Source organism: Sphingomonas sp. jy18 (genome assembly GCF_056931895.1).
Map to the genome: position 1 here is coordinate 336,712 of NZ_JBXPBT010000002.1, position 54,383 is coordinate 391,094.

Consider the following 54,383-nt stretch of genomic DNA (forward strand, 5'->3'; position numbering starts at 1 on the left):
ATCGGTGCGGTATCGCGCAGCCATACATCGCCCAGTGGTTCCACGATGGTCTCGACATGGGTGTCGACCAGACCGCGCGCCACCGCTGCGTCCTCGGCGGAATTGCACACCAGGGTAACCGTCTCACCCTTGCCGCCATCGGCGATCGCGCTGGCAAATCCGGCAATCTGCACCCGCGCCCCATCGAACGCGGCGCCCCATTCATCGCGGATCGCCGGAAAGCCGATCCACAGGCGCTCGTGCGTGGCCCATTCGGGCAGGGGGGAGTGAGTCATGAGCAACAATCATCCAGACAATCGTCGCCCCGGGCTCGACCCGGGGCCGCTTTCAGCCAAGCGCAACATCGAGAGCGGCCCCGGGTCAAGCCCGGGGCGACGGCCTCAACGGCTCCCCGCCCGGCTCCGGTCGCGGATCGCGCGGAACTCGTCGCCCTCGTTCCAGTTGGGCCAGGCCGAATCCATTGCCAGCATCCGCCCGACGGCGTAATAAAGGCGCAGATCCGCCATCATCCCGTCCCACGTCTCGATCACGCCGATTTCGTCGTCCGGCCCGTGATAATAGGTGTTGGTATAGCGCTCGGAATAGGCCCGCCCCGCCGCAACGCCGCCCGACAGCAGGTCTTCGCCACCGTCGAAATAGATCATCGGCACGCCCAGCTTGGCCAGGCTGAAATGGTCCGACCGATAATAGAAACCCTTCTCCGGCGTCGGTTCGGGCACGATCACGCGGCCCTCCGCCGCCACCGCGCGCGCCAGATAATTGTCGAGCTCGCTCTTGCCGCCGCCCACGACGATGATGTCGCGCGCCGGCCCCGCGCCCGACAGCGCGTCCATGTTCACGCCACCCACCGTCTGCGCCAGCGGGAACACCGGATTTTCGGCATAATATTCCGATCCCAGCAGGCCGCTTTCCTCCGCCGTCACCGCCAGGAAGACGAGGCTGCGCTCGGGCGCGCCGGCGCGGGCGTGGGCCTCCGCCAGCGCGACCAGGCCGGCGGTGCCGGTGGCATTGTCGATGGCGCCGTTGCAGATGTCATCGCCCGCCGCATTCGCCTCGCACCGGCCAAGATGATCCCAATGCGCGGTATAGAGCACATATTCGTCCGGCCGGGTGCGCCCCGGCAGGACCGCGATCACGTTGCGCGACGGCGTCCGGCGGATCTGGTTGTCGAAGCTCAGCGACGCCGTCACCCCGGTCAGCGGTACGGCGCGGAACCCCGGCGCCTTCGCCCGCTCGCGCAAGGCGTCGAAATCCTGGCCGGCGGCGGCGAACAGCGCGCGCGCCCGCTCGAGCTGGATCCAGCCGTTAGCCTGTGTCTGGTCCATGTGATTGTTCGCCGCATCGGCGGTATATTGTGGGCCGGTCCACGACGAGCGCACCACATTCCAGCCATAGGCCGCCGGCTCGGTGTCATGCACGATCAGCACCGCCGCCGCGCCCTGCCGCGCCGCTTCCTCATATTTGTAGGTCCAGCGGCCATAATAGGTCATCGCCCGGCCATTGAACTGCCCGCCCACGGTCGGGGTCTGCCAGTCGGGGTCGTTGACCAGCACCACCACCGTCTTGCCGCGCACATCGATGCCCGCATAGTCGTTCCAGCCGCGCTCGGGTGCGTTGATGCCATAGCCGACGAACACCACCTCCGAATTGGCAATCTCGGTCCGCGGGGTGATGCGATAGCTTCCGGCCACGAAATCCTCGCCCAGCGCCAGCGATTGCGTGCCGCGCGGCGTGGTGAAGGTCAGCGGGCTGACATTGGCCGCGCTGATTTCGACCAGGGGCACATCCTGCGTCCAGCTCCCGTTGTTGCCCGGCTGCAGACCCGCCGCGCGGAACCGCTCGATCAGCAGGTCGACCGTCTTCTGCTCGCCCGCCGTCCCCGGTGCCCGGCCCTCGAACTCGTCGGACGACAACCGCGTCGTCACATCGCGCAGCGTATCGACACTGATCCGCGGCGCGCCAACCGGCGCAGCGATGGTAGGCGCGACGGTGGTGACACAGGCGGAAAGCGCCAGCGGCGCGACGCAGGCAAGCAATAGCGGGCGGACCATGACAAAACCTTCCTCACAACACCAGATTGCGCGACCTTCTGCCCGTCCCGAAACGGCGACACAAGCGCCTAGAGCGTGACACAGGCACCGATGTGTCGGCTTGACCGATCCATGGTTCGGCGACATGATACTCTTCTCGGGTCTGCAAAGGAGAATCGACCATGTCGATGCTTGCCAGCCTGATTCTGTCACTCGCCGCTCAGCCCGCCCTGCCTGTCCCGCGGGAGGATGACACCATCGTCGTCATCGGCACGACGATGGACCAGCTCGCCCGGGATCACCAACAGTGTGTCGACCAGCCGTGCAGCGTCCGCCGCGATGCCATCGTCTCGATCCGCTATGCCGAGGCGCTGTTCCGCCAGGGCGCGATTGCCGAAGCCCGCGCCGTCCTGTTGCGTGCCCGCTCGCGGACGCAGCAGACGGCAGCGCAGGATCCGTTCGCGGCCGCCGCGATCATGGAGGCAAGCGCCACTGTCGCCGAACATTGGGGGGACCGGCAGGAGGAGGGCAGGGCACGCGGCGCCGCCTCGCGGTTGCTGCGGGCAGAAGCACCGCAGACCACCCGCGCCTATCTGGCACGGATGCAGCGCATCGCTCTGGTTCAGGACGGTTCCTTTCGGGAGGCGGCACACCTCTATCGCGCGCTCATTGCCGATGCGCGTGAGGCCGGTCGTTACGACGTGGCGGCCGCAGCAACCCTGCGCCTCGCCGCCAATCGCCACGGCGCGCGTGCGAAGGCAGAGGCCTTGCGCCTGCTCGACGGGCTGATCGCGGCGCCGGAAACGCCGGCCTATTGGGTCGCACAGGCCGAGCTATTGTCCTTGCGCCTGCAGGTGCGGGAGCCGACCGACGCCGATATCGCGCGCATAGCCGCGCTGTATCCCGGCACCGATGGGGCCGGCAGTGTGCCGGTGCTGCTGTATGGTCCGCCCATCATGCTCTCCGGCTGCGCCACCAATTGTGACGATGACCGGGTGTCGGGCGTCGCGCGCGTTTCCCTGACCGAAGGCAGGGAGCGCTTGCGCTGGGTCGACATCCGCTATGTCATCGCTGCCGACGGACGGGTGACAGAGGCGGTGGTCGATCGCGCCAGCCCGGGTCCGCAGGGGTGGAGCGCGGACGTCATCGACGCCATTCGCGCCCGCCGCTACCTGCCACCCGGCGATCAGGCCCCGCTGACCCGCATCGAACGCGCCACGCTGACCGCCGATTTCAACGCACCCACCGGCAGCCTGATCCGCCGCCGCAGCGGCACGCCCCGCGTCGAACTGCTCGATCTGACGGGGACACCGCAATAGCCAGACCTTTCCCTGCGAAGCAGCGCAGCTCTACGTGCTGCGATTCTAGAGCGATCCAATAATATTCTGGAACTTTGCCGTTCAATCTTTAAAACAAATATTATAGCGTTGCAGCTGACTAGGGAAAGAATATGGGCAAACGCAACAAGGGGATGAAAACCAACATCGGATTCGTAGCGCTGATACCATTTTCGCTTGGGTCATCGCTTTCTGTACCATCTGCACCCCTGGTTGCCCAGGAAGCACCCGCCACGGCTGAGCCAGCTACGCCTGCGGCAGCCGCGGCCCGCTTTGGCGCGGTCGAGGCGGTACAGGACATCAGCCTTTCGCCCGATGGAACGCGCATCGTCTATATCGCTCCGGCGACAGCGGGCAACGAGCTGTTCATCGTTTCGACCGACGAGGGGGCCACCCCCAGCCGCATTCTCCGTGCCAGCGGCGATCCGGAATTCCTCAACTGGTGCGGGTGGGAAAGCAATGCCCGGCTGATCTGCCAGATCGGCGGTCAGGTGATGCAGGGCGACGACATTCTTGGCTTCAACCGGCTGATCGGTCTCGATCCCGATGGCCAGAATGTCACCGTGGTCGGTACGTCAGGCCGCACAGGGCAGGCGGGCAGTCTGCTGATCGACTGGTTGCCAGCGCAGGAGGATCGTGTCCTGCTGATCGAGCCCAATGGCACGCTCGCCACCTTCACCACGCGCGGAACGCGCGCCGACGTTCTGGAACAGCCCCGAACCAATGTCGTCGGCTATGTCACCGACGGCCAAGGCGATGCCCGGGTGATGATGAGCAATTCCGCCAGCGACATCGGCATGATCAACACTACAATGCGCTATTATTATCGCCCGCAGGGCGGCGGACGCTGGCAGCCGCTCTCGACCAGCGAGATCGTCGGTAACGACGGGTTTCGTCCGATGGCGGTGGAGAGCGCAACCAACAGCGTCCTCGGCTTTGCCAAGGTCGATGGCAGGCAGGTGGTGCAGCGTATGCCGCTGGACGGTACCGGCGTCGCCCAGACCGTCTATGCCCACCCGGAAGTCGATGTCGACAGCATCTTGCGTATCGGCCAGTCGGGCCGCTTCGTTGGCGTCAGCTTCACAACGGAACGACGGCAAGCGGTCTATTTCGACGAGCGCATCGACCGGTTGACCCGTCAGCTCAGCCGCGCGCTTGGAGGGCGGCAGGTCTATCTGATCGATGCCAGCGCCGATGAAAGCCGCTATCTGGTCTGGGCCGGGTCGGACACCGATCCCGGCAAATATTATCTCTTCACCCCTGCCGCGCGCCAGTTGCGCCCTCTGCTGGCGGAACGCCCGCCGCTGGCCGATGTCACGCTCGCGTCCGTGCAGCCGATCACCTATCCCGCTGCCGATGGCACCATGATCCCCGGTTATCTCACTTTGCCGCCGGGGCGCAGCGACGCGCGCGGCCTGCCCGCCATCGTCATGCCGCATGGTGGCCCCTCGGCACGCGATGAATGGGGGTTCGACTGGTTTGCACAATATCTGGCGGGGCAGGGCTTTGCCGTGCTCCAGCCCAATTTTCGCGGCTCGTCGGGCTATGGCGATGAATGGTATCAGCGCAATGGTTTCCAGTCCTGGCGCACCGCCATCGGCGACGTCACCGACGGCGGCCGCTGGCTGATCTCCACCCATGGTGTCGATCCGGCCAAGCTCTCCATCGTCGGCTGGTCCTATGGCGGCTATGCCGCGCTGCAATCCGGCGTGCTGGCCCCTGACCTGTTCAAGGCGATCGTCGCCATCGCCCCGGTCTCCGATCTGGTCCAACTGCGGCGGGAGGAAAGCCGCTTCACCACCGCCCGCATCCAGCGCGACTATATCGGCACCGGTCCGCATCTGCGCGAAGGCAGCCCGGCGCAGAATGCCTCCGCCATCCGCGCGCCGGTGCTGATGTTCCACGGCAGCGCCGACCAGAATGTCGAGATCGACCAGGCCCGCACCATGCAGCGCGCCCTACGGGAGGCTGGCCGACCGGTCGAGCTGGTCGAATATGAAGGACTCGCCCACAATCTCGGCAGCAGCACCGCCCGCACCGACATGCTGCGCCGCATCGCCGCCTTCCTGCCGAAGTAGAGCGCGTAAAAAGAAGGGGCCGGAGAATGTTTCTCCAGCCCCTTTCCTATTGCTCTCGGCGTCCGCTTAGCGGCTGTAGAACTCGACCACCAGGTTCGGTTCCATCTTCACCGGATAGGGCACTTCGTCCAGCGTGGGCACGCGGGTGAAGGTGGCCTTGGTGCCGTCGACGGCGATGTAATCGCACAGGTCGCGCTCGGGCAGGCTCTGCGCTTCGGCGACCAGCGCCATTTCCTGCGCCTTCTTGCCCAGCGTGATTTCGTCGCCCGGCTTCACCTGGCGGCTGGCGATGTTGCAGCGCACGCCGTTGACGAAGACATGGCCGTGGCTGACGAGCTGGCGGGCCGCAAAGATGGTCGGCGCAAACTTGGCGCGATAGACGACCGCGTCGAGGCGGCGCTCCAGCAGGCCGATCAGGTTCTGGCTGGTGTCGCCCTTCATGCGGGCGGCTTCGGTATAGTTGCGCTTGAACTGCTTTTCGGTGACGTCGCCGTAATAGCCCTTCAGCTTCTGCTTGGCGCGCAGCTGCAGACCGAAGTCGCTGGTCTTGCCCTTGCGGCGCTGGCCGTGCTGGCCGGGGCCATATTCACGCTTGTTGACCGGGCTCTTGGGGCGGCCCCAGATGTTTTCGCCCAGACGGCGGTCGATCTTGTACTTGGCGCTATGGCGCTTCGACATGGGTCATTCCTTCATTTGCTTATGCCGACACGGGAAATCCGGCGGCCCTGATGCCCCGGACCCGCCCGACGGGCCTGCTGCCCATCGCGATCACCGCTGCACCGGGAGTGCGGGATCAAATGCGAAGCGGGGCCGTTAGCCGCGCCCCGCCCAAAGGTCAAGCCGCGCGGGCCTGACCCTGGGAAGGCGATGCCGTTGGATAATGACCGTAGCCCTGAGCCTGTCGAAGGGCGCTTATCGGCAAGGCGTGCTTCGACAAGCTCAGCACTACGGCTCAATTTGGACGGGACAAATTCTATCCCGCCAGCACGAACCCCGCTTCGCGCAGCAAGCCTTGCGCTTCCTCGCCATACCAGTCCATCGGCCCGATCACACGCAGCACTTCCTTGCCCTGTCCGTCGAACAGGATCGTCGTCGGCAACTGTCCGCCATAGGACAGGCCCACGGCATTGTCCGGATCGTGCCAGCTGTCGATCTCGTTCCACCCGCGCTCGGTCAGGAAAGCGTGGACGGGCGCACTGTCGTCGCCCAGATCCTGGCTCAGCGCGATGACATGGCCGGTACCCGACACCTCGCTGGCCACGCGGTTGAGCGTCGGCAGTTCCTCGATGCATGGCGCGCACCAGGTCGCCCACAGGTTGACCAGCACCGGCTTGCCCTTCAGGCTGGCGAGCGTGATCGCGCTGCCATCGGTGGCGCGCACGCTGGCTTGCGGCAGCGGCGTGCCCGCGCCGGACCGGTCGACACGATAGCGTTGCGCACCAAGACCGGTCGGCGACCCTTTGGCGGTGCCGGTTTCGCTTGCTTGCGGGGCTGCGGCGTTTTGCCTATCGCACGCCCCCATGGTCAGGGCCGCGGCGGCGAGCGCGAGCAGCCCTGCGGCGCGGGAAAGGCGAGGCGTGGCGGACAACGGCAAGGGTAATGCTCCGGACAAGAGCGGCATGTGGGGTGGGCGGTTTGCCGCCGGCCCTGCCGCGATCATGGCAGAGATAAATGCCTCGATCCCCTTCGACAAGCGGCTGTGGCAACAGGATATCGCCGGTAGCCGCGCCCATGTCGCCATGCTCGGCACCACCGGCATTCTGTCTGCGCAGGACGCTGCGGCAATCGATGAAGGGCTGGGCCGCGTGCATGATGAATTCGCGCGCGATGGCGTCCCCGTCGATCTCGCGCTCGAAGATATCCACATGACCGTGGAATCGCGGCTCGCGGCGCTGATCGGGCCGGTGGCAGGGCGGCTCCACACCGCGCGCAGCCGCAACGACCAGGTCGCGACCGACTTCCGCCTGTGGGTGCGTGACGCCATCGATGCCGTCGACGCCGGGCTGGTCGCCTTCCAGCGCGCGCTGCTGACCCGCGCGGAGGAGCATGCCGAGAGTATCATGCCCGGCTTCACCCATCTGCAGGTGGCGCAGCCGGTCACGCTTGGCCACCATCTGATGGCCTATGTCGAGATGATCGGCCGTGATCGCAGCCGCTTTGCCGATGCGCGCGCGCGGCTGAACCGCTGCCCGCTCGGCGCGGCCGCACTGGCGGGGACCGGTTTTGCCATCGACCGGCGGATGACCGCCGCCGCGCTCGGATTCGACGCACCGACCGCCAACAGCCTCGACAGTGTGTCGGACCGGGATTTCGCGCTCGATTATCTCGCCGCCGCCGCCCAGTGCAGCCTGCACTTGTCGCGGCTGGCAGAGGAGATCATCGTCTGGGCCAGCCAGCCCTTTGGCTTCGTGGCCTTGCCCGATGCCTATTCGACCGGCAGCTCGATCATGCCGCAGAAGCGCAACCCCGATGCGGCGGAACTGGTGCGCGGCCATTCCGGGCGGATCATCGGCTGCTTCACCGCGCTGATGATCACCATGAAGGGCCTGCCGCTGGCCTATTCCAAGGACATGCAGGACGACAAACCGCCGCTGTTCGAGGCGCATGACCTGCTCGCGCTGAGCATCGCGGCGATGACCGGCATGGTCGAAACCATAAGCTTCCGCACCGACCGCATGCATAGGTCAGCTGCGTCTGGTTACTCCACCGCCACCGACCTTGCCGACTGGCTGGTGCGCGAACGCAATGTGCCGTTCCGGGAGGCGCACCATATCGTCGGCGCGGCGGTGAAGGCCGCAGAAGCGGCAGGATGCGATCTCGCCGATCTGCCGCTGGAAACCGCCAGCGCCATCGATCCCCGGCTCGATGCGCAAGGGTTGGCCGCGCTCACCGTCGAATCCTCGGTCGCCAGCCGCACCAGCCTTGGCGGAACCGCCCCGGTCAGGGTAAGGGAAGCCATCGCCGCTGCCCGCGCCGCTATCGGAGACGCATGATGACCAAGCGCTTATTGACCCTTGCCGGCGCCGCGGCTGCCATGCTTGCCGTATCGGGCTGCGGCCGCGTTGCCGAATTTGCCTATGATGCCTCGCGCCGCGCCCCGCCGCAGCCGGTCGGCTCGACCGAGGCGATGACCCCGCAGAAACTGATCGAACCCGGCCCGCAGGCCCGGCCGCAGCGCAGCGACGAGGTGCTGCGCAAATCCGAAGAGCGTCGTTCCGACGAATTCGACCTGCCGCCAACCTGAACCACGCGTCTGCGCGGCGCCTTTCCCGTCCTGCTCTTCGGAACCACCATGGATCATTTCACTCTCAAGGATGGCGCTCTCCATTGCGAGGATGTGCCCCTTGCCGCCATCGCCGAAGCCGTCGGCACGCCGGTGTACATCTATTCGCGCGCCACGCTCGAACGGCACGCCGATGCCTTCAAGGCCGGCGTGGCTGTGGCCGGCGACGTCCATGTGGCGTTTGCGGTCAAGGCCAACCCCAATCTCGCCGTGCTCAACGTGCTGGCGGCGCGCGGTTGCGGCGCCGATGTGGTGTCTGAAGGGGAGATGGTGCGGGCGCTGGCAGCGGGCGTCCCGGCACAAGAGATTGTCTTTTCGGGCGTCGGCAAGACGCAAGGTGAAATGCGCGCCGCTCTCGACGCGGGCGTGGGCCAGTTCAACATCGAATCGGAAGTCGAAGGCGAGGAGCTGTCGGCGGTTGCCATGGCCGCCGGGCAGCGCGCGACCTGCACGCTGCGCATCAACCCCGATGTCGATGCCCGCACCCACGCCAAAATCTCGACCGGCAAATCGGAAAACAAGTTCGGCGTGCCTATCAGCGATGCAGCGGCGATCTACGGCCGGCTGGCAGCCTTGCCCGGCCTCCATCTGCGCGGGCTTGCCCTGCATATCGGCAGCCAGTTGCTGACGCTCGATCCGCTGGAGGAGGCGTTCCGCAAGGTCGGCGATCTGCTCGCCGAACTGCGTGCCAGCGGCCATGCCGTCACCCATGTCGATCTCGGCGGCGGGCTCGGCGTGCGCTACAAGGCGGCCGACGATCCGCGCTGGCCTGACGAATATGGCGCGATGGTCGCGCGCGTCACGGCCGATTGGGGCTGTACGCTGATGTTCGAACCGGGCCGCGTGATCGCCGCCAATGCCGGCGTGCTGCTGACCGAGGTCATTCGCGTCAAGCCGGGCGTGCAATGTCCCTTCGTCATCGTCGACGCGGCGATGAACGATCTTGCCCGCCCCGCCCTCTACGACGCCTGGCACGATTTCGAGGCGGTGGCGCCCACGGGCGAGACGATGCAGGCCAACATCGTCGGCCCGGTGTGCGAAACCGGCGACACGTTCGCCATGAACCGCACCGTCGATACGGTGAAGGCAGGCGATCTTGCCATTTTCCGCTCCGCCGGTGCCTATGGCGCGACCATGGCGAGCTTCTACAACAGCCGGGCGATGGTGCCCGAGGTGATGGTCAGCGGCAGCCAGTGGGCCGTGGTCGCGGATCGCATTCCTGCGGCCGCAACGGTCGCCGCCGAACGGGTGCCGGAGTTTCTGCGTGGGTAGGGCGGCTACGGTCTACCCCGGCACGGTGATGGGGACCAGCGCAGCTGATGGAGGGGCAGAAGGTTATCCCGTGACCACGCGCAACGCTGCCCATGCCCTTCCACCATCCTGCGGATGGTCCCTCTACCCACTTGGGGGAGAACCGCGCCTTGCATAGCCTCCCGCTCTTCCTCCGCCTCTCAGGTCGCCCGGTGATCCTGCTGGGGGAGGGCGAGGCAGCGGCGGCCAAGCGACGGTTGCTCGAGCGGGCGGGGGCGGTGCTGACGGACGACGAGCAGGCAGACGCAGCGATCGCCGTCGTCGCGCTTGAAGGCAACGCGGCCGATGCCGCTGCGGCGCGGCTCAAGGCGCGCGGCCTTCTGGTCAATGTCGTCGACCGGCCCGAGCTGTGCGATTTCACCACCCCGGCGATCGTCGACCGCGATCCGGTGATGCTCGCCATCGGCACCGGCGGTGCGTCGGCTGGCCTCGCCAAGGCGCTGCGGCAGCGTCTCGAGGCGCTGTTGCCGGAGCGGCTCGGCGCAACCGCTGCGGCACTGGCCGGTGCCAGAGCGACGCTCAGGGCCCGATGGCCCGATGGCGGTGACCGTCGCCGCGCCATCGATGCCGCGCTGTCCGAAGGGGGCGCACTCGATCCGCTGGCGGATGTGACGCCAGACGCCGTGCATCGCTGGCTCGATGGCGATGTCCGGCAAGCGACGGGCGGCGCGTTGCAGAGCATCCGCCTCGCCAGCGCGGATCCTGACGATCTTACCTTGCGCGCGGCCCGCCTGCTCGGCCGGGCGGACACGCTCTGGCATCGCGGCGACGTGCCCGACAGCATCCTCGCGCGCGCCAGGGCCGATGCCGAGCGCCATGTGGCTGCGGAGCCGCCACCGCCACCGGCGACCGGCCTCGCGCTCTGGCTGGAGATGGCGCCATGATTCGCGGCATGTTGTGGAAAGACGGGGCGGCCACCGACCTCGATCACAAGTCGATTGCTGAAACCATGGCGATGGCGGGCGATGCGCCAGGCAGTTTCGTCTGGATCCATCTGCAGGCGGAAGAGCGCAGCGAGATGGCGCTCGACGAGCTGCCTTCGCGCCTGCCCGACGCGGTCGAGCGGGCGCTGACCGCGATGGAGACGCGGCCGCGCTGCGAGGCGTTCGAGACCGGCGTGCTCGTCAACCTGCGCGGGCCGCGGCTCGACGATTTCGAAAGCGGCGATGGCGACATCCTCTCGTCGGTGCGTATCTGGGCTGAAAAGGGCCTGCTCCTGTCGGTCTGTTTCCGGCCCACCACCATCATCGCGCCGGTGGAGGCGCGGTTCATGGAAGGCCAGTTGCACGATCCCGGCGATGTCATCATCGCGCTCGCCGTCGCGGCTGCCGAGCAGCTCGACGAGACCATCGCCGGCATCGGCGACGATGTCGACGACATCGAATGCAGCCTCGACCGCTTCACGCCCTACAGCGAGCGGCGCCGCGTCACCCGCATCCGTACCCAGGCGATCAGCTATCGGCGGTTCGTGGTGCCGCAGCGTCAGGCGCTCGAACGCATGGCCGCGCTCCCCTTGGCGTGGCTCGACACCAGCGAGCGCGAGGCGCTGCGCGAGGCGGCCGACCGCTTCGCGCGCATGGGCGAGGAGCTTGAGTCGGTCCGTGAACGCGCGGCGGTGCTGCATGAGGAACTCACCGATCTGCGCTCCGAGCGGATCGACCGCCGCTCGCTGCAGATCGCCATCGTCGCGCTCATCTTCCTGCCCCTGACCTTCATCACCGGTCTCCTGGGGATGAATGTGGAAGGAATCCCCTTCGCCAAGGAGCATTGGGCCTTCTGGGGCGTCACCGGCTTCTGCCTGATCGTCGCGGCAGCAATATCGGGCTGGTTCGCATGGCGCCGCTGGAGCGAGAGATAAGCAAGCCCACCAGCTTATCCGCCCTCTTTCGCCAGCAGCATGTGCAGCCGCGCCTGCGCGATCTGCCGCCGGTCGTCGTCCTGCCACGCCTCGACCACCACCGTCGCCACCCGGCTGCCGACCTTGGTCACGCGCCCGCGCGCAAAGGTCGGCTTGTGCTTGCCGCCGCGCACATAATCGATGGTGATGCCGATCGGCTTGAAGCGGGGCGCTTTGCCCGCTTGGGCAAGCTCGTGCGTCAGCGCGGCGTGTGCCGCCATGTCGAGCAGCCCGGCGATGGCGCCGCCATGGAGATTGCCGGGCCGCCCGGCAAGCGCATCCGCAAATTCCATGCGCAGCACCGGCGAGGCATCGGGTGCGCCAGGTTCGAGCGTGATGCCAAGGAAGCCGGCATAAGGGGGCAGGGTGGTGGTCATGCGCCGCTCCCCACCGGATTGGTGCTGGATCCGCGCGGCGCCATCGGTGCCCCGGTGAACATGAATGTCGCGGCCATGTTCGCCACCGGGTCGGCCGGATCGCCGTCATGGGCAAAACCCCGCACGAAGGCCACATCGCGCGCGACGCGATAGCATTGCGCGTGCCCGGTCAGCGTCGCCTGCGGCCTGGCTGCGCGCAGATAGTCGATCCTGAGGTCCAACGTCGCCTGCGGACGGAAATGGCCCAGCTTCACCCACACGCACATGCCGCCGCACATGTCCATCAGCGCGATCACCGCGCCATTGGCCAGCGTCTGTGTCGACGGATCGCCGACCAGATCTTCGCGCCATGGCATCAGGATTTCGGCCCAGTCGTTCCCGTTTGAGCCGAACTTGAACCCCATCGCAGCGCTATGGCCGTAGCGCTCCATCGCGCGGAACATGCGCGCAGGGTCGAAAACGAAATCGCTGGTATCGCTCATGACGCTACCATAGGCCGAGTGTGCAGTTGACGTAAACGTCAATCCGCTTCACTTTCTCGAACCAGAGCGCAAAGCCGAGTGGAGAGAGAATCGATGCACCCCAAGACCCTTGCCCAGACAAGGCCCGATCACCCCGCGGTGATCGACAGCGAGAGCGGCCGCACGCTTACCTTCGGTGATCTTGATCGTGCCTCCAACCGCTTCGCCAATCTGCTGCGCGAGGCCGGGCTTCAGGCGGGCGATGTCATCGCCCTGATGCTGGAAAATTCTCCCGATTATTTCTCGCTGGCGTGGGGCGCGCAGCGGGCGGGCCTCTATTATGTCTGTATCTCGACCCGGCTGACCAAGGCGGAGGTCGATTATATCCTCGCCGATTCCGGCGCGCGCATCTTTGTCGCCAGCGGGTCGTTGGCGGCTGCTGCATCGCAGGTCGCATTCGATGGCACGCGCTATGTCTTCGGCGGCGCGATTCCCGGCTTCGACAGCCTCGACGAGGCGCTGGCGGCGCAACCGGAAACGCCGATTGCCGATGAACGGGCCGGCGCCGACATGCTCTATTCATCGGGCACCACCGGCCGGCCCAAGGGCATCAAGCCCGCGCTGCCAGAGGATGAGGCGATCGACGCGCCGAACACGCTGACGGCGATCGCGGGCATGTTCGGCATCGGTGCCGAAAGCATCTACCTCACCCCGGCACCGATGTATCATGCCGCGCCCCTGCGCTGGTCAATGACTGCCCAGCGGCTGGGCGCGACGGTGGTGCTGATGCCGCATTTCGATGCCGAGGCCTGCCTCGCGGCGATCGACCGGTTCAAGGTTACCTGCGGCCAGTTCGTGCCCACCCACTTCATCCGCATGCTCAAACTGCCGGACGAGGTGCGCGCGAAATACGACACGTCCTCGCTGAAGCTGGCCATCCACGCTGCCGCGCCGTGCCCGGTCCCGGTCAAACAGGCGATGCTTGACTGGTGGGGGCCGGTGATCCACGAATATTATGCAGGCTCGGAAGGCAATGGCCTGACCTGGGCCACGCCCGACCAGTGGCTGGCCCGTCCCGGCACCGTCGGCCGCGCCATCCACGGCATCCTCCACATCTGCGACGAAGAGGGCAACGAGGTGCCGGCGCGCACCGAGGGCGGCGTCTATTTCGAAGGCGGCAACGACTTCCAGTATCACAATGACCCGCAGAAAACGGCCGACGCGCGCAACAAGCATGGCTGGTCGACTCTGGGCGATATCGGCTGGGTGGACGAGGAAGGCTTCCTGTTCCTTACCGACCGCAAGAGCTTCATGATCATCTCCGGCGGCGTGAACATCTATCCGCAGGAGATCGAGAATCATCTGGTCGGGCACCCCAAGGTGGCCGATGTCGCGGTGATCGGCGGCCCGCATGCCGAGATGGGCGAGGAGGTGATCGCCATTGTCCAGCCCGCGGACATGGCCGACGCCGGAGACGCGCTGGCAGCGGAGCTGACCGCTTACTGCCGCACCGCGCTGTCGGGCGTGAAGACACCGCGCCGCATCGATTTCCGCGATGAGTTGCCGCGGCATCCGACCGGCAAGCTCTACAAGCGGCTGTTGCGTGACGAATATTGGGCGAAAGCGAACGCTGAGGCATAATCTCCCCTCCCGCTTGCGGGAGGGGCCGGGGGTGGGCGCGAGCGCTGCTCGTTCGCTTCGCTCGCCCCACCCCTAACCCCTCCCGCAAGCGGGAGGGGGATTTGGAAAGGAAGCACCTGTGACCAACTGGACCGACAGCGAGGGCCGTGTCAGCATCACGATGGATGGCGGGGTTGCCGATGTTCGATTGACCCGCGCAGACAAGATGAACGCGCTCGATCCGCATATGTTTGCCGGTATCGCCGCGGCGATCGCCGAGCTTGGTTGCACCCCTGGCCTTCGCGCCGTCGTCCTGTCGGGCGAGGGGCGCGCCTTTTGCGCCGGTCTCGATATGGCATCGATGGCAGCCGGCGGCAGCAATCCGGGGGCGAAGCTGACCGACCGGTTCGAAGGTCCGGCCAACCTGCCGCAGCACGTTTGTTGGGGATGGCGCACGCTGCCGGTACCGGTCATCGCCGCGGTTCATGGGGTTGCTCTGGGCGGGGGCTTCCAGCTCATGTCCGGCGCGGACATCCGCATTGCCGAACCGGCGACGCGAATGGCGATCATGGAGATGAAGTGGGGCCTGGTGCCCGACATGGCCGGGCTCGCGCTATGGCGCGGCATAGCACGCGACGATGTGTTGCGCCTGCTGTCCTATACGGCGCAGGAATTCACGGCAGAGGCAGCGACGGGTTATGGCTTTGTCACGCAGCTGAGTGCGACTCCGCTGGAAGACGCGCTGGCGCTGGCCCGCACCATCGCCGGCAAGAATCCCCACGCGATCCGGGCAATGAAGCGCCTTGCCAACGCCATGCCGGAAGAGAGCGGCGATGCATTGCTGATGGCTGAAAGCGTCGAGCAGCAGGCGATCATCCGCTCGCCCAATCAGGTCGAGGCGGTCAAGGCGGTGTTCGAAAAGCGCGCGCCGCTGTTCGTGGATTGAGGGCGGGAGCGCGCTGCAGTAGTTCACGGACAGTGCACCAACCGGTCCAAGGATCGCAGTGCTTAGCTTGTAGGAGCGGAGTTCTGCGAGAGGCGCCGTTCATCCTGCGCATCGCCTTCGGCAGCGACTAGCTCAGGGCAGCGGAGCCGATGCCTATCGACTGCAGCCCGACGTGGACTGCCCGCAAACTACCGCCCGCCCAGCAACGCCAGAAACCGTGCCGCTGCGTCCCACTCGCGCTGCTTGGCGGCGCGTGCCGCCACCGCATCGGCGTCGGCCCCCCATTGCTGCTCCTGCCATAGCTCGTCGCAATTGACCGCGGCCCACAGCGTGTCGCGGTCGAACGCACCCTCTGCCAGCGCCAGCGCGGCCACCAGGCTGCCGCCGATGGTGATCAGCGGAGAGAGCGCGGCGATACGGAAGGGGTCGAAAGCGGTCATTGCATCACGCAAGGCAGCAATGGTCGCATCCGCTTGCCGCTGGTGCATGATGCCGGTGACCAGCACGAACTCGACAGCATGGCGCTGTTCTGCCCATGCCAGGATCGGGTTCCACAGCGCGGCCTCATGCGCGCTCAGCGGTGCCTCCGGCGCACGGTAGCACAACAGGTCGCTGTCCGCATAAGCTGCGAGCGGCGCGACGAACGCCGTCACGTCGGGCGCGACCAGATCGATGGCGGCGTTGGCTATGCCGGTCAGCGGCATGCTGTCCGGGCGGATCTCCTCGCCCTGCGCAGCCCATTCGGCGGCGATGGCTTCGGCCAGCGCCGCGCTCGGCACCACCAGCGGCGCGCGCTTGGGCGTTTTGATGGCGCGACCGTCCAGCAGGATGGCGTAACCGGCTTCAACAGGCGTGGTGGAGGCGGCGGTATAGAAGCGTTTCATCATGAACCTGTTTGGACCGGAGATCGTGATTGCCAGCGTAGCGAAGCAAGCCAGGGCAATGCTGCACGTCTTCGGATTGCCCGTCGCTCTCAATGACGTGGAAGATCATTCCGTCGGCGATTTCCACCGGCGCAGCATCATCGGCACAACCACCAGCAGGTCGAAAAAGCCGACCAGCAGCAGCCCATAACCCAGCATGCGCTGCGTTTCCGGCTCCAGCCACTGGCGATCGCCAAAGGCCAGCACGACCCCCGCCACGATCATCAGGGTGGCAATGCCGCGCATCGCCATCAGGACCATATAGCGGCTGCGCGCGGGATCGGCGTCGCTCATCGGGCAATCTCCATCAGGGCATTGAGCATCTCGGGCAGCGCCGCAGGCGTGTCGGCAATCGCCGCCGCTCCGGCGCGCTGCAATTCGGCGACGGGATGATAGCCCCACGCCACGCCAAGCGCGTGGGACCCTGCCTGCGCCGCCATCATCATGTCGAAACCGGTATCGCCGATCACCACCGTATCCCCGGCCAGCACACCCGCTTGCGCGATGGCGGCAAGGCACATCGACGGATGCGGCTTGGACGGGTGGGTGTCGGCGGTCTGCAAGGTGACGAAACGGTCGATGATGCCATGCGCCGTCAACAGCCGCACCAGCCCGCGCTGCGATTTGCCGGTGGCAACGCCAAGCAGCCAGCCGTCGACCTGCAACCTGTCGAGCGCACCGACGATGCCTTCGTACAGCGGTTCGGGCGCCGTGCCGCTCTGGCTGCGATGCTCGAAATAGGCATCGCGATAGGCGTCGCCCAACTGTTCCAGCGCGTCGTCGTCGAGCTGGGGCGCAAGCTGCATCACGGCCTGCGTCACGCTGAGGCCGATGCTGGTGCGGACGTCCTGCGCTGGCGGCGGCGTCAGCCCGCAGCGGACGAAGGCCACGGTCATCGCCGCGACAATGTCATGCTGGCTGTCGGCCAGCGTGCCATCGCAGTCGAACAGGGCGAGGCGAGGGCGGTTCATCGCGACGCCTCGCGCATCAGATGGGCGATTGCCCGCCGTCCGCTCACCTCCAGTGCATCCGCAGCCTTCTGCCGTGCGTCCGCCGGCTTGTTCTGGCCCAGCTTCATCGTCCCCCGCCACGCCTGGATGCGCATCTCGAAGCCGGTGATCGAATCGAGCATCCGCCCGATCAGCGCCGGGTCGGCCTTGGCCCTTGTCCACGGCGTCTTGGGCAGCAACCGCTGCTCATGCGCGGCGCTCAGGTCATCGACCTGCTGCATCAGCGCCGCCCGGTCGGTGCGGATGACCACGCCTTCCAGCTCCACCGCGACATAATTCCACGTCGGTACCTGATTCGGCCCCATGTCATACCAGTCAGGGCTGACATAGGCGTCGGGCCCGTTGACCACGAACAGCGCGGTCAGGCCGTCGAGATGGCGGGTCAGGGCATTGCCGTTGGCAAGGTGCAGGCGCAGGCGCTCATCGTCGATGATTGCCGGCACATGCACCGCCCGCGGCCCGTCGGGCGTCGCAGCGAACAATGTGCCGAAGCCGATTTCGCTGACGAACGCCCGGATGGCGTCACGATCCTGCCAGCGGAACGCCGGATTGGGGTGCATCAGCGCTTGCTCCGGCGCCGGCCTGACGGCGCATCGCCCCGGCCGCGCCGTTCGCCGCGCCGTTCCTTGCGGATCTGCTTGGCGTGCGCCTTGGCCTGCGCCTTCTTCTCCTCGCGTCCGGGGGGCGGCGGTGCATCGGGAACCAGCGCCAACGCGTCGCCCGCCGCCTCGTCGAATCCCAGCGAAGCCAGGCTTTCGGCAAAATGGTCGGGCAGCGGCGCGGTCACATCGATATGCCCGCCGCCGGGACTGTCGATCTTCAGCCGCCGCGCGTGCAAATGCATCTTGCGGCTGATGCTGCCGGTCAGGAACGCCAGCTTGCCACCATATTTGCCGTCGCCGACAATCGGATGGCCGATCGCCGCCATATGCACACGCAACTGGTGGGTGCGGCCGGTCAGCGGCTGCAGCTCGACAAACGCCGCCGCATTGCCCGCGCGTTCGATGACGCGATAGCGGGTGCGTGACGGCTGCCCGTTTTCCTCGTCGACATGCATCTTTTCGCCGCCGCTGCCGGGCTGCTTGGCCAGCGGCAGGTCGATCTGGCCGCTCTCGATCGAAGGCACCCCGGCGATGATCGCCCAATAGGTCTTCTTGGCCGAGCGGCCTGAAAAACTGCGCGAGAATTTGGCTGCGGTGCCAGCGGTGCGCGCCACCAGCAGCACGCCCGACGTATCCTTGTCGAGCCGGTGGACCAGCTTGGGCCGGCCCGCTAGCTCGTCGTAGAAGGCATCGAGCAGCCCGTCGACATGCGCTTCGGTCTTGGTGCCGCCCTGCGTCGCGAGACCGGGCGGCTTGTTCAGCACGATCGCGCTGTCGTCGCGATACAGCACCAGGCTTTCGGCAAAGGCCTGGTCCTCCGCGGACAGCTCCCGCCGCACCCGAACGCGCGGGCCGGTCGGCGCGGCATCTGCCACCGGAACCAGCAGCCGCTGCCCCTTGGCAATGCGCTCGGCCGGGTCGGTCTTGGCGCCTTCCAGCCTGACCAGGCCAGTACGGGTCCAGCGCGCCAGCAGCGCGTGTGGCACATCCGGCCGATGGCGCTTGAACCAGCGGTCGAGCCGGATGCCGTCGTCGTCGGCCTTGACGCGATATTCCTCCTGCGGCGTGCGGATACGCGGTGCCGGCGGGGCGGGGGGCAAGGTATCGCTCACAGCGCGCGCACCATGGTGAGGCCCAGCGCCAGCATCGCCACCGATCCGGCAACCGACAGCAGGGCATAGCCGCCCGCCGCCGCCCAGCGACCGGCCTCGACCATCGTCATCATCTCCAGGCTGAACGCCGAGAATGTGGTGAACCCGCCCAGCAGGCCCACCCCGAACAGCAGTCGCCAGCCTTCGCCCAGCCCCTTGCGGGCCAGTAGACCGGTCAGCACGCCCATGGCGAGCCCGCCTGCGAGGTTGACGATCAGGGTCGCCATCGGCCAGTCGCCGGAAGAAACGGCGCTCACCCACCGCCCGACGTGAAAGCGCAGGGCGGCCCCGGCGGCTCCGCCGGCCATGACCAGAAATGTATCAGACATGGGTGCGCCCTAGCGCGAAGGCCGGCGCGGCGCCAGCCGCCGTGTCAGCGGAACATGTCAGGGTAGCGCTGGCGGATGTGGTCGAACACCGACGAATGGATCGGCGCGGCCCATTCGAGACCGAACCCGCGGCTGTTGGACCAGCGGATGATGCCCTCGATCGGGGCAAAGCCCGGCAGGTTCAGCCAGACGCGATCACCTTCGTGGGTCTTGGTCAGCGTTTCGGCGCGGCACCCGGTGCGGGAAAGATCGCGGACCAGCACCTTGAAGGCGGTGCGTCCCGGCTTGCGCAGATCGGCATCGATCGCCACCGGCGCACGCATCGCGATCCGCCGGTCGGCGGGCGATGCGAAGGGCGAGATGCGCTCATTCATCACGGGATTGCGTGTATCCAGAAGCTCCTGACTTACGTGATGCGGTACACCGCAATATTTAACAAATCGCGACTCTCAGCCCGGCGATTTTGCCGCCAGCATCGCATCTATCCGGACCAGCTTCTCGCGCGGCGCATCGGCACGTGCGGCCGCGATTTCGGCAGCATCGATCTGTTGCCAGTCACGAAAAGTCGCGATGTCGAGCCCGCGTGCCGCGATCAGCTCGTCGAGCCCGCTGCGCCCGCGCCGGTTCGACCCGGCCGCATCGCTCCCGCCGGTGTCTGCGACAATGCGCTCGGCGATCCTGACGCCATCGGGCTTGTTGGTGCCGATGGTGCCGGACGGGCCGCGCCGCGCCCAGCCGACGCAGTAGAGCCCGGGCAGGATCAGGCCGTCGGCATTGGCAAAACGGCCGCGCCCATGCTCATAAGGCACGCCGGGGATCGACGGCGTCTGGTACCCGATGCAGGCGACGATCAGTCCGGCAGGGATGGCGTAACGTTCCCCGGTGCCGACCGACCGCAACTGCTCGTCCAGCACCGTGCGTTCGACGATCACCCGTTCGGCCCGGCCATCGCCTTCGATTGCGACCGGCATCGCATAGAAATCGAACTCGATGGTCTGCGGCCGTGCCACCGGGTTGGCGGCAAAGTCGCGCAGGTGGCCAACCGACTTGCGCATCCCAGGCTCCAGCAGCGCATCCTCCTCGATCGGCGGCAGGTCGAGCGGGTCGACCCTCGGCGCGGCGCGCGCCAGATGCGCCAGCTCGCCCAGCTCCTTGGGGGTCATCGCAATCTGGTGCGGTCCGCGGCGGCCGAGCAGGGTGATGGTGCGGATGCTGCTGTCGGGCAGGGCGTGATAGGCATGGCCGACGATGTCCGACCCGGCGAATTCCTCCGGCGTCTTGGCGAGGATGCGTGCGACATCGAGCGCGACATTGCCGTTGCCGATGATCGCTGCGGCGGTCGTGTCCAGCCGGGGGTCGAGATCGGCATGGTCGGGATGGCCATTGTACCAGCCGACAAAGGCGGCGCTGCCGACCACGCCGGGCAGGTCGGCGCCGGGAATGTCGAGCGGTCGGTCGTTGGGCGCGCCGGTTGCCAGCACCACCGCGTCGTAAAGCTGCATCAGTTCCTCGATGGACACATCGACGCCGACCGTCATGTTGCCGACGAAGCGGACATCGTCGCGCAGCGCCACCGCCTCATAGCGGCGCGACACCGCCTTTATCGACTGGTGGTCCGGCGCGACACCGGTGCGGATCAGGCCGAATGGCACGGGCAACCGGTCGATGATGTCGATTCTGACGCGGCCTTCCAGCAGCTTGGTCAGCGCCTCGGCAGTGTAATAGCCGGCAGGTCCTGATCCGACGATGGCGACGTGGCGCATGGCATTCTCCTTCCGCGCGGCCGTCTGAAGCGGGGTGCGCCGTGCAGCCTTGCCGGCCATGCTAGCGTCCCGCCGCGCCGACGCAAGTTATGGTCCCGCATCGGCTTGACTTGCCCCGGCACCCGCCCTAATTGCGCCGCCTCATTGCCCCGTCGTCTAAAGGTAAGACTACGGATTCTGATTCCGTCTATCGAGGTTCGAATCCTCGCGGGGCATCCACTTCCACATCATTTGTAGATGGTTCGGCGCGGACGTGTCAGGCGCGGTTGCGCCAGACCTCAGCCCCGCCGAGGGCCCTTTTCGATGCCTGACAGGATGCCGCGCATCATCTGCACTTCCTTGGCGCTCCAGCCCGGCTTGGTCAGCAGCGTGCGGATGTTGCGCAGGGTCACCGTCTTGCGGCTGGCGGGGCGGAAATAGTCGATCCGCTCGAGCATCGCGTTGGTCGCATTCACCAGCCCCTCCAGGTCCGCCTGCGGCGCAGGCGGGTCGAGATCGGCGAGCGGTGGTTGCGCAAGGGCACGCCCTTTCGACCATTCGTAGGCGGCGATGATCACCGCCTGGGCAAGGTTGAGCGAGCCGAAGTCGGGGTTGATCGGAATGGTCAATATGGCGCGGGCCAGCGCCACATCGTCCGAATCGAGCCCGGATCGCTCGGGGCCGAACACCAGCGCCGACTTGCCGGCCTCGGCGTGGATCGCCGTTGCCGCGGCCTCAGGGTCGAGCACCGGCTTGATGAGATCGCGCCGGCGCACCGTGGTCGCAAAAATCTGCGCGCAATCGGCCACCGCCTCGGCCAGCGTGTCGAACACGCGGGCGTTGGCCAGCACCACGTCCGCGCCGGATGCGGCCGGCCCGGCGTCGGGGTTGGGCCAGCCATCGCGCGGGGCGACCAGGCGCAGGTCGGTCAGGCCGAAGTTGAGCATGGCCCGCGCCGACTTGCCGATATTCTCGCCCAGCTGCGGGCGAACCAGGACTATTGCCGGGGGTGGCGCAGGGAGCGGGGCGGTGACTGCCGCCGTCAGACTGTTCACTCGCCGCCAACCTCTCGGACGCTGGCGGCGAATTCCGCAAAGTCGCGGGCTTCGGCGAAGTCCTTGTATACGCTGGCGAAACGAATGTAGGCGACGCTGTCGAGCGATTTCAGCGCGGTCATCACCCGGGCGCCGATCTCGCCAGTGGCCACTTCGGCGTCGCCCTGCGTCTCCAGATCGCGCTGGATGGCGGACACCAGCCGGTCGATGCGCGCCGGGTCGATGGGGCGCTTGCGACAGGCGATTGTCACCGATCGCAGCAGCTTGTCCCGGTCGAACGGCTCCCTGAGCCCGCCCGATTTGACCACCGTCACCTCGCGCAGCTGGATGCGTTCGAATGTCGTGAAGCGCGCGCCGCAATTTTCGCACTGGCGCCGACGACGAATAGCCGCCCCGTCTTCGGCGGGGCGGCTATCCTTGACCTGGCTGTCTTCGTGTCCGCAGCTCGGGCACTTCATCCGGTCTTTTTGTCCTCGCGATTGGCGACATAGCCTGCACCCATCAGCGCGCCGAGCACCGGGCCGACGATCGGTACGGCAATTGAGGCGACCGCGCCGATAGCGGCGCCGGCCACCACCTTGCTGCGGTTTTCGGGCTCGAGCGCAGCCTTGCCGATGCGGGCGGTTTCGTCGATCGCCCAATCGGCGGTCTCGACCAGCTTGTCGATCACGCTCTTGTCGCCGCTCGGGCTGGTGCCTTCTTCGCGGAATTCCGAATCCTGATTATGTGCCATTGCCTTATGTTCCTTTGCCATCTGACGAGCTCCGAATCCCTTGCCGTGTTACTGATATAGCACAGTGAGCACGAATTACTAGGGGTAGATCGGAAACCGCTCGCACAGCGCCCGAACCCGCGCCCTTACATCGGCTTCAACCGCCGGGTCGCCATGCTCGCCCTTGGCGGACAGGGCATCGAGCACATCGGCCACCATGTCGCCGATAGCCTCGAACTCGGCGATGCCGAACCCGCGCGTCGTCCCCGCCGGAGAACCGACGCGGATGCCGCTGGTCTTGACCGGCGGCAGCGGATCGAAGGGGATGCCATTCTTGTTGCAGGTGATGCCGGCCCGTTCCAGTGCCTCATCCGCATCGCGGCCGGTGACGCCGAGCGGGGTCAGGTCAATGAGCGCCAGATGCGTGTCGGTTCCGCCCGAGACGATCTCCGCGCCGCGCGCCTTCAGCCGCGCTGCCAGCGCCTGCGCATTGGCGATCACCGCCTTCGAATAATCCTTGAATTCCGGCCGCAGCGCCTCGCCGAACGCCACCGCCTTCGCAGCGATGACATGCATAAGCGGGCCGCCCTGCAATCCGGGGAACACCGCCGAATTGATCCGCTTGGCCAGCGCCTCGTCGTTGGTCAGGATCATGCCGCCGCGCGGGCCGCGCAGCGTCTTGTGCGTGGTCGTCGTAGCGATATGCGCGTGGGGGAAGGGGGAGGGGTGGACACCCGCTGCCACCAGCCCGGCGAAATGCGCCATATCGACCATGAACAGCGCGCCGACGTCGTCGGCAATCGCACGGAAGCGGGCGAAATCGATGATGCGCGGGTAAGCCGAGCCACCGGCAATGATCAGTTGCGGCTTGTGCTCGCGAGCCAGCGCCTCGACCTGGTCATAGTCGATGAGATGGTCATCACGCCGCACGCCATATTGCACGGCATTGAACCATTTGCCCGACATCGCCGGTGCCGCGCCGTGGGTGAGGTGCCCGCCGGCGTCGAGGCTCATGCCCAAGATGGTCGCGCCCGGCTTGGTCAGCGCCAGCATCACCGCGCCATTGGCCTGCGCGCCCGAATGCGGCTGGACATTGGCAAAGCCGCAGCCGAACAGCGCCTTGGCCCGCTCGATCGCCAGCCTTTCCACGGTGTCGGACGGCGCGCAGCCCTGATAATAGCGGCGGCCGGGATAGCCTTCGGCATATTTGTTCGTGAACACCGATCCCTGCGCCTCGAGCACGGCCTTGGAGACGATGTTTTCGGAGGCGATCAGCTCGATCTGATACTGCTCGCGGTCCAGCTCGGCCGCCATCGCCTCGGCGACGGCGGTATCGACGGCGGCAACGCCATCGCTGAAGAAACCGGCGGAGCGGATCGCGGGGCGCTTTTCGAGGGTGTCGGTGGTCATCACTGGCTCCGGGAGGGTCAACAGGCGGGGGAAGACAGCTTGCCGACGCGCCGTTCATGGCGGCCGCCGGCAAAACCGGTGGAAAGAAACGCAGTTACGCAGGCCTTGGCCATGTCGATGCCGGTCAGGCGGGCACCGATGGCGACGACGTTCGCGTCATTATGCTCGCGGGCGAGTGCGGCGGACAGCGGCTCGGACACCAGTGCGCAGCGGCAGGCGGGATTGCGGTTGACCGCGATGGAAATGCCGATGCCCGATCCGCACAGCGCCACGCCGCGCTCCGCGTCGCCGGAAGCGACCGCGGCAGCCAGCTTATAGCCATAATCAGGATAATCGACGCTGGTCTCGTCATGCGGCCCCAGATCGTCGACCGCATGCCCATCCTCGCGCAGCCACTCGACCAGCGCGGCTTTCAGGGCAAGCGCTGCATGGTCGGAAGCTATGGCGATACGCATGGTGGCGGCAGGTCTCCTTGCGCCCGCCCCTTAGGGGAGGATGGCCGCAAATGCCAGCAAGTTTGACGGCGGGGCTGGTAACCTTTTGTTTACCGCACGGTGCGAAGGCCGGACCATGCTGATCTTCGCCCTCAAGACCCTAGGCAACGCCACCGTCCCGCTGGCGATAGCCCTGTTGGCCCACTTCGCCGGCTGAGCCAATGTGCGCCCCTGCGCAGGCAGAGCCCCATCACCGGCCCTCAAACGACAGAACCGCCGTTCGCACAAACCGCGACTTCCGGTGATGGACCCCCGCTTTCGCGGGGGAACACAAATGGGTAAGCGGTCACAATGAACTTCATCCTCTCCACACTGATGCTCGCCGGCCTCGGCCTGATCGGCGGAGCCATAGTCCTCGCCCGCCGCGGCGACCGCAAAAAGGCGCTGCTGATGGTCATCGCCGCGCTGGTGATGTTCGCCAATGTCGCACTGCTGGTCGTGCCGCTGGCGGATGGGCGGACGCCGGCAGAGGTGGCGAGACAATGATCCTCGGAATCGACTTGGATAAGGTCGATAGGGTCACTTTCTACAAGCGCGATGAGCTCACGACCGACCTGATCTGCTGTCGTGTTGAATGCCGGCAACAAACCCTGCACTTCCATGAAGAAATGCCTGAGTGGTCCGACATGCTTCTCAAATTGAGTAAGCTGCCGGATTTCAAAAGCGACTGGTCCACCTCGGTCTCGCAGCCAGCGTTTGCTGTGTGCGAGACCGTTGCGTACATTCGGAGTTAGCTCACCGGATCGGTGAATTGGGCGACAGCCGCATGTCGAGATAGTTGTCCACCGACTTCATCAACTGCTCTAGCTCATGCTCGAAGAAGTGGTTGGCCTTGGGAATCTCGTCGTGATGGATGGTGATGCCCTTTTGCGTGCGCAGCTTTTCCACAAGCTTCACAACCGACGCAGAGGTGACGATCTCGTCGCCGGTGCCGTTGACGATGATGCCGGACGAGGGGCAGGGCGCCAGGAAGGTGAAGTCATACATGTTGGCTGGCGGCGCGACCGAGATGAAGCCGCGGATTTCCGGGCGGCGCATCAGCAACTGCATGCCGATCCACGCACCGAAGCTGAACCCCGCGACCCAGGTGGTCTGCGCCTCGGGATGGATGCTCTGCACCCAGTCGAGGGCGGATGCGGCATCGCTTAGCTCGCCGATGCCATTGTCGAACACGCCCTGGCTGCGGCCGACGCCGCGGAAATTGAAGCGCAGCGTTGCAAAGCCGCGGCGGACGAAGGTCTTGTAGAGCGCCTGGGTGATGCGGTCGTTCATCGTGCCTCCGCCCTGCGGGTGCGGATGCAGGATCAGCGCGACCGGCGCACGCGGGCGCGGCGGCGGGGAGAAGCGGCCCTCGAGGCGACCTTCGGGTCCGGGGAAGATGACGTCGGGCATGGCGAGGCGCTTTCAAAACAGATGAGGGACTCGCGGGGTGGCGAGGCAAGGGCAGGGCCTATATAGGCTTGGGTTGCATTCCGCAACTTTTGCGAATCACTCGCAACAATGGCGCTGCGAAGTGCGATATGCGCGATGATGAGGAAGTTCCCCACCCCGTGATCTACCTCGACTATCAAGCCACCACCCCCCTCGCACCCGAGGCAAGGGACGCGATGCTGCCTTGGCTGGGCGGTCCGGACAGCGCCATTGGTTCGGAGGCCGGTTTCGCCAACCCCTCGAGCCAGTATCGCGCCGGCCGCGCCGCTTCGGTGGCGGTGGAAATGGCCCGTGACGCTGTCGCCGCGCTGCTCCCCACCGGCGGCCAAGTCTATTTCACCAGTGGCGCGACCGAAGCGCTCAACTGGGCGCTGTTCTGCGGCGCACGGATCAAGCCAGGCGGCATCGCCGGTTCGGCGATAGAACATGCCGCGGCGCTGCAATGCCTCGATACCTTGGGCGCAGCCACCATCCCCGTCGATGAAAACGGGCTGGTCGGTGCGCCCGATCCGGCAGCGATCCCGGAAAACGGCATCGTCGCCCTCATGCTGGTCAACAATGAGGTCGGCACCATCCAGCCGGTCGAGCAATGGGCCGAAGCCGCGCATGCCCGTGGCAGCCTGCTGCTGTGCGACGCGGTGCAAGGTTACGGCCGCATCGCCATCCCCTCGAACGCCGACATGATCGCCATCACCGCGCACAAGATTCACGGGCCCAAGGGCATCGGCGCGCTGTGGATCCGCGACGGCATCGATCTGCCGCCGCTCCTGCTCGGAGGCGGACAGGAAATGGGTCTGCGCTCGGGCACGGTCTCACCGGCGCTGGTTGCCGGCTTCGGCGCCGCCGCCAGGCTCGCTGCAGAGCGGATGGATGCCGACGCCGCGCATGTCGGCCGGCTGTGGGCCTTGGCGATGGACGCTCTGCCCGGCTGGACCGTCAACGGTTCTACCGCGCAACGCTACCGCGGCAACCTCAACATCCGCCGGGAAGGCGTCAACGCCACCCGGCTTCTGTCGGATGCCCGCCAGCTCGCTTTCAGTCTCGGCAGCGCCTGCGGCAGCGGGTCGGGCCGCACCAGCCATGTGCTGCGGGCGATGCAGATCGGCGAAGCCGAGGCCCGCAGTTCGCTGCGGCTCGGCTGGGGGCGCTACACAACGGAGGCCGACTTGCGCAGCGGCCTCGCCATGCTCAATGAAGCGCTGGCCTTGCAGGGGATAGACCCATGATCCGAGTGACCTTCATTCACGCCGACGGCAAGGGCCGCACCGACGCCTCGGGTGAGGCGCAGCAAACGCTGCTCGCGGTCGCCCAGGCGGCCGGCATGCCGCTCGAGGGAACGTGCGAGGGCCAGATGGCCTGTTCCACCTGCCATGTCATCGTCGATCCCGCCGATTTTGCCCGTCTGCCCTGCGCCAGCGAGGCGGAGGAGGACATGCTCGATCTTGCGGCCGGCGCTTGCCGCACCAGCCGCCTCGCCTGCCAGATCAGCCTTGGCGAGCTGCCCGACGGCATAACCGTCACCATCCCGCCCGAAAGCCGCGACATGCAGGGGCTGTGAGGTTCAGCGCGCAGCCTTGGTAGCGATCCCCGTCAATCGCGCATCGAGGCGTTGGGCGACCCGCTTTCCGCGCTCGCGCCAGGGCTTTTCGATCCAGCGGTAGCTGAGCATGGAACAGCCGATGACGACCAGCAGGAACAGGATGAGGATCGCGTCCGACAGACCCGGATAGGTCACGATGCCTGTGGCATCATGCGCGACTGGGCCCAGCCCAATGCCCTCGACACCGAATTTGGGCGCGAGCGCTACAGCGGACAGAAGGCACACCGCCAGCAGGGCGTGCACCATGTAGATCGAATAGGACAGCTCCCCCAGCCGTTGCCCGATACCCCGTCGCAGCAGGCGCGACACGCCGCCGGCCTCATAGGCGAACAGCAGCACGGTCGCGGCGAACAGGGGTATGACCAGTATCCCGTAATCGGCGGGCAGGTAGCTGACAGCGATCAGGACAAGGACAAGCATTGCCGCTTCGAGGGCGGTGGCAAAAGGCACGGTGAGGTCCGGAACCTCGGTCCAGAGCGCATGGATGAAGACACCGGTGACGAAACCGGCGAAACAGCGGGCCAAAGCGATGTCATGCGTCGCCTTCATGCCATCGGCGCCGGCGATCAGCAGCACGATCGCGGCTGCAACACCTGCGGCAAGCAGGAGCATCCAGCCGCGCCGCCCGGCGATGCCGAAGCAGGCTGCAAACAGCGCATAGGCGGCCAGTTCGGCGCTGATGCTCCACGCCGGGATGTTCCAAGTTGCCAGCGGAACGAATCCCCACGCCTGTATCAGCAGGATATTGGCTGGCAGCCATCGCAGGTCGGCGGATCCGGCAAACGCCGGCTGCCCCGTATCGATTCCGGCGGCATTGGCTGCTGCCAAAGCCGCCTGATAGCCGATGAAGCCGATCAGCAGGACGAGATGCAATGGCCACAGGCGACCGATCCGGCGGACCAGAAAGCCCCAGCCTCGCCGCCCATCGGCCGCGATCGAGTCGCGGGCAGCGTGCGCGATGACGAAGCCGGACAGGACAAAGAAAAAGTCGACGAATCGGTAGCTCGTGGTCGCGATCATCAGCGACGAATAGACGCCCGACGTCTTGAGGTGACCGGCCGCCACCATCAGGGCGCAAATGCCACGCCAGCTGTCGAGCGCCACGAAATGATTTCGCGGCACAATGTGTTCCCGAGACGACGGGCCCCGAGCGCCCGTCGAGCGCGAGTGTATGGTGTAAGATCAGTATGGACAACGGCAAATATATGACGCGCAACGAAAATCCGGTCGGGTCAGGGCGCCGTATGCAGGGTGAAGGGGCGCAATGGCTTGCCCAGCGCCTCGATCAGCCGCTCTTCGATGCGCCGGCGGCTCTCCGCCGCGATCAGCTTGCGGCCAGGGAAGTCGGCAGGGCTGAAGGGTTCGAGGAAGGTCATCACCAGGCGGAAACTTCCTGGGCGTGACAAGATGCGCAAGGCATTGTTGGCGCCACTTTCGACGCCGACCCAGCCGATGTCCTCGGCGACCGCCCCATAGTCGAGATGGACCGGCTGGACCAATACGCCCGGTGGCGGCGGCTCCAGCACTTTCAGCATCGAGGTCTTGAATGGCAGCAAGGATTGGCCGTCGGTCGTCGTGCCTTCCGGGAAGACCGTTACCGACCAATTGTCCGCCAGCGCATCGCGCAACTGGTTGATCTGTTCGGCCACATTCAGCTTGTCCTCACGCTTGACGAAGACCGTGCGGTTCAGGCTGCACAGCCAGCCGACCAAGGGCGCGTCGGCGAGTTCGGCCTTGGCGACGAAGGCGGTTCCACTAGCGCCGCCCATCGCCAGAATGTCGATCCAGCTGATATGGTTGGCGATGAAGAAGACGTCGCGGTGCAAGGGTGTGCCGACAACGGTCACCCGCGCGCCGCAGGCACGAGCGGCGTTGCCGAGGAAGAGCTTAGGCCAGGGCGAGCCGATCCGCAGCATTGTCCACAGATAATGGAGCGGGACGCAGATCAGCAGGAGCAGCGCCAACATCAGGACGCGTGCAATGAGGCGCAGCCAGCCGCCGATGCTCAACTGCACCGGTGCACCCTGCGCGGCGTCAGTCCTTGCGGCCGATGGCGACACCGTAGAGTTCCATGCGATGATCGACGAGACGGAAGCCGAGCCGCTCGGCAATCTGCTTCTGCAGGGCTTCGAGCTCCGGATCCACGAATTCGATGACCTTGCCGGTCTCGACGTCGATGAGATGATCGTGATGCGCTTCGGGAGCGGCTTCGTACCGGGAGCGCCCGTCGCCGAAATCATGCCGGTCGAGGATTCCGGCTTCTTCGAACAAGCGGACGGTGCGGTATACGGTGGCGATGGAAATGCCGCTGTCGATCGCTGCTGCACGGCTATGCAGCGTCTCGACGTCGGGGTGATCGTCGGACTCCCCGATGACCCGCGCAATCACGCGCCGCTGCTCGGTAATCCGAAGTCCCTTTTCAGCGCATAGCGCCTCGATATCGATTTTCTGCGGCATGCGTGTCCATGAAATGAAGGGCCTTGGGCCGGTATAAGGGGTGGGCCACAGGGGAGCAAGGTTGCACAATTTTGCACGGGCAGACAAAAAAGCCCCGGGCGGACAGCCCGGGGCTCTGATGCCTTTACTAGAGGCAAATGTCGCGCTCAGCGCTTGCCTGGCTTGCGGCCGCCGCCACGGCCCTTGGTGCCAAGACCGATCTGCTTCGCCAGACTGCGGCGCTGCTCGGCATAGTTGGGGGCAACCATCGGATAGTCTGCCGGGAGACCCCACTTGGTGCGATAATCATCGGGTGTCATGCCATAATGCGTCATCAGGTGGCGCTTGAGCATTTTCAGCTTCTTGCCGTCTTCGAGACACACGATGTAATCGGGCTTGATCGACGAGCGAACAGATACCGCCGGGACGAGCTTCTCTTCGACCTGCACAGGGGCTCCGCCAAGCCCGGCCAGCGACGAATAGACGCTCGAGATGAGAGCCGGCAATTCGCCGGCCGATACGCTGTTGTTGCTGACATGCGCGGACACGATGTCGGCCGTCAGCGTCGCAAGAAATTCCTGCGATTCGTTGATTTCTGCCATAGCTTGGGTTTCCCGAGATGATGTTTCGAACATGGTCAGCGCGACAAAAGTAAAGTTGCCATGGACCGACCTGGGGCGGCATTACGCTTCACGACCGCAAGTCGCAAGACAATATTTGCACGGTCAGTGTCAGTAGGCTCAGCGCCGCAATGGACATTCCATCGTCACAGCGTCGCGTAAGATGCCGTCCCCTCCACGATAGTAGGCTTTGCGAATTGCAACATCCGTAAAGGCAAATCTTTCGTAAACTGTACGCGCCGGATTGTCGCTGCGCATTTCAAGAAAGGCGCGCTCGACGCCGTGTGCCCGTGCCCTCTCTAACCAGTGCGAGATCAAGCACGACGCAATTCCTTTTCTTTGCCGTAACGGGTCTACCCCAAGCAACAAGAGTTCGCTTTCGTCACCGACTGTTCGTTGGATTGAAAAACCGGCCAAAGCGGGCTCCCCGCCCTCGTCGGCGGACAACGATGCCGTGGTGATCGCGTAGCCCGGCAATGCCAGCACCGAAAGGCACTGCGCCTTGGTCCACGCCTCGCCGTAACGCGGATCGAAAGCAGCGGCGATAATCTGTTCGATCCGCGGCAGACTTTCCGCACCTGCCAGTTGGACTGTAATGAGCGCTTCGTTTTTCATGAAACAGCTATTTTTGCATCGGGCGCGCGACCGTACAGCGGTGTCGCGGTATCGAGCAGCGCCGCCGAGGGAAGGTCCATGGCGTCGCGCGCATCGACTTCGGAGGCGATCGCCAGACCGAACCCGCGTCGTGCGACCAGTTCAGTGGCGCGGACGCCGGCAACATGCGCCGCTGATGTTGCTGCTGCGGCGTCTTCAGGGGTGAGCGAGCGGGCGGTGAGCGGGCCATGCCACACGAACCACTCGCCATGCCCGCCATCGACGACCACGGCCAGGTCATCGTTGCCTGCGAGGCGACACGCCTGCACGGCGAGCAAGGCAAGGCTGTCGAAGCCAATCAGCTCTGCCTGCCAGGCAAATGCCAGGGCGCGCGCTGCTGCTATGCCTATGCGGATCCCGGTAAAGCTCCCCGGCCCGCATCCGACCAGCACACGGTCTGCCATGCCCCCGTCAGGCAGCGCGGCGATAGCAGGAATGAGGTGTTCGGCGTGGCCGCGGCCGACGTCACGATGATCGAAGGCGATTAATTCCACGCCCTCGAACAAAGCGATCGTCAAAATGGTCGACGACGTATCGATGACTAACGTTCGCAAGTGCCAGGATCAGTCGATGCGGTTGAACCGGTCGAAGTCGGGGCGCGGCGAGCGGTCGAAGATGCTCGCCGGATCACCATAGCCCAGCGTCGAAATGAAGTTCGCTTTCACGCTTGGCGTGTCGGCGAAGAAGGCGGCGTTGACGGCGTCGGGATTGAACCCGGACATAGGGCCGGTATCGAGTCCGAGTGCGCGGGCTGCCAGGATGAAGTAGGCGCCTTGCAGGCTGGAGTTCCGAAAGGCCGTGCTCTCGATCAGCGCATCATTGCCAACGAACCAGCTTCGCGCGTCGGTGTGCGGGAACAGCTCTGGCAGCGACTCGTAGAATTCGAGATCCATGCCGATGACGACGCTGACCGGCGCTTTGCGGATCTTGTCACCATTGGCAGGCATGGCGCAATTGGCCAGCTTTTCTTTCGCCGCATCGCTGGTGCACCAGACCAACCGGGCCGGCAGGCAGTTGGCGGAAGTCGGCCCCATCTTCATCAGCTCCCATATGGCGTGGAGCTGGTCGGTCGAAACCGGCCGATCGGTGTAGCCGTTATAGGTACGCGCGGTGCGGAACAGTTGATCGAGCGCTTCGGCAGCAAGCGGCTGGCTCATGGGGGTCTCCAGGCTGATGGATCGACGGGGTCAGACGGCGTGAACCGCCGTCACTTCGGGCACATAATGCTTGAGCAGCGATTCGATGCCGTGCTTGAGCGTGGCTGACGACGACGGGCAGCCGGCGCAGGCGCCCTGCATCACCAGATAGACATTGCCCTTGTCGAACCCGCGAAAGCGGATGTCCCCGCCATCGTTGGCAACGGCCGGGCGAATGCGCGTCTCGATAAGATCCTTGATCTGGTCGACGATGTCGGCATCGGCCGGATCGACCGGCAGCTCGTCGACGTCTGGCCCTTCGGGCGGCACGGCGATTCCCGCTGCACTCGGCTCGCGCAGCAAGGGCATGTCCGCGGTGAAGTGGTCGAGCAGGATCGCGGCAACATCGGCCTGCAGCATCATCCACTCGGCACCCGGCGCCGCGGTTACCGCGATGAAATCCCGTCCGAAATGGACGCCGGTGACGTCGCCGAGCGCGAACAGGGCTTCGGCCAACGGGGAGGCTATGGCCGCTTCAGGCGATGCAAAGTCGCGGCTGCCGCTGGCCATGACAATGCGGCCGGGCAGGAATTTGCGGGTCGCGGGATTGGGAGTCAGTTCGGTTTCGATGAGCATGCCGCGCATGTGGGGCGCACGGCCATTGCTTGCAAGCGATGATTGCAAAGCGAAACGAGCGCCGTGCGTACAGGTGCCCGGCCTTGTGTCAGTCCAGCACGCGGGATCCAGACGGCCACGCGTCCCCGGACGTGCATTTCCCGAGATTAGCACTTAAAGGCGCGCGCATGACTTCCGCGCCCAGAACCTACCATGTCAAATCCTTCGGCTGCCAGATGAACGTCTATGACGGGGAGCGCATGGCCGAGCTGATGGCGGGCGAAGGCATGGTGGCCACCGACCGTGCCGATGACGCCGATCTGGTGATCCTCAACACCTGTCACATCCGCGAAAAGGCGACGGAAAAAGTCTATTCGGACGTGGGGCGATTGCGCAAGCGTGACGACGGCACCCAGCCGATGATCGCCGTTGCCGGCTGCGTTGCCCAGGCCGAGGGCGCGGAAATTGCGCGGCGCGCCAAAGTGGATGTCGTGGTCGGTCCGCAGGCCTACCATCGGTTGCCGGAGCTGGTGCGGGCCGCTCAAGGCGGGCGGTTGGCGCTGGATACCGACATGCCGGTCATGTCGAAATTCGACGTGCTGCCGACGCGGCGCAAGGTCGCACCGTCTGCATTCCTTACAGTGCAAGAAGGGTGCGACCAATTCTGCACCTATTGCGTGGTCCCTTACACCCGCGGCGCCGAGGTCAGCCGCCCGTTTGCCGCGATCATGGATGAAGCGCGCGCGTTGATCGACGCAGGCGCCAAGGAAATCACCCTGCTGGGCCAGAATGTGAACGCGTGGACCGGCGAGGACGGCAAGGGCAGGGCGGTCGGGCTCGATGGGCTGATCCGCGCGCTCGACGGGTTGCCGGGGTTGGCGCGCATCCGCTACACCACCAGCCACCCCAATGACATGACCGACGGGCTGATTGCGGCACATGGCGATGTCGAGAAGCTGATGCCGTTCCTGCACCTGCCGGTGCAGGCGGGCAATGATCGCGTCCTCAAGGCCATGAACCGCAGCCACAGCCGCGAATCCTATCTGCGCTTGCTCGACCGCGTCCGCGCCGTGCGGCCGGACATCGCCTTGTCCGGCGATTTCATCGTCGGCTTTCCGGGTGAGGGCGAGGCGGAATTCGCCGATACGCTGAGCCTGGTCGATGCGGTCGGCTATGCGCAGGCATTCAGTTTCAAATATTCCCCGCGGCCCGGCACCCCTGCTGCAACCATGGACGACCAGATTGCGGCCGACGTCATGGATGAACGCCTGCAACGGCTTCAGTCAGCCTTGGCCCGTGACCAGCTTGCCTTCAATCGGGCGAGCGTCGGCCGGCGATGTGCCGTGCTGCTGGAACGCGACGGCAAGTTGCCGGGCCAGCTTCTGGGCAAATCGCCATGGCTGCAGTCCGTGCATGTGATCGGCGATGCCGCCATCGGGGATGTGGTGACGGTCGATCTTGTCGATGCGGGCCCGGTCAGCCTGAAGGGCGCGCTGGTTTAGGCGCTGCCATCTTCTCCGGTCGGGCAAGGCCAATCAATGCCCGCGCAACCCTGCGCGATTGCGTCACCAAGCTGAGCATTACGAAACCCGTTGCCCACAAGCCGGTTTAGCTGCCACATTCCCTCGCGCATAGGCACCGATTCCCGGCCCGCCCGAAAGGACCCAATGAGCCGAAAGCCCGTCCCCGCCCGCACCGGTGACCGTAGCCGTACCGAAATGAGTTTCGACCGGCCGCAACTCCTCTCCCAACTGTTCGGCCAGTATGATCAGAATCTGGTGGCAATAGAGAATCGCCTGGGCGTATTCATCACGGCGCGGGGTGATCGGATCGGCCTTGAAGGCAGCGCGGAAAGCGTTGCGCAGGCCCGCGACGTCATAGGCGAACTGTACCGCCGCATCCAGCGCGGCGAGGAACTCGACATGGGGTTGATTGATGCCGTGATCGCCATGTCGACCGAGCCGACGCTCGAAGGCATCGTCCGCCGCGAGGATGCGGACAGCGCGCCGCCGATCATGATCCGGACACGCAAGAAGACTATCGTCCCGCGCAGCGCAACACAGACCGCTTACATGCAGAGCCTTGCGCGTGACGACATCATCTTCGCGCTCGGCCCCGCAGGCACCGGCAAAACCTATGTCGCGGTCGCGCAAGCGGTCAGCCAGTTGATCGCCGGCAGTGTGCAGCGGCTCATCCTCTCCCGCCCGGCGGTGGAAGCGGGCGAAAAGCTCGGTTTCCTGCCCGGCGACATGAAGGACAAGGTCGACCCTTACCTGCGGCCCCTCTACGATGCGCTGAACGATTGCCTGCCCGCCGAACAGGTGGAGCGACGCATCGCGGCGGGGGAAATCGAAGTCGCACCCCTCGCCTTCATGCGCGGCCGTACGCTGGCAGATGCCTTCATCATCCTCGACGAGGCGCAGAATACCACCATCCCGCAGATGAAGATGTTCCTGACGCGCTTCGGCATGAACAGCCGGATGGTGGTGTGCGGCGATCCCAAGCAGGTCGATCTGCCGCTGCCTGCGTCGTCCGGGCTTGCCGACGCAGTGAGCAGGCTGGAGGGTGTCGAGGGGATGAGCGTAGTGCGGTTCAGCGCTGCCGACGTTGTCCGCCACCCGATCGTCGGCCGTATCGTCGAAGCCTATGAGGGACCCGATGCTTGACGTGGCGGTCACCGCGGAGGCGGGTTGGAAGGAAGCGCTCGGCGACGATCCTGAGCGATTATGCACGCGCGCCGTGCTCGCAGCGCTGGGCGTCACGCCGTTTGCCGGTCTGGCCGATGACGGATCGTGCGTGGAGGTTTCGGTTCGGCTGACCGACGACGCCGAAGTGCATGCGCTCAACCTGCAATGGCGTGGCAAGGACAAGCCGACCAACGTCTTGTCCTTCCCCATGGTCCAGCCCGACCTGATCGGCGTGATCGGCAATGCCGACGATGGCGAACTCCTGCTCGGTGACCTGGTGCTGGCGCGCGAAACCTGTGTCGCGGAGGCGGCCGAGAAGGGTGTGGCGGCATCCGAACATTGCAGCCACCTTGTCGTTCACGGGGTGCTGCATCTATTGGGCCATGACCATATCGACGATTCCGAGGCCGAGGCCATGGAAGATTTGGAGCGCGCCGCCATGGCCGAATTGGGCTATGGCGACCCCTATCGCATATCAGGAGACAGTTGAGTCATGGCCAGCAATGGTCCCAAATCGGAGGGCGACAGTAGCCGTTTCTGGAACGGTTTGAAGGGGCTGTTGTTCGGCGGCGCGAGCGAGCCGACCCTGCGTGAGCAGATCGAGGAAGTCATCGACGAGGCCGAGGAAGAGGAGGTGAGCCATCCGGGCCATGCCGGCGCTTCGGACATGTCGTCGATCGAACGGGAAATGCTGCGCAACATGCTGCAGTTCGGCGATCGCACCGCAGACGACGTCGCCGTGCCGCGCGGGGACATCATTGCCATCGACGATCAGGCGACGTTCGAACAGGCGGTGGCGCTGTTCGCCGAAGCCGATCACAGCCGCCTTCCGGTCTATCGCGGCAAGCTCGACGAAGTAGTCGGCATGCTGCACGTCAAGGATGTGTTCGGCATCCTCGCGCGCGGCGAAAAGCCGCCGGCCTCGCTCAACAGCCTGCTGCGCCAGCCGCTCTATGTGCCGCAATCGATGAGCGCGATGGAATTGCTGGCCGACATGCAAGCCAAGCGCACGCACCTGGCGATCGTGCTCGACGAATATGGGCAGACCGATGGCCTCGTCACGATCGAGGATCTGGTCGAGGAAATCGTCGGCGAGATCGAGGATGAGCATGACGACGAGCCGGAGGAATTGCTGGTAGCCGCAGGCGATGGGTGCTGGCTGGGCGACGCGCGAATCGAGTTGGAGGATTTGGCTGAGCGGCTCGATCCCCGGCTGGCGGAGGTCGATGAAGATGTCGACACCCTGGGCGGCCTGACCTTCGCTCTGGCGGGCAAGGTTCCTGCGGTCGGCGAACGCATGGTCCATGACAGTGGCTGGACCATCGAGGTGGTGGAGGCAGATGAACGGCGGGTGGCCCGCGTTCGCCTCATCGCGCCCGTGCGCGACGACGTGGCAGCGGTGGGGGCGGGTTGAGTGTTTGCCAACCAAGGCCAACCGACCTAATCAGCCAGCCATGGAAGGGACGCTATCGTCGCGCGACCTGCGCATTGCGCTGTTCAGCGGCAATTACAATTATGTGCGCGATGGCGCCAACCAGGCCTTGAACCGACTCGCCGGGTATCTGCTGGGGCAGGGCGCTGCGCTGCGCGTCTATTCGCCGACGGTGGCCGAGCCGGCGTTTCCGGCGACAGGCGATCTGGTCGATGTGCCCGCTGTCGGCTTTCCGATGGGTCGCGGCGAATATCGCTTTTCCTACGGATTGCCGAAGCGTGTGCGCGCCGACATTGCGGCCTTTGCGCCGACCATTTTCCACGTTTCCGCGCCGGATGTGGTGGGCCATCGTGCCGTGTCGCTGGCTCGGCAACTCGGCCTGCCGGTGCTCGCGTCCGTCCACACCTTGTTCGAAACCTATCCGGCTTATTATGGTCTCGGTTTCCTGGAACGGCCGCTGGTTGCTGTGTTGCGCCGGTTCTACAATCGCTGCGATGCACTGGTGGCGCCGACCGAGGAAATCGCAGAGCGGCTGCGCGGGCAGGGTATCGTGCGACCTGTCTCGGTGTGGTCGCGGGGCGTGGACCACGCCCGGTTCAATCCGGCGCGCCGCACTCTCGAGTGGCGCCGGAGCCTCGGAATCGGGGACGATGATCTCGCGCTCGGCTTCCTCGGGCGACTGGTGCTGGAAAAGGGCCTCGACATCTTCACCGCTGTTTCCCACGAACTGAAGCGGCGTGGCGTCCCCCACAAGATATTGGTTATCGGCGATGGTCCGGCGCGCGACACGCTGGTGGCCGATTTGCCCGATGCAGTCATGGCCGGGTTTCAGGCAGGCGACGATCTTGGGCGCGCGGTCGCCTCGATGGACGTTTTCCTGAACCCGTCGGTCACCGAAACCTTCGGCAATGTCACGCTTGAAGCGATGGCCGCAGGGGTGGCCGTGGTTGCGGCCAATGCCACCGGCGCACGGTCGCTGGTCCGTGACGGCGAGACAGGCCGCCTTGTCGCTCCGCGTGACGTGCACGCCTATGCCAATGCTATCCAGGCCTATGCCGAAGACCGCGCTGCGTTGGCGGCGGCTGGCGCGGCCGGTCATCGCCTCGCGCAAGCCTATGATTGGGACAGCATCAACCGCAAGGTGGTGGATGCCTATGGCGTGGCGATGCAACGGGCCCGCCGGTGACGGACACGGCCATCCCGCTCGCCGAGCGACTTCGCCCGGTGCAGCTTGGGGATATTGTCGGTCAGGAGCATCTGACCGGGCCAGACGGCGTGCTGACCCGGGAACTGGCGGGCGGTCGCCTGTCGTCGCTGATCCTGTGGGGGCCGCCTGGATCGGGCAAGACCAGTATCGGCCGACTGCTCGCCGATGCAGCACAGCTTCGCTATGTCCCGTTATCGGCTGTGTTCAGCGGTGTGGCAGACCTCAAGCGCGTCTTCGCCGAAGCGCAGACCAGCAAGGCGCTGGGCGAGCGGACGCTGCTGTTCGTCGATGAAATCCACCGCTTCAATCGATCCCAGCAGGATGCCTTTCTGCCCGTGGTTGAGGATGGCACCATCGTGCTGGTGGGGGCGACCACCGAGAACCCGAGCTTCGAGCTCAATGCCGCGCTCCTCTCCCGTTGCCGCTTGCTGGTGCTGCGCCGCCTAGACGATACGGCAATGCTCGCGCTGCTGGACCGGGCCGAGCAGGCTGAGGGACGGGCGCTGCCATTGCAGGAATCGGCGCGTGCGTTGCTGGTCCGGCTGGCCGATGGCGATGGACGGTTCCTGCTGAACCAGGCCGAGATGCTGTTTGCCCGCGCCTCGGCAGAGCGGCTCGATGAGTCTGGTCTGCTCGAGGCGGTCCAGCGGCGCGCTGCGGTCTACGACAAGAACCGAGACGGGCATTATGACCTCATCTCTGCGCTGCACAAGGCGATGCGCGGATCGGATCCGGATGCCGCGCTTTACTATTTGGCGCGCATGCTGACGGCGGGTGAAGACCCGCTCTACGTGCTCCGCCGGATTACCCGCTTTGCCTCGGAAGATGTCGGCCTCGCCGACCCGCAGGCGCTGGTGCAATGCAGCGCGGCGCTTTCCGCCTATCAGTTGCTGGGTTCGCCTGAAGGGGAATTGGCTATCGTGCAGGCCTGCCTCTATTGCGCGACGGCGCCCAAATCCAACGCGGCCTATCTAGCGCAGAAGGCCGCGTGGAAGGCCGCCAAACAATATGGCTCCGCGCCGCCACCGGCCCATATCGTCAATGCGCCGACGAGCGTCATGAAGGCGCTGGGGCATGGGAAGGGCTATGTCTATGACCATGACGTGGAAGGTGCATTCTCCGGCCAGCATTATTGGCCGGACGATGTGCCGAGTGCTTCTTACTACCGGCCGGTTGAGCGTGGATTCGAGCAGAAGCTGGCGCAGCGGCTGGCTTGGTGGGCTGAGCGGCGCCAGCGGCGGCAAGTGTGACGGCCGTCGCATACGGATGCCGCGCAAACGTTAAAACGGCATCAATTGCATTGTCCGGGCAACTTGCCTAAGGGGCCGAGGGGGGCAGCAGATGCCGCGTAATGCGGGGCATCTTGAATGATTTCTATCGTTGCTTGAGGGTCTTGAACATGGTTGCTGCTGTTTTCGGACGGGACTCGGGCGCTCGCCCCGTGCTGTTACTGTGCCTGCTCGCGGTTGTGATGCTGGCTCTGGCCGGCTGCACAGGCTCGCGTGGTGGGCCTGTGCCCTATGGCCGGACGGACTTCACGGCGCCTGATGCAGCTGCCGTCGCCCTGATAGAAGCAGAGCATCGCCTGCAGCCCGGCGATGTCGTCACAGTGTCTGTATTTCAGGTCACCGATTTGTCCGGCGATCGGGAAGTCGACGGGCTGGGCCGGATCCAGATGCCGCTCATCGGCATGGTTGAGGCCCAGGGCCTGACGACCGCCGAACTGTCGACCCGGCTGGCGACCCGCCTCAACGAATCCTATCTGCGTGATCCGCGGGTGCAGGTCACGATCAAGACGGTGCGGCAGCAGACCGTTACCGTGGACGGTTCTGTCACCCAGCCCGGCATCTATCCGATCACCGGCCGCATTTCGCTGCTGCAGGCTGTTGCCCTCGCGCGCGGTCCTTCGCAGGACGCCAATGTCAAGCGGGTGGTGGTGTTCCGCCGGATCAACGGGCAGCGTCAGGCTGCCGCGTTCGATCTTTCGACTATTCGCAACGGCACCGATCCTGATCCCGAAATCTACGGCGATGACGTGGTTGTGGTGGACGGTGCCCGTGCGCGGCAGACCTTCCGCGACATCATCCAGTCGGTGCCGCTGCTTGCCATTTTCGGTCCTCTCTGACCCACTCTTCCGACGGAATTTCCAGACATGAACGATATCTCGGCCGAACCGTCAGCAGCCGGCGCCACTGGCGGCCCCGATGGCGCCATTGTACCGGTCAGCCGTGGCGGCCAGCTTCGCCAGTTCGGGGGCGGCGCGATTGCGCTGGGCTATGACGGGGTCGGGGTCGATGAAGGCGCCGGCTATCTCAAGCTCTGGCACACCGTGCTCAAGTGGCGCTGGGTGGTCATCGGCACCTTCGTCGCTGTTGTCGGCCTGTCGATCCTTATCACCCTGCTGACCACGCCAGTCTATCGCGCCACGGCCGTGCTGGAAATCGCGGCCGAAGAAATCACGATCATCGATACCGAAGAGAGCGAAACACAATCGGTGTCGCGTAATGCCTATGACTATCTGCAGACCCAGTACGGCCTGCTCGCGAGCCGGTCCCTCGCCGAGCGCGTTGCGCGCAACCTCAACCTGCCTGCACAGGAAGGCTTCGGCTATGCGGAGGGAGAGACCGCTCCGCGCAACAGCGAGGCCGCGCTGCGCGCCGCCGCCGGCCGGCTGACCAGCGGTTTGCAGGTCAAGCCCGTTGCCGGCAGCCGCCTGGTCAACATCGAATATGACGATACCAACCGGGAAATGGCGACCCGCATTGTCAATGGCTATGCCGAGGCGTTCATTGAATCGAGCTTGGAACGCAAGATGGGCTCCACAACCCAGACGCGTGCGATCCTCGAGCGGCGCCTCGCCGAAGCCAAGGCACGGCTTGAAGAGTCCGAACGCGCTGCGACCGCCTATGCGCGTCAGGCAGGCATTGTGAATGTGGCGACCGGCACGTCCAACGCCGATGCGGAAGTAGGGTCGACCTCGCTTGACGCGGCTTCGCTGTCCGAGCTCAATTCGGCCCTGTCGGAGGCGCAGCAGGCGCGCATCACGGCAGAGCAGCGCTTCCGTCAGTCCGCCAATGCATCGAGCGAGGAACTGGCCAATTCCACCATCCAGACACTGATGTCACGGCGCGCTGAGCTGACCGCTGAAATCAGTGAAAAGAGCAATATCTATCGCGACGATTTTCCGCAGATGGTGCAGTTGCGCTCGCGTGTCGCCGATATCGATGCCAGCATCGCCCGCGAACGCTCGCGGGTCAGGGCAGCGTTGTCCGGCGACTATCGCGCTGCAGCCGCGCGGGAATCCGAACTGCAGGCCCGCGTCAATGCGCTGAAGGGCAATGTGCTCAATCTCAATGACCGCGGTATTCAGTACAATATCCTGCGGCGCGAGGTTGATACCAACCGTCAATTCTATGACGCGCTGCTTCAGCGCTTCAAGGAAATCGATATCGCCAGCAACACTGGCACGACCAACGTGTCGATTGTCGACGAGGCGATCAATGCCCGGCAGGTCCGCCCCAATCCGCTGTTCAATCTCGCGCTTGGGGTGCTGCTTGGCCTCAGCCTCGGTTTGATCGGTGCGTTCATCTGCGAATTCATGGACGACTCGATCAAGACGCCGGACGATGTCGTGCAGAAGCTGCACATTCCGTTGCTTGGTGCCGTGCCGAGATTGCCGAATTCGGTGAAGGTGGTCGACGAGGCCATAGATCCGCAGTCTATGATATCCGAGGCCTATTTCTCGGTCCGTACGTCGATCGAGTTCGGTACGTCGAGCGGGGCGCCGCGGACGATCATGTTCACCAGTTCCCGGCCCGGCGAGGGCAAGTCGGTGAGTTCGTTCGCGCTGGCGAATGCATTCGCCCGCACCGGGGCCAAGGTGCTGCTGATCGATGCCGACATGCGCAAGCCGACGTTGAAGGTGGGCGAGGAAGGGGCGCACGGCCTGTCCAATCTGCTGACCGGCTCGAACGATTATGATGACGCCATCTTCGTGACTGGCACGCCGAACCTTTCGGTCATGCCCGCCGGTCCGATTCCGCCCAACCCGGCCGAACTGCTGGCAAGCCGTCGGGTGGCGGAAGTGCTCGCCGACCTGATGGAACGCTTCGACCATGTCCTGCTGGATGGGCCGCCGGTCATGGGTTTGGCCGACGCACCGCTGCTCTCCTCGCTCGCCGAAGGTACGATTTTCGTGCTCGAGGGTGGTATCCGCCGACTCACCGCCCGTCGCGCCATCGGGCGCCTGGTGGCGGCCGATGCGCAGATCCTCGGTGGCTTGCTGACCAAGTTCGATGCACGCACCGACGGCATGGGCTATGGCTATGGCTACGGTTATGGCTACGGTTATGGCTATGGCTACGGCTATGGCCAGAAATACGGAGGCTATGGCGGGCGCGGCCGCAGCGAGGAAACGCATATCGTCGTCAGCGAGAACCAGTGATCAGCGGGTGAGGTCGTGACAGTGGCTTGGTTACGACACATCCGGCCGATCCAGGCTGGCGCTGCCGTGCTGTGCATCGTGATTGCGTGGTTCGCGATCCGTGCTGCTGCCATCGGCATGCTGGGCGGACTTGGCGATGCCTCCAGCCTGTCGCTAGTTGCCCAGGCACCATCGGTGACAGATGTCACTCTGCGGCGGCTGGCAACCGGCCGGCTCGACCGGGAGGCAGCGTTGCAACTGGATGAGCGGGCTCGCAACCTGCTCGCCGAATCGCCCTTGGCGTTCAATGCCGTGTTCGCATCCGCCATGGCCAAGGCCAAGCTGGGGGACGATGCTGCAGCCGAGCGGCTGATGCGTCTCGCCATCACGCGCGATCCCCGAAATCGCGTGGCGCGCTCCTGGCTGGTCGGCAAGGCGCTGCCGCGGCGCCAGTTCGATGATGCGCTTACCCAGCTCGACGCCATCATGCGCATGCAGCCTGACCTCGCGGTTCCGATCACGCGGGTGATGGTCGGTTTCCTTGTGGCGCCAGGGATGGTGGAGGCCTTCGCAAAGTCGGCGGAGCGCGGCGCTCCGTGGATGCCGGCCTTCCTCGACGCTGCGCGGCGCGACGATCGGGTGGCACGACAGGTTTATGCCCTGACGCTGCGTTTGGCTCAGCAGGGCGACGATGTCTTGCCAGCGGCGTCTGCCCAACAGGTCATCCAGTCCGCAGTGTCACGCGGCGACCTGCGCGATGCACGCAATCTGTTGCTGGCGACCAATCCGGCAGCGCGCAGCAACCCGTCCAATCTGTTGATCGACTCCGCGTTTCAGCTTGGTTCGCAGGGCGGCGATTTCGCTTGGCACATGGCAGAACCATTGCCCGACGGCGCAACAGTCTCCATGAACCAGAGGCTCGACGTCACGCTGCAATCGGCCGACCGTGGCGAATTGCTCGGGCAGGATGTCATTGCCGGGCCGGGTAGCTATCGCCTGGTCGTGGTGCTGCATAACACCAGCGCCGATGTGCAGGGCGCCTTGCATTGGCAGGTACAGTGCCGCCGGACCGGCGAAATCATTTCGTCGACGCCGGTACCCGCCAATGCCGTGGTCAACGCCGAGCTGACCGCCCAATTCGAGGCTGGGCCGACGTGCGGATTGCCCCGGATCAGCCTCGTCAATGTGCGCGATGGCGCGGTGGGCAGCGCCGAGATTTCGCGCATTGCGCTGGTGCGGGTGCCATGACCCAGCATTGGCTTGATCGTCGTTTCGAAATCGCGACAGCCCTGCTGCTTGCCGGCGCGCTTGCGCTGGGTGGCGCGGCCTCGGTGGGATATTTCGGGCGCCTGCTGGTGCAGCTTGCAGCCTTGCCGTTGCTGTGGGTCGCGTTCAACCGGCTGGCCCACTCAACGCTTACCCGCGAGACGCGGATCGGCCTGATACTGCTCGGGTCGATCATGGCTTTGCCATTGCTGCAGCTTATCCCCCTGCCGCCAGCGTTGTGGACGGGTCTGCCGGGACGGGAGGCTATCGCTGGCGTATATGCGGCGATGGCAGTCGAGCCGGGATGGCTCGGCATCAGCCTGTCTCCCGATGCGACGCTGACCAGCTGGTTGGCGCTGCTGCCTGCGGCAGCGATCTTTGTTGCCGTGCTGACATTGCCTGAGGAGGCGCGGTTGCGCCTGTGTCTTGTCGTGCTGGCAATCGCACTGGTTTCCGTGCTGATCGGCTCGATCCAGGTGAGCGGTGGTGGCGCGCGCGTGCTGTATTTCTATCGGGACACGAATGTCGGTTCGGCCGTCGGCTTTTTCAGCAACCGCAACCATCTCGCAACGCTGCTGGTGGCGGCCATCCCGCTGCTCAGCCTGCTGTTCCGGTCGGCGGGCAGGGTGGCGCTCGATCGGCCAGCGGTGCTGGGCCGCCGTATCGCGGTGGTGGCCCTGGCTTCCGTTCTGGTGATGGGTGTCCTGCTGACCGGGTCGCGCGCCGGACTGGTGATGCTGATCCCGGCTTTGCTGCTGACTTATGCGGCCACCATGCGCTCATCGATCGGGGTGCCACCGCTCAAACTGATTGCCGCCGTGCTGCTGGTGGGAATCGCGACCGTCGCGGTGGTCGTCTATGGCCCTTTCTACGAGCGGATTGTCGAGCGGACCGCGAATCTCGACGGAGAAGCGCGGGTTTGGGCAGCGCCGATCACCGCTGCTGCCGGATGGGCGCATTTCCCGTTCGGATCGGGCTTCGGAACCTTCGATCCCGTCTTCCGGGCGGCTGCCGGCGATGCGCATCTGACTCCGGCCTACGTCAACCACGCGCACAATGATTACCTCGAATTGTGGCTGACCGGTGGCTTGCCGGCGGTGCTGCTGCTGCTTGCCGTTCTGTGGTGGGGTGGCCGGTTGGCTATCTCGAACTGGCGGCTGAAGCCAGGCAACCCGAGCGCCATTTCCCGTGCCGCGTCGATCGTCGTGCTGCTAATATTGTTGCACAGCGTGGTGGATTATCCCGTTCGGACGGTTGCGATCTCCAGCCTCTTCGCGCTGGCTTGCGCGTTGCAGTTCGTCCCGCTTCTACCGAAGGGCAGGGCACTGACGACCGACGAGAGGCCGCCGCTGGTGCGTAGCCCCTTGTTGCCTTTGCGTTCATCGCGGCGCCGTGATGGCTGGCAGAGCAAGCGGCGATACTGATGATCACCATTGCGATAGAGCCATTCAGCGATGCCTTGGCGCAAGCCTATGAGCGCCTGTTGCCGCACCAGGCCGATGCGGTGGCGCGCGGCAAGCTGCAGTGGAAGTTCGCGGCTTCACCGGGTGGCACCGGGCAGATCGCGGTGGCCCGCGCGGATGATGGCACGATAGTCGGCATGAATGCCTTCCAGGCAATCCCGTTTGTCCTGCGCGATGGAACGGCGCTGGCCGGTTTCCAGTCGATGGACACTATCGTTGCCGAGGCAGCGCGCGGATCGGGCCTGTTCACCAAGATGGTCGCGCTGTTCCAGGAACAACTGGGCGAGCGGCTGCTCTATGGCTTTCCCAACGACAAGAGCTCGGGCGGATTTTTCGGCAAGTTGGGCTGGACCAGTCTCGGGCCGGTGCCCATGCTCGCCAAGCCGCTGCGGACAAGCGCTATCAGCGATCGCGTGAAGCCCGGATTGCCTGCCATCGCCCTGCCGCGTTTCGGATCGCGTGGGCCGGAAGCGCGGGTTGCCCGCTCGGCGTCCGATCTGCCCTTCGATGCGATCTGGTCGGCCTTCCGCGCGAACAACGGCATCGGCATTGCTGTCAATCGCACGGCTACTTTCATCGATTGGCGCATCTTCGCCCATCCGGTCTCGGACTATATCGTGCTGGGTGACGATACGGCCTTCGTCATCGGTCAGGTCTCGGCCAAGCACGGCACGACAATCGGCTATGTGATGGAAGCCATTGGCGACCCGAAACGGCTGGCCCAGTTGCTCCGTCAACTGACTGATCATTTTGTCGCGGCGGGATGTTCCATAGCCTTTGCATGGAATGCGGTGCATGCGCCGAACCATCGCGCGCATCGCAGCGCCGGCTTCTACCCGTTCCCGGCCAAGCTGCGGCCGATCGAGATCAATTTCGGTTTCCGTCCCTGGCCATCGATGCCGTCCGACGGCGCAACGGCCGAGGCCTGGTACATATCCTATCTGGACTCGGACACCGTCTGATGGCCGGCACGTTCATCCTGAGCCTCGATTGCGAGGGCAAGTGGGGCGTGGCCGATCATCTCGATGCCGGCATTCACGCGGCGCTGACGGATGAAGCGCTGCTGCGGTGCTATGCAGAGATTGTGAAGGCGCTGCATGTGCGCTCGATTCCGGCCACATTCGCGGTGGTCGATTTCTTCACCCGCAGCACCCAGCAGCTGGAGCAATTGGCGCGCGGCGACGTGTCGGCGATGTTGCCCTACACCAGCGCCGCCTGGGCCGATCTGGCGGATGGCACGCGACAGGGCTGGTCAGCGCCATGGCTGCCGGATCTAGTCGCGGCCGGGCATGAGATTGCCAGCCATGGCGCGTCGCACACGCCATTCGGCGCGCTGGCAGGACCGGCACTCGATCTCGAACTGGAACTGATCGGCAAGGACAAGTACCGCACCATCATTTTTCCGCGTAACGATGTTGCTCATGTCGACCGGCTCGGTGCGCTGGGCATGCTGGGCTATCGTGCGCGGCGTGCCGGGAACAAGATTTCGCGCATCGCCGATGAATTCAATCTGCTCGAACGCTCCGAACGCCGGGCTGAGGCCGACCCGATGACCGTCATTCCGGCGGGTTTCTTCATCAACTGGCGCGCCGGTGTGCGCCGCTACATCCCGCCGGCGGTCAGCAGGATGCGCGCGCGCCGCCTGATCGACCATGCCATCGCTACCGACGGTGTCGTGCATTATTGGACCCATCCCGAGAATATCGTCACCGCTCCGGAGACCATGATAAACTTCCTCGCCATCTGCGACGAGGCTGTGCGCGGGCGGGAGCAAGGAATGAGCATAGTCACTCAGGAACAATATTGTGTGGCTGCAAATGTGTGATCGACCATGAAGTTCAGTATCTGTATTCCGAATTACAATTACGCCTCTTATGTCGAGGAAACGATCAACAGTGCCCTCACACAGGACGTCGACCTCGAGGTTCTGTTCTGCGACAATGCGAGCACTGATGCCAGCTTCGATGTCGCAAGCCGGATTGCGGCCGCTGATGCGCGGCTGAGGATATCCCGCAACCGTTGGAACGTCGGCTTTGCCGGCAATCTCGATCGCGCCTGTGTCGGCGCCACGGGCGACCGGCAGTTGCTGCTGTCTTCGGACGACCTGATCCAGCCAGGGACCCTGGCGCTCTACCAGAAGCTGATCGAAGCAATGGGGGATCGCGCAGCCGGGACAATCCTGACTTCGGGATGGTGCGAGGTGGATGGCGAAGGCCGGCATCGCTCCGACCATGGCATCGACCGGCGGATGTGGGCGGACAGCGTGCCAGACCCCGACCTGTCGGCGCTGGCTGGCGTACCCGTCCACGTCGGCAAGGCCGTCGATCTGTTGAAGCGCGGGTTGGGCGCGCTGCGTCTGCCCTTGCCGTTCGTCACCACCTGCTACACGCGAGAGATGTACGAGGCTGTCGAGGGCTACAGCAATGGCCGGCTGATGAACCCCGACAAACCGTTCGCGTGGAAGATTTTGTCGATCGCCGAAACCGTGCTGTTCGTCGATGCACCGTTGTTCGCCTATCGCGTGCATGCCAACAACCAGAACAGCCTGCAGGCGCGCTCGGGCGCGCTCAAGCATCTTGTCGATCAATATGTCGCGAGCTTCGATACGCCGCCTGCGGTCCTGCAGCGCGCGGGGATGAGCAGTTCTGACCTTGCCAAAGCCTTCGTCGAGGAAGACATTGTGCTGCGCGGGTTCAAGAAGGTGGCGGATGGCGACCGGGTGGGGGCCCGCCGCGGACTGGCGTTCGGCGCGGCGGCCTATCCGGCGCTGGCGTGGAGCGGCAAGCATGTGTTGCTGCACATTCTGGCCCGGCTCGGCCCGTTGGGCAGCTGGATTGCGCAGGTCGCCTATCGCCGACGCATGGCGAAGACTCAAAAGACTGGCCTATCCGATTGATCGGCAAGGCCGTACTTGCCGCATGCGATTGTGACACCTAAGGCAACCACCGGGGAAGACGAGACAAATGGCAGGCCAACGGGCGCGCGTGGCAGCAGTTGAATAGCGGAAACGGCATGACGAAGCTCGGCAAACAATTGACCCGCTACGCCGCGACTGCGTTCGCGCGCAAGCGTTACGTCTTGCTCGCCGACATCATGCTCGCCGTGGCTGCAGAGGCGTTCCTGCTCTACGTCGTGCTGCATGGTCGCGATGAAGGGCCGATGGTCCGGCTGATTGCCGCGACTGCCGTAATCTCCGCCGGCGTTCTGCTGTTCTTCGGCATCTATCGCCAATTGTGGACGCGTGTGTCGCTGCGTGACGTGGTGTCTTTGCTCTATGCAGCGACGACAACATCAGTGCTCGTCGGGCTGATATCGGCCATCGAGTTCGGTGGTGAGGCTCCGGCACGGGTCGGGGTGGGCAGCCTGATGTTCATCGCGGCCGCCTGGATCGCGCCGCGGATGCTCGCCCGCCTGTGGTGGGAGGCGCAGACCAGCAGCCAATCGTCGGCGACCAGCAATGGCCCCAAGGATGGTGAGCCGGTCTTTCTCTATGGCAGCGGGCGACGTGCGATCGCCTTCATCCGCGCCAATGCAGCTGACCATCGCTACCGCATTTTGGGCTTCTTCCATAAGGACCCACGCCTGCGCGGCCGCTCGCTGCTGGGCGTGCCGGGCTTGGGTGCGCTCGATGACATCGCCGCACAGATTGTCGCGCTAGGCCCCGATGCGGTGGTTCCGCGACGTCTGGTGGTGAGCGAGGACGGGGAGGGCGCCAACGACCTCAGCGACGCGCTCGAGGTGGCCGCGCAAAATGGCCTGATCCTGTGCCGTATCCCCAATGCCGGGCAATTGCTCTCCGCTGGCGGCAGCGAGAGCCGGCTCGAACAGGTATCGATCGAGGACATATTGCACCGCGCGACCGTCAGCCTCGCCAACCCGCAGTTGCCGATGGCGCTGACCGGCAAGCGGGTGCTGGTGACCGGCGCCGGCGGATCGATCGGCTCGGAGCTGGTGCGGCAGATTGCCACGTTCGATCCGGCGCTGATCGTGCTGGTCGAGTTCAGTGAGTTCAATCTCTACCAGATCGAGCATGAGCTGTCCGCACGCTTCCCGTCGGTGCCGCATGCCACGGCGCTGTGCGACATCCGGCAGAGCGATGCACTGGCAGCGGTGTTCGCGCAGCACCGGCCGGAACTGGTGCTGCACGCTGCCGCCTTGAAGCATGTGCCCCTATTGGAGAGCCACCCGGACGAGGCGGTGCGCACCAATGTCCGCGGCACGCTCAACCTTGCCGAATTGGCGCTGGCGCATGGCGTCCAGCAGTTCACGCTGGTGTCGACCGACAAGGCGGTGAATCCGACCAACGCCATGGGATGCACCAAGCGCTGGGCCGAGATGATCTGCCAGTCGATGGATCGCCGCGCCGATGCCGAGGGCAGGGCGACGCGTTTCGCCTGCGTGCGCTTCGGCAATGTGCTCGGCTCGGCCGGTTCGGTGGTGCCGCTGTTCCAGAAGCAGATCGCCGAAGGCGGGCCGCTGACGGTGACGGACCGCAACATCACCCGCTATTTCATGACCATACCGGAGGCGTGCGAGCTGATCCTGGCGGCCACTGCCACCACCATGGCCGCCGATGAGCGGGAATCGCGGGTGTTCGTGCTCGACATGGGCGAGCCGGTGAAGATTCTCGACATGGCCGAGCGGATGATCCAGCTCAGTGGTCTCAGGCCCTATCATGACATCGACATCAAGATCACCGGTCTGCGGCAGGGCGAGAAGCTGCACGAGGAATTGGCGCACCCCGACGAGCATCTGACCCCGGCCGCCTTTGCAGGCGCGAGCCTAGCCGAAGCGCGTTCGCCGGAATTTGCGGTGGTGGCAGAAGGGGTTGCCGCGCTGATGGCGCAGGCGGAAGCGCGCGATCACGCAGCCATCCGTGTCGCGCTGAAGTCGCTGGTGCCCGAATATGTCGAGAATGACGCAACGTGAGGCGCCAGCCGCTGCATGAACGGCTGCGGATAGCTGCGGCATGATCCGCACCGTCGCGCTCGCTATCCCCGAGCTGGATTCAGGCGGCCCCGACCGGGTGATCGCCGAGCTTCTGCACGGCTTGCCGCGGGAGCGGTTCCGCCTGCAACTGATCGTCCAAAAGCGCGGCGGGCGGCTGTTCGACCGGCTGCCGAGCGATGTCGCGGTCGAGGTTATCGGCGATGCGCGGCGCTATCCGGCGCTGGCCTATCGCCGGGCCATCGGCCGGTTACAGCCCGATCTGGTGATGACCACTCTGCGGATGAACGCGACCGCGGGCTTTGCGAAGGCGCTGTTCGGCCACCCGCCGATCCTTGTTGCGCGGCAGGCCAATGCCATTGCGGTCAATTTCCGCGAACTGCGTGCCCGATCGCCGGTCAAGCAACGGCTGGTGCAGCCGGTCATCACTTATGCAATGACGCGGGCCGATGCGATGATCGCCCAATCGCTCGATATGGCCGCCGAATTGCGCGCGGAGGTGCCGCGCGGAGTCGATGTCGAGACCATCGGCAACCCGGTGTCGATTGCCGATATCGATGCGGATTGTGCCCGGCAGCAGGCCGGTGCGCCGCTGCCCGGTGGCACGCCGTCGATGGTGGCGGTCGGGCGCCTGATGCCGCAAAAGGGCTTCGATGTGCTGATCGATGCACTGCCCGCTGTCATTGCGGCGCACCCGCAGGCGCTGCTGACCATCTGTGGCGAAGGGCCGGACCGGGCGGCACTGGAAGCGCAGGCGGAACGGCTGGGCGTCCGCGCTGCCGTGCATTTTGCCGGGCACAGCGCGCATGTGCTGGCACAGGTCGCCGCAGCGGACCTCTACATCAGCTGCTCGCGCTACGAGGGGTTCAGCAACGCCATACTCGAGGCAATGGCGCTGGGCGCGACGGTGGTGGCGACCGACTGCCCTGGCGCAACCCGCGAAATGATAGCCGAAGGGCAGACCGGCTTTCTGGTACCGGTTGAGGACAGCATTGGCTTGTCCGAAGGCATATTGCGCGGACTTGCGGCGCGTGACGCAGACATTGGCAGGGCCGCGCGCGCATCGGTCGCTGCGCGCTATGACCGCGCGGCGATATGCGCGCGCTATGCGGATTTCTTCGACAGGTTGATGGCGCAGCGCTGAGGCCCCCGGCGCCGGCAGGAAAAGGCTACAGCCCTTCCGCCGCCAGCACCGCCTGATATTCGGCGGGCGTGCCGCAGAAGATCACCTCTTCGGGTGCGATAATCTCATACCCGACCGTCTGCCCGCGTGCGATCAGATGGTTGTAGAGCGGCGCGACATAGAGTTCCTTTGCCTGCGGAGCGGCGCGCTCGGCGGCGAGTGCGGCGCGGAAATCGTCGGCGCGGCTGAAATGATAGAGGCCGGTGCAGCACAGATCGCTGATCGGCCTCTTCTCGGCCGTCTCGGCGGCGATGCGCTGTGCCTCGTCGGCGGGGCGGACATAGGACCAGTTGTCCCCTGAACCGCGAAACACTTCCAGCCAGCCGGCGATGCTGGCCAGCCGCCCGGCATCGGGCTCGCGATAGTCGGGGCGGAAAGTATCGATGTTGAATATGGTGAGCGGCGAGGCGGGCGCGACGGCCGCGCCGTCGATCCCCAGTTCGACCGTCTCGGCCTGCCCGGCTGTCTCGCGATCGAGCATCATGACGCGCGCCTCGGCGATGCCCAGTGCGCGGGTGCGCTCGGCGATGAAATCGGCGACTCCGCCGGTTTCGCGCGCAATGAACAGGAATGGGCGATCGGTGAAATAGGCCTGGAAACTGGCAATTGACCGGTCGAACGCCGTGTCCTCACCGATCGGCAGCATATATTTGGGCCGGTCATAGCCGGCATCGAAGAATCGGCGGCTGAGCCCGGCCATTGGGATCACGATCATCGGCGGTTATCCAAAGAAGCGGGCGTAAAGGGCGAGAGCGTTGGCGTAGAATGCGCGCTGACGGGCCGGCGCATCCGAGTGCAGGGGGATCATCGAGATGAACAGGGTGATCATCGTCGCCATCACGTCCGCGCGCGCCGCTGCTATGCCCGCGAAGCTGCGTTCGCGATAGGCGTCTTCCAGCCAGTTGTGTCGTGCATTGTCTTCGTGGGTCAGGGTCAGCGCATCGCCATGCCGCGCGAACTCGACATTGCCGGCGAGGATCTGGTCATAGCGCCCGATGACGCTGTGGCCGAATTTGGCGATATCGTAGCGCAGGTCCCCCCGCGGATCGATGACACCATCCTGCGTGTAGCCGCGCGGATCGATGACGGTGATGCGCTGGTTGCGGCTGTTGTAGAGGATGTTCGAAAAGCACAGGTCGCCGTGCATGATCGTCGACGGCTGCGGCGGCGCGGCGGCGATGATCGCGGCCAGATGCTCGACGATGCGGCGGCCGGTGGGCACGGCGGACCCGTTGATGGTCAACTCGCGGTCGATATCGGGATAGGCCCCGGGCGCGCGCTCGATGCGCTGCAGGGTCTTGCCGACGGCAAGGTCCGCCAGTGCGGTGGTGGTGCCCTGAGCCGTGGCGGCTTCGGCATCGAGGAAGGTGCCGACCGCATCGAGGATACGCGACCAGCCGGTGGCGCCGAGGCGGGAGAGATAGATTTCCGCGAGGGTGGGCACGAAGGCATATTCCGTGGCATAGGCCCCCTCGACCGCCTGATCCTCGATCAACCGTGCGGCATAAAGCTGCAGCGGCGCGGGCAGGCTGCGCAACCAGTGCGCCTCTGCCGAAAGTTTGAACGATTGGCTGCTCGACTTGTGGACGACGCCGTCGGCGATGCGCAACTCGTTGAAATGACGCGCGGCGGCAAGATGGTGGCGCGAGCGGAAATAGGTCTGCAGATGGCCGAAATCGAGCCAGCCATCGATCTGCAACGGCGCGCAGGGGTGGTCCGCGACATAATCGTTGAGCGCCGCGATGAAGCGGTAATCGGCGCGTACCAGCGCCCGCAGCAGTGCGTCGGCATCGCTGAAGCGGAAATAGCCGGTCAGGATCGGGCGGGGCAAGGCTTCGGCATCGAAGCCGTTGTCATGAATGCGGGCGATGCTACCCGCCTCGATATCCGCGCTGGCCCAATGATAGCCGTCACCGGCGGCGCCGACCGACATGGCATCGCCGCCAATGCCGGCCGGGACTGCGATCAGTGTGTCGCCATGGACGATCTCTACGGCACCGGTCGGCGCCAGCGTGGCCAATGCATGGGCGATCGAGCGGCCAAGCGAGACGCTGGGATCGATCCCGAGGACGCGGCACCCTTGGTCGGCGATGCGCTGCGCAGCGAGATCCGACAGGATAAAGTCGGCGGGCAGGGTGAGCACCAGATCGACGTCCGGTGCTGACAGTTGCGCTAACTGCCGGTGGATCAGCAGGCCGCCGCCAACGGGCAAGAAACAGGGCGGAATGCGCCCGAACTCGGCTTCGAGCTCGCTGCCGACATAGGCGCCTGAAGTGATGATGCGGGTGACCGTCATGCGTCTCTCAGCAGCTCGCCAGGCTCGCCGTCCCCGATCAGCGCGGCAATCTGCTGATGGGAAAGGCGGACAAACTCGTCCGGACGGATCGCCTTGTCATCGACATAGAATCCGCCCGGGCCGCACCAGGGCTTGCCCATGATTACCTCGTCGTGCGGCACGTCATGCTTTTCCAGCCAGGCGAGCACGCCGGGCAAGGTGTGCAGGTTGATGCGCCCG

60 protein-coding genes and 1 tRNA gene (2 of these 61 only partly in view) are annotated in these 54,383 nt (G+C 65.3%); 30 read left to right on the forward strand and 31 right to left on the reverse strand.

Annotated features, from left to right (window positions below):
- Together AC0QC4_RS06765 and AC0QC4_RS06770 are read right to left on the reverse strand one after the other, a co-directional pair.
- Positions 1-275 carry the 5' portion of an agmatine deiminase family protein gene (locus tag AC0QC4_RS06765; RefSeq protein ID WP_483658970.1) on the reverse strand. The gene continues 706 nt to the left of window position 1, outside the view, so 275 of the gene's 981 nt are visible here — the first part of the coding sequence; its start codon is at positions 273-275; its stop codon lies off the left edge, out of view.
- Between the two features lie 105 nt (positions 276-380).
- Positions 381-2,051, reverse strand: a complete 1,671-nt coding sequence (locus tag AC0QC4_RS06770; protein WP_483658971.1) for a M28 family metallopeptidase — start codon at positions 2,049-2,051, stop codon at positions 381-383.
- A gap of 161 nt (positions 2,052-2,212) precedes the next feature.
- Here AC0QC4_RS06770 and AC0QC4_RS06775 point away from each other — a divergent pair, with 161 nt between their 5' ends.
- Both AC0QC4_RS06775 and AC0QC4_RS06780 read left to right on the forward strand, forming a co-directional pair.
- Entirely contained in the window at positions 2,213-3,349 is a 1,137-nt protein-coding gene (locus AC0QC4_RS06775; protein WP_483658972.1) for a hypothetical protein, read from the forward strand.
- A gap of 131 nt (positions 3,350-3,480) precedes the next feature.
- Complete coding sequence (locus AC0QC4_RS06780; RefSeq protein WP_483658973.1) at positions 3,481-5,445, forward strand: alpha/beta hydrolase family protein; 1,965 nt, start codon at positions 3,481-3,483, stop codon at positions 5,443-5,445.
- A 66-nt stretch (positions 5,446-5,511) separates the two neighbouring features.
- Here AC0QC4_RS06780 and rpsD read toward each other — a convergent pair whose 3' ends face one another.
- Both rpsD and AC0QC4_RS06790 read right to left on the reverse strand, forming a co-directional pair.
- Complete coding sequence (rpsD, locus tag AC0QC4_RS06785) at positions 5,512-6,123, reverse strand: 30S ribosomal protein S4 (RefSeq protein WP_483658974.1); 612 nt, start codon at positions 6,121-6,123, stop codon at positions 5,512-5,514.
- Between the two features lie 295 nt (positions 6,124-6,418).
- Positions 6,419-7,033, reverse strand: a complete 615-nt coding sequence (locus AC0QC4_RS06790; protein ID WP_483658975.1) for a TlpA family protein disulfide reductase — start codon at positions 7,031-7,033, stop codon at positions 6,419-6,421.
- Positions 7,034-7,064: 31 nt separating this feature from the next.
- Between AC0QC4_RS06790 and argH the strand changes: the two genes are divergently transcribed.
- From argH to AC0QC4_RS06815, 5 genes are all read left to right on the forward strand, one after another.
- The gene (gene argH / locus AC0QC4_RS06795; RefSeq protein ID WP_483659346.1) at positions 7,065-8,438 is read left to right on the forward strand and encodes an argininosuccinate lyase; all 1,374 of its coding nucleotides are present in this window, start codon (positions 7,065-7,067) and stop codon (positions 8,436-8,438) included.
- On the forward strand, positions 8,438-8,689 hold the full coding sequence (locus AC0QC4_RS06800) for a hypothetical protein (RefSeq protein WP_483658976.1): 252 nt from the start codon (positions 8,438-8,440) through the stop codon (positions 8,687-8,689). The genes argH and AC0QC4_RS06800 overlap by 1 nt, the downstream gene beginning before the upstream one ends.
- A 48-nt stretch (positions 8,690-8,737) precedes the next feature.
- Positions 8,738-10,000 (forward strand): diaminopimelate decarboxylase, encoded by a 1,263-nt coding sequence (gene lysA / locus AC0QC4_RS06805; RefSeq protein ID WP_483658977.1) that lies wholly within the window; start codon positions 8,738-8,740, stop codon positions 9,998-10,000.
- 149 nt (positions 10,001-10,149) lie between these two features.
- Positions 10,150-10,923 (forward strand): precorrin-2 dehydrogenase/sirohydrochlorin ferrochelatase family protein, encoded by a 774-nt coding sequence (locus AC0QC4_RS06810; RefSeq protein ID WP_483658978.1) that lies wholly within the window; start codon positions 10,150-10,152, stop codon positions 10,921-10,923.
- Entirely contained in the window at positions 10,920-11,897 is a 978-nt protein-coding gene (locus AC0QC4_RS06815) for a CorA family divalent cation transporter (protein ID WP_483658979.1), read from the forward strand. The genes AC0QC4_RS06810 and AC0QC4_RS06815 overlap by 4 nt, the downstream gene beginning before the upstream one ends.
- A 14-nt stretch (positions 11,898-11,911) precedes the next feature.
- Here AC0QC4_RS06815 and AC0QC4_RS06820 read toward each other — a convergent pair whose 3' ends face one another.
- Positions 11,912-12,313 (reverse strand): PaaI family thioesterase, encoded by a 402-nt coding sequence (locus AC0QC4_RS06820; protein WP_483658980.1) that lies wholly within the window; start codon positions 12,311-12,313, stop codon positions 11,912-11,914.
- Complete coding sequence (locus tag AC0QC4_RS06825; protein ID WP_483658981.1) at positions 12,310-12,795, reverse strand: PaaI family thioesterase; 486 nt, start codon at positions 12,793-12,795, stop codon at positions 12,310-12,312. Before AC0QC4_RS06825 ends, AC0QC4_RS06820 begins: the two co-directional genes overlap by 4 nt.
- Before the next feature lie 93 nt (positions 12,796-12,888).
- On the opposite strand from AC0QC4_RS06825, the gene AC0QC4_RS06830 reads away from it, so the two are divergent.
- Together AC0QC4_RS06830 and AC0QC4_RS06835 are read left to right on the forward strand one after the other, a co-directional pair.
- A complete protein-coding gene (locus AC0QC4_RS06830) occupies positions 12,889-14,415 on the forward strand; it encodes an acyl-CoA synthetase (RefSeq protein ID WP_483658982.1) in 1,527 nt (508 codons plus the stop codon).
- Between the two features lie 118 nt (positions 14,416-14,533).
- Entirely contained in the window at positions 14,534-15,340 is an 807-nt protein-coding gene (locus AC0QC4_RS06835) for a crotonase/enoyl-CoA hydratase family protein (protein ID WP_483658983.1), read from the forward strand.
- 188 nt (positions 15,341-15,528) lie between these two features.
- Here the strand turns inward: AC0QC4_RS06835 and AC0QC4_RS06840 are convergent, their stop codons facing one another.
- The 8 genes from AC0QC4_RS06840 to AC0QC4_RS06875 form a co-directional block, all read right to left on the reverse strand.
- Positions 15,529-16,224 (reverse strand): ATP12 family chaperone protein, encoded by a 696-nt coding sequence (locus tag AC0QC4_RS06840; protein WP_483658984.1) that lies wholly within the window; start codon positions 16,222-16,224, stop codon positions 15,529-15,531.
- 105 nt (positions 16,225-16,329) lie between these two features.
- Positions 16,330-16,557 carry a hypothetical protein gene (locus AC0QC4_RS06845; protein ID WP_483658985.1) on the reverse strand — a complete coding sequence of 76 codons (228 nt, stop codon included), beginning with the start codon at positions 16,555-16,557 and terminating at the stop codon, positions 16,330-16,332.
- The gene (locus AC0QC4_RS06850) at positions 16,554-17,234 is read right to left on the reverse strand and encodes an HAD-IA family hydrolase (protein WP_483658986.1); all 681 of its coding nucleotides are present in this window, start codon (positions 17,232-17,234) and stop codon (positions 16,554-16,556) included. Before AC0QC4_RS06850 ends, AC0QC4_RS06845 begins: the two co-directional genes overlap by 4 nt.
- Positions 17,231-17,833 (reverse strand): FMN-binding negative transcriptional regulator, encoded by a 603-nt coding sequence (locus tag AC0QC4_RS06855; protein ID WP_483658987.1) that lies wholly within the window; start codon positions 17,831-17,833, stop codon positions 17,231-17,233. Before AC0QC4_RS06855 ends, AC0QC4_RS06850 begins: the two co-directional genes overlap by 4 nt.
- Complete coding sequence (locus AC0QC4_RS06860) at positions 17,833-18,987, reverse strand: RluA family pseudouridine synthase (protein WP_483658988.1); 1,155 nt, start codon at positions 18,985-18,987, stop codon at positions 17,833-17,835. Before AC0QC4_RS06860 ends, AC0QC4_RS06855 begins: the two co-directional genes overlap by 1 nt.
- Positions 18,984-19,355 carry a fluoride efflux transporter CrcB gene (gene crcB, locus AC0QC4_RS06865; protein WP_483658989.1) on the reverse strand — a complete coding sequence of 124 codons (372 nt, stop codon included), beginning with the start codon at positions 19,353-19,355 and terminating at the stop codon, positions 18,984-18,986. Before crcB ends, AC0QC4_RS06860 begins: the two co-directional genes overlap by 4 nt.
- Before the next feature lie 44 nt (positions 19,356-19,399).
- Complete coding sequence (locus tag AC0QC4_RS06870) at positions 19,400-19,729, reverse strand: PilZ domain-containing protein (protein WP_483658990.1); 330 nt, start codon at positions 19,727-19,729, stop codon at positions 19,400-19,402.
- A 75-nt stretch (positions 19,730-19,804) separates the two neighbouring features.
- Positions 19,805-21,118 (reverse strand): FAD-dependent oxidoreductase, encoded by a 1,314-nt coding sequence (locus AC0QC4_RS06875; protein ID WP_483658991.1) that lies wholly within the window; start codon positions 21,116-21,118, stop codon positions 19,805-19,807.
- 145 nt (positions 21,119-21,263) lie between these two features.
- On the opposite strand from AC0QC4_RS06875, the gene AC0QC4_RS06880 reads away from it, so the two are divergent.
- Positions 21,264-21,337: transfer RNA gene (locus AC0QC4_RS06880), tRNA-Gln, on the forward strand.
- Positions 21,338-21,396: 59 nt separating this feature from the next.
- On the opposite strand, the gene AC0QC4_RS06885 is transcribed toward AC0QC4_RS06880, so the two are convergent.
- The 5 genes from AC0QC4_RS06885 to rpiB all read right to left on the reverse strand — a co-directional run bounded on the left by AC0QC4_RS06885 (position 21,397) and on the right by rpiB (position 24,729).
- The gene (locus AC0QC4_RS06885; RefSeq protein ID WP_483658992.1) at positions 21,397-22,152 is read right to left on the reverse strand and encodes an RNA methyltransferase; all 756 of its coding nucleotides are present in this window, start codon (positions 22,150-22,152) and stop codon (positions 21,397-21,399) included.
- The gene (gene nrdR / locus AC0QC4_RS06890) at positions 22,149-22,610 is read right to left on the reverse strand and encodes a transcriptional regulator NrdR (protein WP_483658993.1); all 462 of its coding nucleotides are present in this window, start codon (positions 22,608-22,610) and stop codon (positions 22,149-22,151) included. Before nrdR ends, AC0QC4_RS06885 begins: the two co-directional genes overlap by 4 nt.
- Complete coding sequence (locus tag AC0QC4_RS06895; RefSeq protein ID WP_483658994.1) at positions 22,607-22,885, reverse strand: hypothetical protein; 279 nt, start codon at positions 22,883-22,885, stop codon at positions 22,607-22,609. The genes nrdR and AC0QC4_RS06895 overlap by 4 nt, the downstream gene beginning before the upstream one ends.
- A 78-nt stretch (positions 22,886-22,963) precedes the next feature.
- A complete protein-coding gene (gene glyA, locus AC0QC4_RS06900) occupies positions 22,964-24,274 on the reverse strand; it encodes a serine hydroxymethyltransferase (protein WP_483658995.1) in 1,311 nt (436 codons plus the stop codon).
- Positions 24,275-24,291: 17 nt separating this feature from the next.
- Positions 24,292-24,729 carry a ribose 5-phosphate isomerase B gene (rpiB, locus tag AC0QC4_RS06905; RefSeq protein WP_483658996.1) on the reverse strand — a complete coding sequence of 146 codons (438 nt, stop codon included), beginning with the start codon at positions 24,727-24,729 and terminating at the stop codon, positions 24,292-24,294.
- Positions 24,730-24,769: 40 nt separating this feature from the next.
- On the opposite strand from rpiB, the gene AC0QC4_RS06910 reads away from it, so the two are divergent.
- The 3 genes from AC0QC4_RS06910 (at position 24,770) to AC0QC4_RS06920 (ending at position 25,502) form a co-directional block, all read left to right on the forward strand.
- Entirely contained in the window at positions 24,770-24,925 is a 156-nt protein-coding gene (locus AC0QC4_RS06910) for a hypothetical protein (RefSeq protein ID WP_483658997.1), read from the forward strand.
- 134 nt (positions 24,926-25,059) lie between these two features.
- A complete protein-coding gene (locus tag AC0QC4_RS06915; RefSeq protein WP_483658998.1) occupies positions 25,060-25,254 on the forward strand; it encodes a hypothetical protein in 195 nt (64 codons plus the stop codon).
- Positions 25,251-25,502, forward strand: a complete 252-nt coding sequence (locus tag AC0QC4_RS06920; RefSeq protein WP_483658999.1) for a hypothetical protein — start codon at positions 25,251-25,253, stop codon at positions 25,500-25,502. The genes AC0QC4_RS06915 and AC0QC4_RS06920 overlap by 4 nt, the downstream gene beginning before the upstream one ends.
- Position 25,503: 1 nt before the next feature.
- On the opposite strand, the gene AC0QC4_RS06925 is transcribed toward AC0QC4_RS06920, so the two are convergent.
- Positions 25,504-26,160: an alpha/beta hydrolase gene (locus AC0QC4_RS06925; protein WP_483659000.1), complete on the reverse strand. Its 657-nt coding sequence runs from the start codon at positions 26,158-26,160 to the stop codon at positions 25,504-25,506.
- Between the two features lie 158 nt (positions 26,161-26,318).
- On the opposite strand from AC0QC4_RS06925, the gene AC0QC4_RS06930 reads away from it, so the two are divergent.
- The gene (locus AC0QC4_RS06930) at positions 26,319-27,425 is read left to right on the forward strand and encodes a cysteine desulfurase family protein (RefSeq protein WP_483659348.1); all 1,107 of its coding nucleotides are present in this window, start codon (positions 26,319-26,321) and stop codon (positions 27,423-27,425) included.
- A complete protein-coding gene (locus tag AC0QC4_RS06935; protein WP_483659001.1) occupies positions 27,422-27,757 on the forward strand; it encodes a 2Fe-2S iron-sulfur cluster-binding protein in 336 nt (111 codons plus the stop codon). Before AC0QC4_RS06930 ends, AC0QC4_RS06935 begins: the two co-directional genes overlap by 4 nt.
- Positions 27,758-27,760: 3 nt before the next feature.
- Here AC0QC4_RS06935 and AC0QC4_RS06940 read toward each other — a convergent pair whose 3' ends face one another.
- From AC0QC4_RS06940 to AC0QC4_RS06975, 8 genes are all read right to left on the reverse strand, one after another.
- Positions 27,761-28,921, reverse strand: coding sequence for an acyltransferase family protein (locus AC0QC4_RS06940; protein ID WP_483659002.1), 1,161 nt, complete (start codon positions 28,919-28,921; stop codon positions 27,761-27,763).
- A 110-nt stretch (positions 28,922-29,031) separates the two neighbouring features.
- Positions 29,032-29,766, reverse strand: a complete 735-nt coding sequence (locus tag AC0QC4_RS06945) for a lysophospholipid acyltransferase family protein (RefSeq protein WP_483659003.1) — start codon at positions 29,764-29,766, stop codon at positions 29,032-29,034.
- Between the two features lie 67 nt (positions 29,767-29,833).
- Positions 29,834-30,256 (reverse strand): Fur family transcriptional regulator, encoded by a 423-nt coding sequence (locus AC0QC4_RS06950; RefSeq protein WP_483659004.1) that lies wholly within the window; start codon positions 30,254-30,256, stop codon positions 29,834-29,836.
- A 146-nt stretch (positions 30,257-30,402) separates the two neighbouring features.
- Positions 30,403-30,837, reverse strand: coding sequence for a Ros/MucR family transcriptional regulator (locus tag AC0QC4_RS06955; protein ID WP_483659005.1), 435 nt, complete (start codon positions 30,835-30,837; stop codon positions 30,403-30,405).
- A 138-nt stretch (positions 30,838-30,975) separates the two neighbouring features.
- Positions 30,976-31,470 carry a GNAT family N-acetyltransferase gene (locus tag AC0QC4_RS06960; protein WP_483659006.1) on the reverse strand — a complete coding sequence of 165 codons (495 nt, stop codon included), beginning with the start codon at positions 31,468-31,470 and terminating at the stop codon, positions 30,976-30,978.
- Complete coding sequence (gene tsaB / locus AC0QC4_RS06965; RefSeq protein WP_483659007.1) at positions 31,467-32,063, reverse strand: tRNA (adenosine(37)-N6)-threonylcarbamoyltransferase complex dimerization subunit type 1 TsaB; 597 nt, start codon at positions 32,061-32,063, stop codon at positions 31,467-31,469. The genes AC0QC4_RS06960 and tsaB overlap by 4 nt, the downstream gene beginning before the upstream one ends.
- Before the next feature lie 9 nt (positions 32,064-32,072).
- On the reverse strand, positions 32,073-32,666 hold the full coding sequence (locus tag AC0QC4_RS06970; RefSeq protein WP_483659008.1) for a malonic semialdehyde reductase: 594 nt from the start codon (positions 32,664-32,666) through the stop codon (positions 32,073-32,075).
- 30 nt (positions 32,667-32,696) lie between these two features.
- A complete protein-coding gene (locus AC0QC4_RS06975) occupies positions 32,697-33,281 on the reverse strand; it encodes a NifU family protein (protein WP_483659009.1) in 585 nt (194 codons plus the stop codon).
- 167 nt (positions 33,282-33,448) lie between these two features.
- Between AC0QC4_RS06975 and miaB the strand changes: the two genes are divergently transcribed.
- From miaB to AC0QC4_RS07050, 15 genes are all read left to right on the forward strand, one after another.
- Positions 33,449-34,762: a tRNA (N6-isopentenyl adenosine(37)-C2)-methylthiotransferase MiaB gene (gene miaB / locus AC0QC4_RS06980; protein WP_483659010.1), complete on the forward strand. Its 1,314-nt coding sequence runs from the start codon at positions 33,449-33,451 to the stop codon at positions 34,760-34,762.
- A 165-nt stretch (positions 34,763-34,927) separates the two neighbouring features.
- Complete coding sequence (locus AC0QC4_RS06985; protein ID WP_483659011.1) at positions 34,928-35,926, forward strand: PhoH family protein; 999 nt, start codon at positions 34,928-34,930, stop codon at positions 35,924-35,926.
- Entirely contained in the window at positions 35,919-36,437 is a 519-nt protein-coding gene (ybeY, locus tag AC0QC4_RS06990; protein WP_483659012.1) for an rRNA maturation RNase YbeY, read from the forward strand. The genes AC0QC4_RS06985 and ybeY overlap by 8 nt, the downstream gene beginning before the upstream one ends.
- A 3-nt stretch (positions 36,438-36,440) precedes the next feature.
- Positions 36,441-37,361, forward strand: a complete 921-nt coding sequence (locus tag AC0QC4_RS06995) for a hemolysin family protein (protein ID WP_483659013.1) — start codon at positions 36,441-36,443, stop codon at positions 37,359-37,361.
- A 40-nt stretch (positions 37,362-37,401) separates the two neighbouring features.
- The gene (locus tag AC0QC4_RS07000) at positions 37,402-38,565 is read left to right on the forward strand and encodes a glycosyltransferase family 4 protein (protein WP_483659014.1); all 1,164 of its coding nucleotides are present in this window, start codon (positions 37,402-37,404) and stop codon (positions 38,563-38,565) included.
- Positions 38,562-39,836, forward strand: a complete 1,275-nt coding sequence (locus AC0QC4_RS07005) for a replication-associated recombination protein A (protein WP_483659015.1) — start codon at positions 38,562-38,564, stop codon at positions 39,834-39,836. The genes AC0QC4_RS07000 and AC0QC4_RS07005 overlap by 4 nt, the downstream gene beginning before the upstream one ends.
- Before the next feature lie 149 nt (positions 39,837-39,985).
- Positions 39,986-40,711 (forward strand): polysaccharide biosynthesis/export family protein, encoded by a 726-nt coding sequence (locus AC0QC4_RS07010; RefSeq protein ID WP_483659016.1) that lies wholly within the window; start codon positions 39,986-39,988, stop codon positions 40,709-40,711.
- Between the two features lie 27 nt (positions 40,712-40,738).
- Complete coding sequence (locus tag AC0QC4_RS07015; protein WP_483659017.1) at positions 40,739-43,030, forward strand: GumC family protein; 2,292 nt, start codon at positions 40,739-40,741, stop codon at positions 43,028-43,030.
- A gap of 78 nt (positions 43,031-43,108) precedes the next feature.
- The gene (locus AC0QC4_RS07020) at positions 43,109-44,257 is read left to right on the forward strand and encodes a hypothetical protein (protein ID WP_483659018.1); all 1,149 of its coding nucleotides are present in this window, start codon (positions 43,109-43,111) and stop codon (positions 44,255-44,257) included.
- A complete protein-coding gene (locus AC0QC4_RS07025; protein ID WP_483659019.1) occupies positions 44,254-45,699 on the forward strand; it encodes an O-antigen ligase family protein in 1,446 nt (481 codons plus the stop codon). The genes AC0QC4_RS07020 and AC0QC4_RS07025 overlap by 4 nt, the downstream gene beginning before the upstream one ends.
- Positions 45,699-46,700, forward strand: a complete 1,002-nt coding sequence (locus tag AC0QC4_RS07030; protein ID WP_483659020.1) for a hypothetical protein — start codon at positions 45,699-45,701, stop codon at positions 46,698-46,700. Before AC0QC4_RS07025 ends, AC0QC4_RS07030 begins: the two co-directional genes overlap by 1 nt.
- Positions 46,700-47,563 (forward strand): polysaccharide deacetylase family protein, encoded by an 864-nt coding sequence (locus AC0QC4_RS07035; protein WP_483659021.1) that lies wholly within the window; start codon positions 46,700-46,702, stop codon positions 47,561-47,563. The genes AC0QC4_RS07030 and AC0QC4_RS07035 overlap by 1 nt, the downstream gene beginning before the upstream one ends.
- 6 nt (positions 47,564-47,569) lie before the next feature.
- Positions 47,570-48,634: a glycosyltransferase family 2 protein gene (locus AC0QC4_RS07040; RefSeq protein WP_483659022.1), complete on the forward strand. Its 1,065-nt coding sequence runs from the start codon at positions 47,570-47,572 to the stop codon at positions 48,632-48,634.
- 116 nt (positions 48,635-48,750) lie between these two features.
- The gene (locus tag AC0QC4_RS07045) at positions 48,751-50,667 is read left to right on the forward strand and encodes a polysaccharide biosynthesis protein (protein WP_483659023.1); all 1,917 of its coding nucleotides are present in this window, start codon (positions 48,751-48,753) and stop codon (positions 50,665-50,667) included.
- A 40-nt stretch (positions 50,668-50,707) separates the two neighbouring features.
- Positions 50,708-51,829 carry a glycosyltransferase gene (locus tag AC0QC4_RS07050; RefSeq protein ID WP_483659024.1) on the forward strand — a complete coding sequence of 374 codons (1,122 nt, stop codon included), beginning with the start codon at positions 50,708-50,710 and terminating at the stop codon, positions 51,827-51,829.
- A gap of 25 nt (positions 51,830-51,854) precedes the next feature.
- Here the strand turns inward: AC0QC4_RS07050 and AC0QC4_RS07055 are convergent, their stop codons facing one another.
- The 3 genes in view from AC0QC4_RS07055 to AC0QC4_RS07065 are tightly spaced (at most 6 nt apart) and all read right to left on the reverse strand, a layout consistent with a single transcriptional unit that may run on beyond the window.
- Positions 51,855-52,583: a glycosyltransferase family protein gene (locus AC0QC4_RS07055; RefSeq protein WP_483659025.1), complete on the reverse strand. Its 729-nt coding sequence runs from the start codon at positions 52,581-52,583 to the stop codon at positions 51,855-51,857.
- Between the two features lie 6 nt (positions 52,584-52,589).
- Entirely contained in the window at positions 52,590-54,164 is a 1,575-nt protein-coding gene (locus AC0QC4_RS07060; RefSeq protein WP_483659026.1) for a phosphotransferase, read from the reverse strand.
- Positions 54,161-54,383, reverse strand: partial view of an HAD family hydrolase gene (locus AC0QC4_RS07065; protein ID WP_483659027.1) — the 3' portion only. It continues 212 nt past the right edge of the window; the window shows 223 of its 435 coding nt (coding positions 213-435); its start codon lies beyond the right edge, outside the window; its stop codon occupies positions 54,161-54,163. Before AC0QC4_RS07065 ends, AC0QC4_RS07060 begins: the two co-directional genes overlap by 4 nt.

What these genes read in the sequence shown, in the direction of transcription:
- nrdR (WP_483658993.1), bottom strand. Translation starts at nt 22,610, where the DNA reads ATGAAGTGCCCGAGCTGCGGACACGAAGACAGCCAGGTCAAGGATAGC.
- AC0QC4_RS07060 (WP_483659026.1), bottom strand. Translation starts at nt 54,164, where the DNA reads ATGACGGTCACCCGCATCATCACTTCAGGCGCCTATGTCGGCAGCGAG.
- AC0QC4_RS06950 (WP_483659004.1), bottom strand. Translation starts at nt 30,256, where the DNA reads ATGCCGCAGAAAATCGATATCGAGGCGCTATGCGCTGAAAAGGGACTT.
- AC0QC4_RS06830 (WP_483658982.1), top strand. Translation starts at nt 12,889, where the DNA reads ATGCACCCCAAGACCCTTGCCCAGACAAGGCCCGATCACCCCGCGGTG.
- AC0QC4_RS06770 (WP_483658971.1), bottom strand. Translation starts at nt 2,051, where the DNA reads ATGGTCCGCCCGCTATTGCTTGCCTGCGTCGCGCCGCTGGCGCTTTCC.
- argH (WP_483659346.1), top strand. Translation starts at nt 7,065, where the DNA reads ATGTGGGGTGGGCGGTTTGCCGCCGGCCCTGCCGCGATCATGGCAGAG.
- AC0QC4_RS06875 (WP_483658991.1), bottom strand. Translation starts at nt 21,118, where the DNA reads ATGCGCCACGTCGCCATCGTCGGATCAGGACCTGCCGGCTATTACACT.
- AC0QC4_RS06995 (WP_483659013.1), top strand. Translation starts at nt 36,441, where the DNA reads ATGGCCAGCAATGGTCCCAAATCGGAGGGCGACAGTAGCCGTTTCTGG.
- rpiB (WP_483658996.1), bottom strand. Translation starts at nt 24,729, where the DNA reads ATGCGTATCGCCATAGCTTCCGACCATGCAGCGCTTGCCCTGAAAGCC.
- AC0QC4_RS07025 (WP_483659019.1), top strand. Translation starts at nt 44,254, where the DNA reads ATGACCCAGCATTGGCTTGATCGTCGTTTCGAAATCGCGACAGCCCTG.
- AC0QC4_RS07010 (WP_483659016.1), top strand. Translation starts at nt 39,986, where the DNA reads ATGGTTGCTGCTGTTTTCGGACGGGACTCGGGCGCTCGCCCCGTGCTG.
- AC0QC4_RS07000 (WP_483659014.1), top strand. Translation starts at nt 37,402, where the DNA reads ATGGAAGGGACGCTATCGTCGCGCGACCTGCGCATTGCGCTGTTCAGC.
- AC0QC4_RS06920 (WP_483658999.1), top strand. Translation starts at nt 25,251, where the DNA reads ATGATCCTCGGAATCGACTTGGATAAGGTCGATAGGGTCACTTTCTAC.
- AC0QC4_RS06815 (WP_483658979.1), top strand. Translation starts at nt 10,920, where the DNA reads ATGATTCGCGGCATGTTGTGGAAAGACGGGGCGGCCACCGACCTCGAT.
- AC0QC4_RS06915 (WP_483658998.1), top strand. Translation starts at nt 25,060, where the DNA reads ATGAACTTCATCCTCTCCACACTGATGCTCGCCGGCCTCGGCCTGATC.
- AC0QC4_RS06960 (WP_483659006.1), bottom strand. Translation starts at nt 31,470, where the DNA reads ATGAAAAACGAAGCGCTCATTACAGTCCAACTGGCAGGTGCGGAAAGT.
- lysA (WP_483658977.1), top strand. Translation starts at nt 8,738, where the DNA reads ATGGATCATTTCACTCTCAAGGATGGCGCTCTCCATTGCGAGGATGTG.
- AC0QC4_RS06840 (WP_483658984.1), bottom strand. Translation starts at nt 16,224, where the DNA reads ATGAAACGCTTCTATACCGCCGCCTCCACCACGCCTGTTGAAGCCGGT.
- AC0QC4_RS06870 (WP_483658990.1), bottom strand. Translation starts at nt 19,729, where the DNA reads ATGAATGAGCGCATCTCGCCCTTCGCATCGCCCGCCGACCGGCGGATC.
- miaB (WP_483659010.1), top strand. Translation starts at nt 33,449, where the DNA reads ATGACTTCCGCGCCCAGAACCTACCATGTCAAATCCTTCGGCTGCCAG.
- rpsD (WP_483658974.1), bottom strand. Translation starts at nt 6,123, where the DNA reads ATGTCGAAGCGCCATAGCGCCAAGTACAAGATCGACCGCCGTCTGGGC.
- ybeY (WP_483659012.1), top strand. Translation starts at nt 35,919, where the DNA reads ATGCTTGACGTGGCGGTCACCGCGGAGGCGGGTTGGAAGGAAGCGCTC.
- AC0QC4_RS07050 (WP_483659024.1), top strand. Translation starts at nt 50,708, where the DNA reads ATGATCCGCACCGTCGCGCTCGCTATCCCCGAGCTGGATTCAGGCGGC.
- AC0QC4_RS06925 (WP_483659000.1), bottom strand. Translation starts at nt 26,160, where the DNA reads ATGCCCGACGTCATCTTCCCCGGACCCGAAGGTCGCCTCGAGGGCCGC.
- AC0QC4_RS06850 (WP_483658986.1), bottom strand. Translation starts at nt 17,234, where the DNA reads ATGAACCGCCCTCGCCTCGCCCTGTTCGACTGCGATGGCACGCTGGCC.
- AC0QC4_RS07055 (WP_483659025.1), bottom strand. Translation starts at nt 52,583, where the DNA reads ATGATCGTGATCCCAATGGCCGGGCTCAGCCGCCGATTCTTCGATGCC.
- AC0QC4_RS06855 (WP_483658987.1), bottom strand. Translation starts at nt 17,833, where the DNA reads ATGCACCCCAATCCGGCGTTCCGCTGGCAGGATCGTGACGCCATCCGG.
- AC0QC4_RS07030 (WP_483659020.1), top strand. Translation starts at nt 45,699, where the DNA reads ATGATCACCATTGCGATAGAGCCATTCAGCGATGCCTTGGCGCAAGCC.
- AC0QC4_RS06945 (WP_483659003.1), bottom strand. Translation starts at nt 29,766, where the DNA reads ATGTTGGCGCTGCTCCTGCTGATCTGCGTCCCGCTCCATTATCTGTGG.
- AC0QC4_RS07015 (WP_483659017.1), top strand. Translation starts at nt 40,739, where the DNA reads ATGAACGATATCTCGGCCGAACCGTCAGCAGCCGGCGCCACTGGCGGC.
- AC0QC4_RS07035 (WP_483659021.1), top strand. Translation starts at nt 46,700, where the DNA reads ATGGCCGGCACGTTCATCCTGAGCCTCGATTGCGAGGGCAAGTGGGGC.
- glyA (WP_483658995.1), bottom strand. Translation starts at nt 24,274, where the DNA reads ATGACCACCGACACCCTCGAAAAGCGCCCCGCGATCCGCTCCGCCGGT.
- AC0QC4_RS06775 (WP_483658972.1), top strand. Translation starts at nt 2,213, where the DNA reads ATGTCGATGCTTGCCAGCCTGATTCTGTCACTCGCCGCTCAGCCCGCC.
- AC0QC4_RS07045 (WP_483659023.1), top strand. Translation starts at nt 48,751, where the DNA reads ATGACGAAGCTCGGCAAACAATTGACCCGCTACGCCGCGACTGCGTTC.
- AC0QC4_RS06970 (WP_483659008.1), bottom strand. Translation starts at nt 32,666, where the DNA reads ATGAGCCAGCCGCTTGCTGCCGAAGCGCTCGATCAACTGTTCCGCACC.
- AC0QC4_RS06895 (WP_483658994.1), bottom strand. Translation starts at nt 22,885, where the DNA reads ATGGCACATAATCAGGATTCGGAATTCCGCGAAGAAGGCACCAGCCCG.
- AC0QC4_RS06820 (WP_483658980.1), bottom strand. Translation starts at nt 12,313, where the DNA reads ATGACCACCACCCTGCCCCCTTATGCCGGCTTCCTTGGCATCACGCTC.
- AC0QC4_RS06910 (WP_483658997.1), top strand. Translation starts at nt 24,770, where the DNA reads ATGGCCGCAAATGCCAGCAAGTTTGACGGCGGGGCTGGTAACCTTTTG.
- AC0QC4_RS06800 (WP_483658976.1), top strand. Translation starts at nt 8,438, where the DNA reads ATGACCAAGCGCTTATTGACCCTTGCCGGCGCCGCGGCTGCCATGCTT.
- AC0QC4_RS06955 (WP_483659005.1), bottom strand. Translation starts at nt 30,837, where the DNA reads ATGGCAGAAATCAACGAATCGCAGGAATTTCTTGCGACGCTGACGGCC.
- AC0QC4_RS06825 (WP_483658981.1), bottom strand. Translation starts at nt 12,795, where the DNA reads ATGAGCGATACCAGCGATTTCGTTTTCGACCCTGCGCGCATGTTCCGC.
- crcB (WP_483658989.1), bottom strand. Translation starts at nt 19,355, where the DNA reads ATGTCTGATACATTTCTGGTCATGGCCGGCGGAGCCGCCGGGGCCGCC.
- AC0QC4_RS06975 (WP_483659009.1), bottom strand. Translation starts at nt 33,281, where the DNA reads ATGCTCATCGAAACCGAACTGACTCCCAATCCCGCGACCCGCAAATTC.
- AC0QC4_RS06780 (WP_483658973.1), top strand. Translation starts at nt 3,481, where the DNA reads ATGGGCAAACGCAACAAGGGGATGAAAACCAACATCGGATTCGTAGCG.
- AC0QC4_RS07040 (WP_483659022.1), top strand. Translation starts at nt 47,570, where the DNA reads ATGAAGTTCAGTATCTGTATTCCGAATTACAATTACGCCTCTTATGTC.
- AC0QC4_RS06935 (WP_483659001.1), top strand. Translation starts at nt 27,422, where the DNA reads ATGATCCGAGTGACCTTCATTCACGCCGACGGCAAGGGCCGCACCGAC.
- AC0QC4_RS06985 (WP_483659011.1), top strand. Translation starts at nt 34,928, where the DNA reads ATGAGCCGAAAGCCCGTCCCCGCCCGCACCGGTGACCGTAGCCGTACC.
- AC0QC4_RS06845 (WP_483658985.1), bottom strand. Translation starts at nt 16,557, where the DNA reads ATGAGCGACGCCGATCCCGCGCGCAGCCGCTATATGGTCCTGATGGCG.